General features: G+C 68.2%; 59 protein-coding genes (1 of these 59 cut by a window edge). 27 read left to right on the top strand and 32 right to left on the bottom strand.

Going from position 1 to position 53,380, the window contains the following annotated elements:
* The 12 genes from rplR to E1B00_RS08870 all read left to right on the top strand — a co-directional run.
* Positions 1–13 carry the final stretch of a 50S ribosomal protein L18 gene (gene rplR / locus E1B00_RS08925; protein WP_139447930.1) on the top strand. 347 nt of this gene lie to the left of the window's left edge, so the window shows 13 of its 360 coding nt (coding positions 348–360); its start codon lies beyond the left edge, outside the window; its stop codon occupies positions 11–13.
* 76 nt (positions 14–89) lie between these two features.
* Positions 90–611 (top strand): 30S ribosomal protein S5, encoded by a 522-nt coding sequence (gene rpsE, locus E1B00_RS08920; protein WP_139447927.1) that lies wholly within the window; start codon positions 90–92, stop codon positions 609–611.
* Entirely contained in the window at positions 604–786 is a 183-nt protein-coding gene (gene rpmD / locus E1B00_RS08915) for a 50S ribosomal protein L30 (protein ID WP_106990015.1), read from the top strand. Before rpsE ends, rpmD begins: the two co-directional genes overlap by 8 nt.
* A 20-nt stretch (positions 787–806) precedes the next feature.
* On the top strand, positions 807–1,244 hold the full coding sequence (gene rplO, locus E1B00_RS08910; RefSeq protein ID WP_139447925.1) for a 50S ribosomal protein L15: 438 nt from the start codon (positions 807–809) through the stop codon (positions 1,242–1,244).
* Positions 1,245–1,248: 4 nt separating this feature from the next.
* The gene (gene secY, locus E1B00_RS08905; protein WP_246048633.1) at positions 1,249–2,634 is read left to right on the top strand and encodes a preprotein translocase subunit SecY; all 1,386 of its coding nucleotides are present in this window, start codon (positions 1,249–1,251) and stop codon (positions 2,632–2,634) included.
* Between the two features lie 243 nt (positions 2,635–2,877).
* Entirely contained in the window at positions 2,878–3,234 is a 357-nt protein-coding gene (gene rpsM, locus E1B00_RS08900; protein ID WP_139447923.1) for a 30S ribosomal protein S13, read from the top strand.
* Between the two features lie 12 nt (positions 3,235–3,246).
* Positions 3,247–3,636, top strand: a complete 390-nt coding sequence (gene rpsK, locus E1B00_RS08895; protein WP_139447921.1) for a 30S ribosomal protein S11 — start codon at positions 3,247–3,249, stop codon at positions 3,634–3,636.
* A 21-nt stretch (positions 3,637–3,657) separates the two neighbouring features.
* The gene (gene rpsD, locus E1B00_RS08890; protein ID WP_139447919.1) at positions 3,658–4,287 is read left to right on the top strand and encodes a 30S ribosomal protein S4; all 630 of its coding nucleotides are present in this window, start codon (positions 3,658–3,660) and stop codon (positions 4,285–4,287) included.
* Positions 4,288–4,310: 23 nt separating this feature from the next.
* The gene (locus E1B00_RS08885; protein ID WP_139447917.1) at positions 4,311–5,306 is read left to right on the top strand and encodes a DNA-directed RNA polymerase subunit alpha; all 996 of its coding nucleotides are present in this window, start codon (positions 4,311–4,313) and stop codon (positions 5,304–5,306) included.
* Between the two features lie 29 nt (positions 5,307–5,335).
* Positions 5,336–5,716: a 50S ribosomal protein L17 gene (gene rplQ, locus E1B00_RS08880; RefSeq protein WP_139447915.1), complete on the top strand. Its 381-nt coding sequence runs from the start codon at positions 5,336–5,338 to the stop codon at positions 5,714–5,716.
* A gap of 129 nt (positions 5,717–5,845) precedes the next feature.
* Complete coding sequence (locus E1B00_RS08875; RefSeq protein WP_139447913.1) at positions 5,846–6,358, top strand: disulfide bond formation protein B; 513 nt, start codon at positions 5,846–5,848, stop codon at positions 6,356–6,358.
* 97 nt (positions 6,359–6,455) lie between these two features.
* Entirely contained in the window at positions 6,456–7,850 is a 1,395-nt protein-coding gene (locus E1B00_RS08870; protein WP_139447911.1) for a class II 3-deoxy-7-phosphoheptulonate synthase, read from the top strand.
* A 13-nt stretch (positions 7,851–7,863) separates the two neighbouring features.
* Here the strand turns inward: E1B00_RS08870 and E1B00_RS08865 are convergent, their stop codons facing one another.
* Entirely contained in the window at positions 7,864–8,631 is a 768-nt protein-coding gene (locus E1B00_RS08865; protein WP_139447909.1) for a sulfite exporter TauE/SafE family protein, read from the bottom strand.
* A gap of 31 nt (positions 8,632–8,662) precedes the next feature.
* Complete coding sequence (typA, locus tag E1B00_RS08860; RefSeq protein ID WP_139447907.1) at positions 8,663–10,504, bottom strand: translational GTPase TypA; 1,842 nt, start codon at positions 10,502–10,504, stop codon at positions 8,663–8,665.
* Between the two features lie 155 nt (positions 10,505–10,659).
* On the opposite strand from typA, the gene E1B00_RS08855 reads away from it, so the two are divergent.
* Complete coding sequence (locus E1B00_RS08855) at positions 10,660–11,169, top strand: peptidylprolyl isomerase (RefSeq protein ID WP_139447905.1); 510 nt, start codon at positions 10,660–10,662, stop codon at positions 11,167–11,169.
* Positions 11,170–11,184: 15 nt separating this feature from the next.
* Here the strand turns inward: E1B00_RS08855 and E1B00_RS08850 are convergent, their stop codons facing one another.
* The 3 genes from E1B00_RS08850 to E1B00_RS08840 are packed head-to-tail and all read right to left on the bottom strand — an operon-like array spanning position 11,185 to position 13,690.
* Complete coding sequence (locus E1B00_RS08850; RefSeq protein WP_139447903.1) at positions 11,185–11,784, bottom strand: hypothetical protein; 600 nt, start codon at positions 11,782–11,784, stop codon at positions 11,185–11,187.
* A complete protein-coding gene (locus E1B00_RS08845; RefSeq protein WP_139447901.1) occupies positions 11,781–12,950 on the bottom strand; it encodes a M48 family metallopeptidase in 1,170 nt (389 codons plus the stop codon). Before E1B00_RS08845 ends, E1B00_RS08850 begins: the two co-directional genes overlap by 4 nt.
* 5 nt (positions 12,951–12,955) lie before the next feature.
* Positions 12,956–13,690: a hypothetical protein gene (locus E1B00_RS08840; RefSeq protein WP_139447899.1), complete on the bottom strand. Its 735-nt coding sequence runs from the start codon at positions 13,688–13,690 to the stop codon at positions 12,956–12,958.
* 128 nt (positions 13,691–13,818) lie between these two features.
* Between E1B00_RS08840 and E1B00_RS08835 the strand changes: the two genes are divergently transcribed.
* From E1B00_RS08835 to prpC, 5 genes are all read left to right on the top strand, one after another.
* Positions 13,819–15,018, top strand: coding sequence for an aminotransferase class I/II-fold pyridoxal phosphate-dependent enzyme (locus E1B00_RS08835; protein WP_139447897.1), 1,200 nt, complete (start codon positions 13,819–13,821; stop codon positions 15,016–15,018).
* A 51-nt stretch (positions 15,019–15,069) separates the two neighbouring features.
* The gene (locus tag E1B00_RS08830; protein WP_139447895.1) at positions 15,070–16,053 is read left to right on the top strand and encodes a malate dehydrogenase; all 984 of its coding nucleotides are present in this window, start codon (positions 15,070–15,072) and stop codon (positions 16,051–16,053) included.
* 52 nt (positions 16,054–16,105) lie between these two features.
* Positions 16,106–16,993: a methylisocitrate lyase gene (gene prpB, locus E1B00_RS08825; RefSeq protein WP_139447892.1), complete on the top strand. Its 888-nt coding sequence runs from the start codon at positions 16,106–16,108 to the stop codon at positions 16,991–16,993.
* A gap of 1 nt (position 16,994) precedes the next feature.
* A complete protein-coding gene (locus E1B00_RS08820; RefSeq protein WP_139447890.1) occupies positions 16,995–17,603 on the top strand; it encodes a hypothetical protein in 609 nt (202 codons plus the stop codon).
* Between the two features lie 64 nt (positions 17,604–17,667).
* Positions 17,668–18,819 carry a bifunctional 2-methylcitrate synthase/citrate synthase gene (gene prpC, locus E1B00_RS08815; RefSeq protein WP_139447888.1) on the top strand — a complete coding sequence of 384 codons (1,152 nt, stop codon included), beginning with the start codon at positions 17,668–17,670 and terminating at the stop codon, positions 18,817–18,819.
* A gap of 70 nt (positions 18,820–18,889) precedes the next feature.
* Here prpC and E1B00_RS08810 read toward each other — a convergent pair whose 3' ends face one another.
* The 3 genes from E1B00_RS08810 to E1B00_RS08800 all read right to left on the bottom strand — a co-directional run bounded on the left by E1B00_RS08810 (position 18,890) and on the right by E1B00_RS08800 (position 22,283).
* On the bottom strand, positions 18,890–19,381 hold the full coding sequence (locus tag E1B00_RS08810; RefSeq protein ID WP_139447886.1) for a cell wall hydrolase: 492 nt from the start codon (positions 19,379–19,381) through the stop codon (positions 18,890–18,892).
* A gap of 342 nt (positions 19,382–19,723) precedes the next feature.
* On the bottom strand, positions 19,724–21,751 hold the full coding sequence (locus E1B00_RS08805; RefSeq protein WP_139447884.1) for an NADPH-dependent 2,4-dienoyl-CoA reductase: 2,028 nt from the start codon (positions 21,749–21,751) through the stop codon (positions 19,724–19,726).
* A gap of 76 nt (positions 21,752–21,827) precedes the next feature.
* Positions 21,828–22,283: a winged helix-turn-helix transcriptional regulator gene (locus E1B00_RS08800; protein ID WP_139447882.1), complete on the bottom strand. Its 456-nt coding sequence runs from the start codon at positions 22,281–22,283 to the stop codon at positions 21,828–21,830.
* A 90-nt stretch (positions 22,284–22,373) separates the two neighbouring features.
* Here E1B00_RS08800 and E1B00_RS08795 point away from each other — a divergent pair, with 90 nt between their 5' ends.
* The 4 genes from E1B00_RS08795 (at position 22,374) to E1B00_RS08780 (ending at position 26,615) form a co-directional block, all read left to right on the top strand.
* The gene (locus E1B00_RS08795; RefSeq protein ID WP_139447880.1) at positions 22,374–23,180 is read left to right on the top strand and encodes an alpha/beta hydrolase; all 807 of its coding nucleotides are present in this window, start codon (positions 22,374–22,376) and stop codon (positions 23,178–23,180) included.
* Positions 23,181–23,298: 118 nt separating this feature from the next.
* A complete protein-coding gene (locus E1B00_RS08790) occupies positions 23,299–24,747 on the top strand; it encodes a bifunctional 2-methylcitrate dehydratase/aconitate hydratase (protein ID WP_139447878.1) in 1,449 nt (482 codons plus the stop codon).
* Positions 24,748–24,887: 140 nt separating this feature from the next.
* On the top strand, positions 24,888–25,964 hold the full coding sequence (locus tag E1B00_RS08785) for an OmpA family protein (protein ID WP_139447876.1): 1,077 nt from the start codon (positions 24,888–24,890) through the stop codon (positions 25,962–25,964).
* Positions 25,965–26,102: 138 nt separating this feature from the next.
* Entirely contained in the window at positions 26,103–26,615 is a 513-nt protein-coding gene (locus E1B00_RS08780) for a hypothetical protein (RefSeq protein ID WP_139447874.1), read from the top strand.
* Here E1B00_RS08780 and E1B00_RS08775 read toward each other — a convergent pair.
* The 7 genes from E1B00_RS08775 to E1B00_RS08745 are packed head-to-tail and all read right to left on the bottom strand — an operon-like array spanning position 26,599 to position 33,238.
* Positions 26,599–27,633: an SAM-dependent methyltransferase gene (locus E1B00_RS08775; protein ID WP_139447872.1), complete on the bottom strand. Its 1,035-nt coding sequence runs from the start codon at positions 27,631–27,633 to the stop codon at positions 26,599–26,601. The genes E1B00_RS08780 and E1B00_RS08775 overlap by 17 nt on opposite strands.
* A gap of 16 nt (positions 27,634–27,649) precedes the next feature.
* Positions 27,650–28,432, bottom strand: coding sequence for a DUF1295 domain-containing protein (locus E1B00_RS08770; protein WP_139447870.1), 783 nt, complete (start codon positions 28,430–28,432; stop codon positions 27,650–27,652).
* A complete protein-coding gene (locus E1B00_RS08765; RefSeq protein WP_220396263.1) occupies positions 28,429–28,992 on the bottom strand; it encodes a DUF2878 domain-containing protein in 564 nt (187 codons plus the stop codon). The genes E1B00_RS08770 and E1B00_RS08765 overlap by 4 nt, the downstream gene beginning before the upstream one ends.
* Position 28,993: 1 nt before the next feature.
* A complete protein-coding gene (locus tag E1B00_RS08760; protein ID WP_139447866.1) occupies positions 28,994–30,280 on the bottom strand; it encodes an SAM-dependent methyltransferase in 1,287 nt (428 codons plus the stop codon).
* Positions 30,277–31,050 (bottom strand): DUF1365 domain-containing protein, encoded by a 774-nt coding sequence (locus E1B00_RS08755; protein ID WP_139447864.1) that lies wholly within the window; start codon positions 31,048–31,050, stop codon positions 30,277–30,279. Before E1B00_RS08755 ends, E1B00_RS08760 begins: the two co-directional genes overlap by 4 nt.
* On the bottom strand, positions 31,041–32,285 hold the full coding sequence (locus E1B00_RS08750) for an NAD(P)/FAD-dependent oxidoreductase (protein WP_139447862.1): 1,245 nt from the start codon (positions 32,283–32,285) through the stop codon (positions 31,041–31,043). The genes E1B00_RS08755 and E1B00_RS08750 overlap by 10 nt, the downstream gene beginning before the upstream one ends.
* Entirely contained in the window at positions 32,282–33,238 is a 957-nt protein-coding gene (locus tag E1B00_RS08745; RefSeq protein WP_139447860.1) for an acyl-CoA desaturase, read from the bottom strand. Before E1B00_RS08745 ends, E1B00_RS08750 begins: the two co-directional genes overlap by 4 nt.
* Positions 33,239–33,330: 92 nt before the next feature.
* Here E1B00_RS08745 and E1B00_RS08740 point away from each other — a divergent pair, with 92 nt between their 5' ends.
* On the top strand, positions 33,331–34,104 hold the full coding sequence (locus E1B00_RS08740; RefSeq protein ID WP_176693184.1) for a pseudouridine synthase: 774 nt from the start codon (positions 33,331–33,333) through the stop codon (positions 34,102–34,104).
* 9 nt (positions 34,105–34,113) lie between these two features.
* On the opposite strand, the gene E1B00_RS08735 is transcribed toward E1B00_RS08740, so the two are convergent.
* Positions 34,114–34,842, bottom strand: a complete 729-nt coding sequence (locus tag E1B00_RS08735) for a penicillin-insensitive murein endopeptidase (RefSeq protein WP_139447856.1) — start codon at positions 34,840–34,842, stop codon at positions 34,114–34,116.
* Entirely contained in the window at positions 34,842–36,041 is a 1,200-nt protein-coding gene (gene kbl / locus E1B00_RS08730; RefSeq protein ID WP_139447854.1) for a glycine C-acetyltransferase, read from the bottom strand. The genes E1B00_RS08735 and kbl overlap by 1 nt, the downstream gene beginning before the upstream one ends.
* 283 nt (positions 36,042–36,324) lie before the next feature.
* Here kbl and E1B00_RS08725 point away from each other — a divergent pair, with 283 nt between their 5' ends.
* Positions 36,325–37,062: a TorF family putative porin gene (locus E1B00_RS08725; RefSeq protein WP_139447852.1), complete on the top strand. Its 738-nt coding sequence runs from the start codon at positions 36,325–36,327 to the stop codon at positions 37,060–37,062.
* 70 nt (positions 37,063–37,132) lie between these two features.
* Here the strand turns inward: E1B00_RS08725 and tdh are convergent, their stop codons facing one another.
* Together tdh and E1B00_RS08715 are read right to left on the bottom strand one after the other, a co-directional pair.
* Positions 37,133–38,170 carry an L-threonine 3-dehydrogenase gene (gene tdh / locus E1B00_RS08720; RefSeq protein WP_176693183.1) on the bottom strand — a complete coding sequence of 346 codons (1,038 nt, stop codon included), beginning with the start codon at positions 38,168–38,170 and terminating at the stop codon, positions 37,133–37,135.
* A gap of 79 nt (positions 38,171–38,249) precedes the next feature.
* Positions 38,250–39,398, bottom strand: coding sequence for an autotransporter outer membrane beta-barrel domain-containing protein (locus tag E1B00_RS08715; RefSeq protein ID WP_139447850.1), 1,149 nt, complete (start codon positions 39,396–39,398; stop codon positions 38,250–38,252).
* 105 nt (positions 39,399–39,503) lie between these two features.
* Between E1B00_RS08715 and E1B00_RS08710 the strand changes: the two genes are divergently transcribed.
* Together E1B00_RS08710 and E1B00_RS08705 are read left to right on the top strand one after the other, a co-directional pair.
* Positions 39,504–41,636 (top strand): S46 family peptidase, encoded by a 2,133-nt coding sequence (locus E1B00_RS08710; protein ID WP_139447848.1) that lies wholly within the window; start codon positions 39,504–39,506, stop codon positions 41,634–41,636.
* A 91-nt stretch (positions 41,637–41,727) separates the two neighbouring features.
* Complete coding sequence (locus E1B00_RS08705; RefSeq protein ID WP_139447846.1) at positions 41,728–43,113, top strand: MBL fold metallo-hydrolase RNA specificity domain-containing protein; 1,386 nt, start codon at positions 41,728–41,730, stop codon at positions 43,111–43,113.
* Positions 43,114–43,128: 15 nt separating this feature from the next.
* On the opposite strand, the gene E1B00_RS08700 is transcribed toward E1B00_RS08705, so the two are convergent.
* The 3 genes from E1B00_RS08700 to E1B00_RS08690 form a co-directional block, all read right to left on the bottom strand.
* Positions 43,129–44,946: a monovalent cation:proton antiporter-2 (CPA2) family protein gene (locus E1B00_RS08700; protein WP_139447844.1), complete on the bottom strand. Its 1,818-nt coding sequence runs from the start codon at positions 44,944–44,946 to the stop codon at positions 43,129–43,131.
* Positions 44,947–45,043: 97 nt separating this feature from the next.
* The gene (locus E1B00_RS08695; RefSeq protein WP_139447842.1) at positions 45,044–45,466 is read right to left on the bottom strand and encodes a DUF1801 domain-containing protein; all 423 of its coding nucleotides are present in this window, start codon (positions 45,464–45,466) and stop codon (positions 45,044–45,046) included.
* 10 nt (positions 45,467–45,476) lie between these two features.
* Positions 45,477–45,950, bottom strand: a complete 474-nt coding sequence (locus E1B00_RS08690) for a YybH family protein (protein ID WP_139447840.1) — start codon at positions 45,948–45,950, stop codon at positions 45,477–45,479.
* 139 nt (positions 45,951–46,089) lie between these two features.
* Here E1B00_RS08690 and E1B00_RS08685 point away from each other — a divergent pair, with 139 nt between their 5' ends.
* The gene (locus tag E1B00_RS08685) at positions 46,090–46,869 is read left to right on the top strand and encodes a DUF2189 domain-containing protein (RefSeq protein ID WP_139447838.1); all 780 of its coding nucleotides are present in this window, start codon (positions 46,090–46,092) and stop codon (positions 46,867–46,869) included.
* On the opposite strand, the gene E1B00_RS08680 is transcribed toward E1B00_RS08685, so the two are convergent.
* The 10 genes from E1B00_RS08680 to E1B00_RS08635 form a co-directional block, all read right to left on the bottom strand.
* The gene (locus E1B00_RS08680; protein WP_139447836.1) at positions 46,824–47,366 is read right to left on the bottom strand and encodes a GNAT family N-acetyltransferase; all 543 of its coding nucleotides are present in this window, start codon (positions 47,364–47,366) and stop codon (positions 46,824–46,826) included. The genes E1B00_RS08685 and E1B00_RS08680 overlap by 46 nt on opposite strands.
* Positions 47,367–47,445: 79 nt before the next feature.
* Positions 47,446–47,784: a hypothetical protein gene (locus tag E1B00_RS15610; RefSeq protein ID WP_176693182.1), complete on the bottom strand. Its 339-nt coding sequence runs from the start codon at positions 47,782–47,784 to the stop codon at positions 47,446–47,448.
* Between the two features lie 100 nt (positions 47,785–47,884).
* Positions 47,885–48,580 carry a phytanoyl-CoA dioxygenase family protein gene (locus E1B00_RS08670; RefSeq protein WP_139447834.1) on the bottom strand — a complete coding sequence of 232 codons (696 nt, stop codon included), beginning with the start codon at positions 48,578–48,580 and terminating at the stop codon, positions 47,885–47,887.
* A complete protein-coding gene (locus E1B00_RS08665; protein ID WP_139447832.1) occupies positions 48,577–49,065 on the bottom strand; it encodes an Imm70 family immunity protein in 489 nt (162 codons plus the stop codon). Before E1B00_RS08665 ends, E1B00_RS08670 begins: the two co-directional genes overlap by 4 nt.
* A gap of 21 nt (positions 49,066–49,086) precedes the next feature.
* The gene (locus tag E1B00_RS08660; protein ID WP_139447830.1) at positions 49,087–49,572 is read right to left on the bottom strand and encodes a VOC family protein; all 486 of its coding nucleotides are present in this window, start codon (positions 49,570–49,572) and stop codon (positions 49,087–49,089) included.
* Between the two features lie 151 nt (positions 49,573–49,723).
* Positions 49,724–50,083, bottom strand: coding sequence for a hypothetical protein (locus E1B00_RS08655; RefSeq protein WP_139447828.1), 360 nt, complete (start codon positions 50,081–50,083; stop codon positions 49,724–49,726).
* 66 nt (positions 50,084–50,149) lie between these two features.
* The gene (locus E1B00_RS08650) at positions 50,150–50,500 is read right to left on the bottom strand and encodes an MmcQ/YjbR family DNA-binding protein (protein WP_139447826.1); all 351 of its coding nucleotides are present in this window, start codon (positions 50,498–50,500) and stop codon (positions 50,150–50,152) included.
* A gap of 67 nt (positions 50,501–50,567) precedes the next feature.
* Positions 50,568–51,029, bottom strand: a complete 462-nt coding sequence (locus E1B00_RS08645) for a hypothetical protein (protein WP_139447824.1) — start codon at positions 51,027–51,029, stop codon at positions 50,568–50,570.
* Between the two features lie 427 nt (positions 51,030–51,456).
* Positions 51,457–51,864: an Imm50 family immunity protein gene (locus E1B00_RS08640; RefSeq protein WP_139447822.1), complete on the bottom strand. Its 408-nt coding sequence runs from the start codon at positions 51,862–51,864 to the stop codon at positions 51,457–51,459.
* A 546-nt stretch (positions 51,865–52,410) separates the two neighbouring features.
* Positions 52,411–52,767, bottom strand: a complete 357-nt coding sequence (locus tag E1B00_RS08635; RefSeq protein ID WP_139447820.1) for a hypothetical protein — start codon at positions 52,765–52,767, stop codon at positions 52,411–52,413.
* Positions 52,768–53,380 lie beyond the last annotated feature (613 nt).

Below are 53,380 nucleotides of genomic sequence, written 5' to 3'. Positions count from 1 at the left end.
CCTGCAGTTCTAAGCCTTCGGGCTTGTTTTTCCAGTACCAACCACAACCATAAGCGGCCATAGGCCGTAAGCAAACCCAGGAAATCCAAATGAGCAGCAACGAGCGCGATCGCAATCGCGGGGAAAGCGACGACGGCTTCATCGAGAAGCTGGTCGCCGTCAACCGCGTGTCCAAGACCGTCAAGGGCGGTCGTCAGTTCACCTTCACCGCGCTGACTGTCGTCGGCGACGGTGCGGGCAAGGTTGGTTTTGGTTACGGCAAGGCGCGCGAAGTGCCGGTCGCGATCCAGAAGTCGATGGAATACGCCCGCAAGGCGATGGTCCAGGTCGACCTGAACGAAGGCACCCTGTGGCACCCGATCAAGGCCGGCCACGGCGCCGCCCGGGTGTTCATGCAGCCGGCGTCGGAAGGTACCGGCGTGATCGCCGGCGGCGCCATGCGCGCCGTGCTGGAAGCGGTCGGCGTGAAGAACGTTCTGGCCAAGGCCGTCGGTTCGCGCAACCCGATCAACCTGGTGCGCGCCACCGTCAAGGGCCTGACCGCCACCACTTCGCCGGCCCGCATCGCGGCCAAGCGCGGCAAGAAGATCGAGGAGATCCTCAATGGCTGAGAAGACTGTCAAGGTCCGCCTGGTCAAGGGCCTGCGCGGCTGCCAGGAGCGTCACCGCGTGTCGGTGCGCGCCCTCGGCCTGAACAAGGTCAATGACGTGCGCGAACTCAAGGACTCCCCGTCCGTTCGCGGCCTGATCAACCAAGTGCATTACCTGGTTCGCGTCGAATCCTGAGCGGACCAAGGAGAACCCATATGAAGCTCAATTCTCTCAAGCCCGCTGACGGCGCCCGCAAGGAGCGCGTCCGCGTTGGTCGTGGTATCGGTTCCGGCCTCGGCAAGACCGCTGGCCGCGGCCACAAGGGTTCCTACGCCCGCACCGGCAAGGGCAAGATCAAGCCCGGCTTCGAAGGCGGCCAGATGCCCATGCAGCGCCGTCTGCCGAAGATCGGCTTCCGCTCCAAGCTGAAGAACGACACGGCCGAAGTGCTGCTGTACCAGCTGGACAAGCTCGAGGCCGGCGAGATCGACTTCGCCGCCCTGCGCGCCGCCAAACTCGTGCCGGCCAACGCCAAGCAGGCGAAGATCGTCAAGAAGGGCGAGCTCAGCAAGAAGTTCGTTCTCAAGGGTGTGCTCGCGACCGTCGGCGCCAAGGCCGCGATCGAAGCCGCCGGCGGCAGCGTGACGGAGTAACGCCTTGACGCAGTCCTCATCCGCAGCGAGTGCCCTGGGCGGGCTCGGCAAGTTCACCGAGCTCCGCCAGCGCCTGGTCTTTGTGCTCCTGGCCCTGATCGTCTACCGCATCGGCAGCTACATTCCGGTGCCGGGTATCGATCCGGAAGCCATGCTGCGGCTGATGGACACCCAGAAGGGCACCATCGTGGACATGTTCAACATGTTCTCCGGTGGCGCCCTGAACCGGTTCAGCCTGTTCGCGCTGAACGTGGTTCCGTACATCTCCGCCTCCATCATCGTGCAGCTCATGGGCCAGATCTACGAGCCCTGGAAGGCGATGAAGAAGGAAGGCGAGAGCGGTCGGCGCAAGCTGACCCAGTATTCGCGCATCGGCGCCGTGTTCCTCGCCATCGTCCAGGCTGGCTCCATCGCCTCGATGCTGCAGGGCCAGAGCGCCGGCGCCGGCATCCCGGTGGTCTACGCCCCGGGCCCGGGCTTCATCCTGACCGCGGTGGTCGCGCTGACGGCCGGCACCATCTTCCTGATGTGGCTGGGCGAGCAGATCACCGAGCGCGGCATCGGCAACGGCATCTCGCTGATCATCTTCGCGGGTATCGTCGCCAGCCTGCCGGGCGCGGCCCTGAGCACCTTCCAGCAGGTCAGCAACGGCGAGATCAGCGCCTTCGCGATCCTGGTGATCCTGGCGCTGGTGGTTGGCGTCACGTACTTCGTCGTGTTCATGGAACGCGGCCAGCGCCGCATCACCGTGAACTATGCCCGGCGCCAGGGTGGCCGCCAGGCGTACATGAACCAGAACTCGCACCTGCCGCTCAAGCTGAACATGGCCGGCGTGATCCCGCCGATCTTCGCGTCCAGCCTGATCATGTTCCCGGCGACCATGTCCACCTGGTTCGGCCAGGCCGGCGCCCCCACGGGCGACGGCTGGCGCGACCAGCTCATGGCCGCGCTGCAGAACCTGAGCCTGGCCCTGGCGCCGAGCGAGCCGCTGCACATGCTGCTCTACGGCGCGATGATCATCGGCTTCGCGTTCTTCTACACCGCCCTGGTCTTCAACTCCCAGGAGACGGCGGACAACCTCAAGAAGTCCGGCGCCCTGGTGCCGGGCATCCGTCCGGGCAAGGCGACCGCCGACTACATCGACGGCGTGCTGACCCGGCTGACCCTGATCGGCGCGCTCTACCTGGTCCTCGTGTGCCTGCTGCCCGAGCTGATCCGGTCGTTCTGGTCGGTCCCGTTCTACTTCGGCGGCACGTCGCTGCTGATCGTGGTTGTGGTGGTGATGGACTTCACCGCCCAGATTCAGGCTCACCTGATGTCTCATCAGTACGAGAGCCTGATGAAGAAGGCAAATCTGAAAGGCGGCAGCCGCGGTCTTACCCGCGGCTGAGCCAACGATGGGCGGTCCGCGCGGCGGCTTGGCGCGCGGATAGGCCGGTACCCGTTCCTGCGCTGGAGTAGCGCGGGGCGCCCGACCCCTGGAGGGGGAGGGCAGTGCCAGTCTGTCGCCGGAGCATGGGCACACTCCCCATGCCGGGTTTCCCGGGTCTTTGACCCGGGGGGCTTCAATTTAACCCCGAGCCCTTGTACAATTTCCGATTCACTGCGCTCAATTTAGTTTGGAGAACGCCTGATGGCGCGCATTGCGGGTGTCAACCTGCCTGTCCAGAAGCATGTCTGGGTGGGCCTGCAGAGTATCTTTGGCATTGGCCGTACCCGGTCGAAGCTTGTTTGTGACGCGGCCGGCGTGGCTCCTGCCACGAAGATCCGTGACTTGTCCGAGCCTGAAATCGAGCGCATCCGCGCCGAAGTGGCCAAATACACCGTCGAGGGCGACCTGCGACGCGAAGTCGGCATGTCGATCAAGCGACTGATGGACCTGGGCTGCTATCGCGGCCTGCGTCATCGTCGCGGCCTGCCGATGCGCGGTCAGCGCACCCGGACCAACGCCCGCACCCGCAAGGGTCCGCGCAAAGCTATCAAGAAGTAAGGACCGGACCCCATGAACAAGCCGGCAGTCAAGACCAAGAAGAAGATCAAGCGAGTCGTCACCGACGGCATCGCCCACGTCCAGGCTTCTTTCAACAACACCATCGTCACCATCACCGATCGCCAGGGCAATGCGCTGTCGTGGGCCACTTCGGGCGGCGCGGGTTTCCGCGGTTCCCGCAAGTCGACCCCGTTCGCTGCCCAGGTCGCTGCCGAGAAGGCCGGCAAGGCCGCCCTCGACTACGGTGTGAAGACGCTGGAAGTGCGGATCAAGGGCCCCGGCCCGGGCCGCGAGTCGGCCGTGCGTTCGCTGAACGCGTGCGGCTACAAGATCACCAACATCATCGACGTCACCCCGATCCCGCACAACGGGTGCCGGCCGCCGAAGAAGCGCCGCGTCTAACGGGAACTGGAGACTACATAAATGGCTCGTTATATTGGTCCCACCTGTAAGCTCGCCCGCCGCGAAGGCGCCGACCTCAGCCTGAAGTCGCCGGCTCGCGCCATCGACTCGAAGTGCAAGCTGGAGCAGAAGCCCGGCCAGCACGGCGCCGTCGCCAAGAAGGGCAAGCTGTCCGACTACGCCACCCAGCTGCGCGAGAAGCAGAAGGTCAAGCGCATCTACGGTCTGCTTGAGCGCCAGTTCCGCTCCTATTACGCGAAGGCTTCGCGCAAGAAGGGCAACACCGGCGAAACCCTGCTGCAGATGCTCGAACAGCGTCTGGACAACGTCGTGTACCGCATGGGTTTCGCGGTCACCCGTCCGCAGGCCCGTCAGCTCGTGTCCCACAAGGGCGTCCTGGTGAACGGCAAGGCCGTGAACCTGCCGTCCTACCAGGTCAAGGCCGGCGACAGCATCCAGCTCACCGAGCGCGCTCAGAAGCACCTGAACGTGCAGGAAGCCCTCAACCTCTCCCAGCAGATGGACCTGGTCCCGAGCTGGTGCGAAGTCGACGCGAAGAAGTTCGCCGGCGTTTTCAAGGCCGTCCCGGACCGCGCCGACCTGCCCTCGGATATCAATGAAGCGCTGATCGTCGAGTTGTACTCGAAGTAATCCTCTCAGGAGACACCTTGACCATGACGGTTACCGCCACCCAGGTGCTGCGTCCGCGCGGCCCGCACATCGAACGACTCGGCTCCAACCGCGCGAAAGTGGTCATCGAACCGCTGGAGCGTGGCTACGGCCACACGCTGGGCAACGCCCTGCGTCGCGTGCTGCTGTCGTCGATCCCCGGCTTCGCCATCACGGAAGTCGAGATCGACGGCGTGCTCCACGAGTACACCACTGTCGAGGGTCTGCAGGAGGACGTTCTGGAAGTCCTGCTGAACCTCAAGGACGTCGCCATCCGCATGCACAACGTGGACCACACCACGCTGACGCTGCAGAAGAAGGGCCCGGGCATCGTCACCGCCGCCGACATCAAGACCGACCACAACGTCGAGATCCTGAACGGCGAGCACGTGATTGCCCACCTCACCAAGGACACGGCGCTGAACATGCGCCTGAAGATCGAGCGCGGTTTCGGCTACCAGCCGGCCGCCGATCGCCGCCGCCCGGACGAAGAGTCCCGTGCGATCGGCCGACTGGTGCTGGACGCGACCTTCTCGCCGGTCCGCCGCGTCGCGTATGCCGTGGAAGCGGCCCGCGTCGAGCAGCGCACCGACCTGGACAAGCTGGTCCTGGAGATCGAGACCAACGGCACGATCGATGCCGAGGACGCGATCCGCACGGCCGCCGACATCCTGACCGACCAGCTGTCGGTCTTCGGTGACTTCACCCAGCGCGAGCGTGGTCCGGCGAAGGCCTCGGCCACGGGCATCGACCCGGTGCTGCTGCGCCCGATCGACGACCTCGAGCTGACCGTTCGTTCGGCCAACTGCCTCAAGGCCGAGAACATCTACTACATCGGCGACCTGATCCAGCGCACCGAGGTCGAGCTGCTCAAGACCCCGAACCTGGGCAAGAAGTCGCTCACCGAGATCAAGGAAGTGCTGGCCCAGCGCGGCCTTTCTCTCGGCATGAAGCTGGAGAACTGGCCGCCGGCCGGCCTGCAGCAGGGCATGCTGGGCTGAGCCCGGAATTCATCTAAGGAATCACGACAATGCGCCACCAGAAATCCGGCCGTAAGTTCAGCCGTACCAGCGCCCACCGCGAAGCCATGTTCTCGAACATGGCCGCGTCGCTGATCAAGCACGAGCTGATCCGTACCACCCTGCCGAAGGCGAAGGAACTTCGCCGCGTCGCCGAGCCGCTGATCACCATCGGCAAGGTCGACGGCGTCGCCAACCGCCGCCTCGCCATGTCGCGCCTGCGTGACAAGGAAGCGGTGGGCAAGCTGTTCGTCGAGCTGGGCCCGCGTTACCAGGCCCGTCCCGGCGGTTATCTGCGCATCCTCAAGTGCGGCTTCCGCGCCGGCGACAACGCGCCGATGGCGTACGTCGAGCTGGTGGATCGCCCGCGTGATGCCGAAGCCGCCGAGTAATTCCGGCGCCTTCGCGGCAAATCGGGACCCCGGCTTCGGCCGGGGTCTTTTTTTGCGCCAACGCCGCCGGAAACTTCACTCCATGCCGGCGGTCTGTGTACGCTGACCACCTTCTCACCGGAACTTCCGATGTCCACGAATCCCTTCGCCTGGTCCTTCCGCGCCCAGTTCCTCAGCGGCTTCGTGCTGTGCGGATCGCTGATCGCCTACGCGCTCTACGTACAGTTCGGCATGCTCATGCTGCCTTGCCCGCTGTGCATCCTGCAGCGCGTCGCCTTCGCGGCCATGGGCGTGATGTTCCTGATCGGCGGTTTGCACGCCCCGAAGGGCCGGACGGGCAGGGCGGTCTATGGCCTCCTGGTTTTCCTGCCTGCCGCGGCCGGTGCCGGCGTGGCGGGCTACCACGTCTGGCTGCAGTCGCTGCCGCCCAGCCAGGTTCCGCTGTGCTCGGGCATGGGCCTGGACTACATGATCGAATCCATGGGCCTGGCCGGCGCATTGGCCAAGGTCTTCGAGGGTTCGGGTGAGTGCGCCAAGGTGGACTGGACCTTCCTTGGCGTATCGATGCCGGCCTGGACCCTGGTCTGGTTCATCGGCCTGGGCCTGGGTGCGCTCTGGGCCGCCCTCAAGAAGCGCGGCTGAACCGGCATATCGGTATGACCACGCGCCACGGGCTGTCCGCGCCGCCTGTGGCATGATGATTTTCCTCCCCGACCCCGCAGTTCCGGATTCCCAGAAGATGAGCGCCAGCGACCGCAGCCTGCACCCCGTATCCGTTCCCGGCGACTGGACGCCGGCGGGTTGGCGCGGCCGCCTGGCGGCCCAGCAGCCCACCTATCCCGACGCCGCCGCCCTGGCCTCTGTGCAGGAAGAGCTACGCCACCTGCCGCCCCTGGTCACTTCCTGGGAAATCCTTGCGCTCAAGAAACAGCTCGCCGAAGCCCAGGAGGGCAAGCGCTTCCTGCTTCAGGGCGGCGACTGCGCCGAGAGTTTCGCCGACTGCGAATCGGGCCTGATCTCGAACCGGCTCAAGGTGCTGCTGCAGATGAGCCTGGTGCTGGTGCACGGCCTGCGCCTGCCGGTCGTGCGCGTGGGGCGTTTCGCCGGCCAGTACGCCAAGCCGCGCTCCGCCGACCTGGAGGAGAAGGGTGGGGTGACGCTGCCCAGCTACCGCGGCGACTTCATCAACCAGCCTGAATTCACGCCCGAGGCGCGCACTCCCGACCCCCGGCGCATGGTCAAGGGACACGCCCGCTCGGCGATGACGATGAACTTCGTCCGGGCGCTGATCGATGGCGGTTTCGCCGACTTGCACCACCCCGAATACTGGGACCTGGACTGGGTCGGCCACTCGCCGCTGTCGGATGAGTACCGGCGCATGGTCGCCGCGGTCGGCGATGCCGTGCGCTTCATGGAAACGATCTCGGGGGGCGCGCTGCACGATCTCAACCGCGCCGACTTCTACACATCCCACGAGGCGCTGCTGCTGCCGTACGAAGAGGCGCTGACGCGCCAGGTGCCGAGGCAGTGGGGCTGGTTCAACCTGTCCACGCACTTTCCGTGGATCGGCATGCGCACCGCCGACCTGGAGGGCGCGCATGTCGAATACTTCCGCGGCCTGCGCAACCCGGTGGCGGTGAAGGTCGGCCCGTCCGTCACGCCCGACCAGCTGTTGCGCCTAACCGACGCGCTCAACCCGGAGAACGAGCCGGGCCGCCTGAGCTACATCCACCGCATGGGCGCCGCCAAGGTTGCCGAGAAACTGCCGCCGCTCCTGGACGCGATGCGCCGCGAAGGCCGGCGCGTGCTGTGGATCTGCGACCCGATGCACGGCAACACCGAAAGCACCAGCAATGGCTTCAAGACCCGGCGTTTCGCCAACATCCGCGGCGAAGTCGAAACCAGTTTCGAACTGCACGCGGCCGCCGGGACCCGTCTGGGCGGCGTGCACCTGGAGCTGACCGGCGAGAACGTCACCGAGTGCACGGGTGGTGCCCGCGACCTGACCGACATCGACCTCGAGCGCGCCTACCGATCCACGGTCGATCCGCGCCTGAACTACGAACAGTCGCTGGAGATCGCCATGCTGATCGTGCGCAAGCACTCGCAGCTGAAGGCGCCGGTCGGCACCTGAGGGCGACCGCGCGTCAGCCTGCGAGCAGCCCCCAGGCGACGCGGGCCACCAGGGCCAGCACGACCACCAGGAACAGTGCGCGGATGAAGCGGTCGCCCTGGCGGATGGCCAGGTGGCTGCCGACGTAACTGCCGGCCATGTTGCCCAGGATCAGCGGGATCGCCAGCGTCCACTGCACGAAGCCGCCGATCGCCAGCACCGTCCAGGAGCTGAGGTCGGCCGCCACGTTGGTCGATTTCGACACGGCCGACGACTTCAGGAAATCCAGCCCGATCACGCTGACGAAGGCGAAGACCAGCAGCGTGCCGGTGCCGGGCCCGATCAGGCCGTTGTAGAAGCCGCAGGCGCCGCCCACGGCCACCGCGGCCCAGGCTTCCCGCTCCGGGGCGAAGCGCCGTTGCTCGCGTGTTCCCAGGTCGCGCCGGGCCACCGTGTACACGGCCAGCGCGACGCAGACGGCCAGCACCGCCAGCTTCAGCGTGTCCGGGTCGATGCGCTTGGCGAACTGCACGCCGATGGCGGAGAAGGCCAGCGCCGACAACAGGGCCGGCACCACGATGCGGCGCTCGACGACCACGTGGCGGAAGTAGTTCCAGGCAGCCACGCTGGTGCCCAGCAGCGAGCTGGTGCGCTGGGTCGCGATGGTCTGCAGGATGTTGAGGCCGGGATGCAGGTTGAGCATCGCCGGCGTCAGGACCAGGCCGCCACCGCCGACGATGCTGTCGAGCAGGCCGGCGGCGAAGCCGGCCAGTGCGGTGAGCAGCCAGAGTTCGGCCGTCATGGGCCGGACTGGGGACGGTCAGGCTTCGCGCTTAGCCGCGCGAGGCCTTCTTGCGGTCGTTCTCGGTGCGGTACTTCTTGCGCAGGCGGATCGCCACCGGGGTGATCTCGACCAGTTCGTCGTCGTCGATGAACTCCAGGGCCTGCTCCAGCGAGAACTTGATGGCCGGGATCAGGCCTTCGTCCTTGTCGGTGCCCGAAGCGCGGAAGTTGGTCAGCTGCTTGCCGCGCAGGGCGTTGACCGTCAGGTCGTTGTCCTTGGAGTGGATGCCGACGATCTGGCCTTCGTAGATCTCCTCGCCCGGCTCGATCAGCAGGCGGCCGCGCTCCTGCATCGCGATCTGCGCGTACGCAGGCGACGGGCCCTGGCCGTTGGAGATCAGCACGCCGTTCTGGCGCTGGCCGATCTCGCCGTCGGCCTTCGGCGCGTAATGGTCGAAGACGTGGAACAGCAGGCCGGTGCCGGCGGTGATCGTGCGGAACTCGGTCTGGAAGCCGATCAGGCCACGCGCCGGGATGATGAAGTCGATGCGGACGCGCCCCTTGCCGTCCGGCTCCATGTTCTGGAGGATCGCGCGGCGCTCGCCCAGGCGCTGCATCACGCCGCCCTGGTACTGCTCCTCGAGGTCGACGACCAGCGACTCGAACGGCTCGGACTTCACGCCGTCGATGTCCTTGATGATCACTTCCGGGCGTGACACGGCCAGCTCGTAGCCTTCGCGGCGCATGGTTTCGATCAGGATCGACAGGTGCAGCTCGCCGCGGCCGCTGACCTTGAACTTGTCGGCGTCGGCCGTGTCCTCGACCTTCAGCGCGACGTTGTGCTGGGTCTCGCGCATCAGGCGGTCGCGCAGCTGGCGCGAGGTCAGGAACTTGCCGCCGCTGCGGTCCTTGTTGCCGGCGAAGGGTGAGTCGTTGACCTGGAAGGTCATGCTGATGGTCGGCTCGTCGACGGTGAGCACCGGCAGCTGCTCGGGCGCGGACACGTCGCAGACGGTGTCGGAGATGCCCAGGCCCTCGATGCCGGAGATGGCGATGATGTCGCCGGCGCGCGCTTCCTTCACCTCGTGGCGCTCCAGGCCCATGAAGCCGAGCACCTGCAGCACCTTGGCGTTGCGGACCTTGCCGTCGCGCGCCACCACCGAAACCTGCTGGTTGGTACGGATGGTGCCGCGCTGCACGCGGCCCACGCCGATGATGCCGACGTAGTTGTTGTAGTCGAGCGAGGTGATGCGCATCTGGAACGGGCCGTCCATGTCAACCGGCGGCGGCGCCACCTTGTCGACGATGGTCTGGAACAGCGGGGTCATGTCGCCCGAACGCACGGACTCGTCCATGCCGGCGTAGCCGTTGAGGCCCGAGGCGTAGACGGTGGTGAAGTCGAGCTGCTCGTCGGTGGCGCCCAGGCGGTCGAACAGGTCGAAGGTCTGGTTGAGCACCCAGTCCGGGCGAGCGCCCGGGCGGTCGACCTTGTTGATCACCACGATCGGCTTGAAGCCCATCGCGAAGGCCTTCTGGGTCACGAAGCGGGTCTGCGGCATCGGGCCGTCCATCGCGTCGACCAGGATCAGCACCGAGTCGACCATCGACAGCACGCGCTCGACCTCGCCGCCGAAGTCGGCGTGGCCCGGGGTGTCGACGATGTTGATGCGGTATTCCTCGCCCTCGGGCGAGGTCCAGCGGATCGCCGTGTTCTTGGAAAGGATGGTGATGCCGCGCTCCTTTTCCAGATCGTTGCTGTCCATCGCGCGTTCGGCCAGCTGCTGGCGCTCGCCCAGCGTGTTCGACTGCTTGAGCAGCTGGTCCACCAGGGTGGTCTTGCCATGGTCGACGTGGGCGACGATGGCGATGTTGCGGAGCTTTTCGATGGACATGCGGGATGGGCGCCGGACGGCGCGCGGTCTCAGGGGCGGAGGAAGCCGGCGATTATAGCCCTAAACCGGCCCGTTCCGGGCGTCCGGACCCGTCCCTGTGGCATCCTACGCGGCCACGCCGGCTCCCGCGCCGGCCCCCTCAGACGGAGCCCGCCATGTCCCTGATTGCCACCTTCACCACGTCCCGCGGCCCGATCCGCGTCAAACTGCACGCCGACAAGACCCCGCTGACGGTCGCCAGCTTCGTGAACCTGGTCCAGCGCGGCTACTACGATGGCCTGAGCTTCCACCGCGTGATCCCCGATTTCATGATCCAGGGCGGCTGCCCCGAGGGTTCGGGCCGCGGCGGCCCGGGTTACCGCTTCGAGGACGAGTGCCGCAGCGACCTGCGCCACGACAAGCCGGGCGTGCTCTCGATGGCCAATGCCGGCCCGGGCACCAACGGCAGCCAGTTCTTCATCACCCACGTCGCCACCCCGTGGCTCGACGGCAAGCACACCGTGTTCGGCGAGGTGGTCGGGGCCGGCGACCAGCAGGTGGTCGACGCCATCCGCGGCGGCGACAAGATCGAAAGCGTGCGCATCGAAGGCGATACCGCCGCGCTGCTGGCGGCCCAGGCCGGCCGCGTGGGCGAGTGGAACCAGGTCCTCGACCGCACCGCCTGATGCCCGGGGGCCGGCTTACGGCCCCTTCACGAAGCGCAGGCTGTCGAACATCCGCGACACTGCTTCGACGTCCCGGCCGTAGTAATGCTCGGCCGGGGCGATCCAGACCAGCACCGTCAGCCGGCCCTCGCGTTCGGCGGCGGTCGCCAGGCCGCGGTAGACCAGGCCGCCCGGGTTGTCCAGATCGAGGTCGAAGCGGAGCCCGGGCACCTGGCCGAACGACGCCGGCCGCAGCCCGCTGGCCTGCACGTTGGCCCAGCCGGCCTCGCGCAGGCCGTCGACGAGGATGTCGCGGACCTCGTCCGGGCGCATGCCCGGACGGAACCAGGGGCCGTCGGGCCGGCCGCGGCGCTCGCGGGCTCCCAGGAACACATGCTCGCCGGGTTTGATCCGGGAAATGATCGTCAGCTGGTTCAGCGGCGCGCCGTCGATCGTCCACTGCTCGCGCCGCGGCGCTTTCACCCGCGCCCAGTCCAGCGTGGTGTCCAGCCCCAGGTCGAACACCTCCGCGTCGCCGGCCGCCTGCAGGCGGCCGCCGGTGCCGCCGCCGGCGCAGCCCGCGAGCAGGGCGAATACGGCAGCCAGCAGCAGGGACCGCATCGGAATGCGTTTCACGGGCGGTTCTCCAGTTCGGTCAGGTAGTGGCGGATGAAGGCGGCGTCCTCCGCGTCGGGCGCAAGCTCGAGATAGCGCCGCAGCGAGGCGGTGGCCGCGGCGCTCTCGCCGCGCCCGCGCTGCACCAGGCCCAGTTCACGGTGGCTGGCCGGCGGGGCGCCCGGCAGCCCGGCGGCTTCGACGTACAGGGCTTCGGCCCGCGCCGCGTCGCCGTCCTTGCCGCGCCGGCGATAGGCCTCGGCCTCGGCGAAGGCGTACAGGCCCTGCAGGTCCGGTTCGGCCAGGGCGCGCAGGTCGGCGATCACGCGCACCGAGGTGTCGTACATGCGGCGCGACAGTTCGAGCTCCAGCCACGAGGCCAGGAAGGGCCGCACCGCGGCACCGTAGCGCGCCCGGCCGGCGTTCCCGTCCGCCACGCCGCTGGCCTCGGCCGCCGCGCGCACGTCGGCCAGGCGCTCGCTGGTTTTGGGGTGGCTGGCAAACACCGGCACCGGCTTGCCGTAGCGGCGCGCGGCCTCTTCGTCGAGCATGCGCTGCCAGAGCCGGGCGCCGGCGGCGGGGTCGTAACCGCTGGAGGTGGCGGCGGCGAAGCCCAGGCGGTCGGCCTCGCGTTCGGCTTCGCGCGAGAATCGGTACATGTGGGCCACGCCCAGCAGGTCCGCCACCGGACCGGCCGCGCCGGCGCCGCTGCCCCAGGCCAGCAGGCCGAAGGAGCCGAGGAAGGCCGAGGTGCGCTTGGCCTTGCGCCATTGCTGCAGCGAATGCCGTTGCCGGAAATGCGCGAATTCGTGGCCCAGCACCAGGGCGAGTTCGGCCTCGTCCTGGAAGCGCAGCAGGGCGCCGGTCCAGACCACCATCATGCCGTTGGGCGACATCGAGGCGTTGAACCAGGGCTGCTGGACGATGTAGACCCGCAGGTCGGGGCAGTAGTCGCCGGCGACCTTGCAGGCGACCTCGCGCACGTAGCCGTTCAGGGCTTCGTCGCGCACCAGCAGCGGGTGCTGCTGCAGTTCGCGTTCGGCGCGGTCCATTGCGTACCACAGCTCGTCCTCGTCGCTGCCCGGTAGGGGCCGCTGGCCCGGTCGGGCTGCGTCGGCCGGCTCCTCGGTCGATGCGGCCGGGGAAATCGCTCCGGCCAGCAGCGCCGCCAGCAGCAGCCCCGCCATCCGGTTCACAGCGGCAGGCCCATCAGCATCTGCTGGACCGTGGCGTCGGCGCCCTCGGCGTTGCGCAGGTCGCCGCTCTGGTTGGAGATCAGGTTGAACCAGACCACCTGCCCGGTGCGCAGATCCACCAGCGTCGCCACGCCCAGTTGCTGGCCGCCGCCGACATCGACCAGCCCGCCCATGGCGAGTCCCGCCAGCAGGCCGAACACGCGCATCGCCTTGCGGCCGTCGCTGGCGTAGCTGTCGCGAATGTAGGTGAACAGCGCGTAGTCGGCGCCGGTAGCCGCACGCAGCTCTTCGACGCCGGGGCCCAGCGTCCAGTCCAGTCGGCGGCCCTTGGTCGCCAGGTGGCTGCCGGAGCGGGTGTAGACCGCGATGCTGGTGGCGACGGCCTCGTTGAGCCGGACCACCTGGCCCAGCCGGGAGCGCGGCGGCAGGTCGTCGCGGATGTCAAAATCCGGCTTGCGGGCGGTGCCGCCCGCTTCCAGGAAGGCCGCGACGGCGACGGGGTAGAGCCGGCGTGCGGTTTCCGACCACTCCCGGCGCGGCTCCTGCATGCCGCCGGCGGTGACCAGGCTCAGCTCGATGTCGGGTTCGACCACGACCACGCTGCCCTCAATGCGCAGCGGTCGCCCGGACTCGTCGGTGGCGACGCGGTTCTGGTTGTAGGCCAGCGCCTGGACCGGCAGCAGCACGGCCAACAGGCAGGCGAGGGCGAGGCAGCGGGTCCGTCGGGCCATGGTTTCCTCCGCCGCCAGAATGCCCGAATGCGGGCGCCAGGCAAGCCCGGGACGGGGCGGTGGCCGGGGGCGGCGTGGTATCCTTGCGCGGTTTTTCCGCCCCGCCACCATCCCCCGCGAGGATCGCAATGCCCCAGCTCGCCAAGCGCATGGGCCGTGCCAAGCCCAGCGCCATCATGGCCGTCGCCGAGAAGGCCAAGAAGCTCAAGGCCGAAGGCCGCGACATCGTCAGCTTCTCCATCGGCGTCCCGAATTTCCTGCCCGGCGAGCACGTCTACGCCGCCGCACGCGACGCACTGGCCAAGGACAGCGGCCAGTACGGCAGCAACCGCGGCGCCGATGCGCTGCTGGACGCCTTCCTCACGCACATCGAGGCGCTGGGCCTGACCGGCTACTCGCGTTTGAACTGCGCGACCGGCATCGGCGCCAAGCACATCCTCTACAACCTCGCCGAGGCCCTGCTGGACGAAGGCGACACCATCGCCTACGCCGTCCCGTACTGGACCACCTACGCCGACATCGCCGAGGTGCTGAACGCGAAGATCCTCGAGCTGCCGTGCCCGGCCAGCCAGGACTACAAGCTCACGCCCGCGCAGCTGGACGCCGCGCTGGCGACCAAGCCCAAGGTGTTCCTGTTCAACAACCCGAACAACCCGACCGGCATGGTCTACACGCGCGACGAGATAAAGGCCCTGGCCGACGTCGTGGCGAAACATCCCGACACCTGGGTGATCACCGACGACATCTACAACTCGATGGTGTTCGACGGCATCGGTTACCACAACTTCGTGCAGTTCCGCCCGGAGCTGCGCGAGCGCGTGATCTTCGTCGACTCGCTGTCCAAGACCTACGGCATGCCCGGCTGGCGCGTCGGCTTCATGGCCGGCCCGGAGTCGGTGGCCAAGGCGCTGACCGTGCTCAACTCCTCGCACATCACCAACCTGCCGGAAGTGGTCACCGCCGCCGCCGTCGCCGCGCTCACCGGCCCGCAGGACGTGCCGACCGGCAAGTGCGCCGAGTTCCAGGCCAAGCGCGACATGGTCGTGGCGACGATGAATGCGATCCCCGGCGTGGTCTGCCCGAAGCCGCAGGGCGCGTTCTACGTGTTCCCGGACATCAGCTGCGCCTTCGGCAAGTCGCACAAGGGCGCGAAGATCGCCAACGACGTCGACTTCTGCAGCGTGCTGCTGGAAGCCAAGGGCGTCGCCTGCGTGCCCGGCTCCGCCTTCGGCGAGCCGCGCGCGCTGCGCATCAGCTACACCTGCCCGACCGCGCAGCTGCCGATCGGCCTGCAGCGGATCCAGGAATTTTTCGCCGAACTTTCGTAATCCATCCGCGGCGCCCATGACGGGCGCCGCGCCCGTTTCAGGAGACTCCCCATGAAGACCCCCGTCCGTGTTGCCGTCACCGGCGCCGCCGGCCAGATCGGCTATTCGCTGCTGTTCCGCATCGCCTCCGGCGAGATGCTGGGCAAGGACCAGCCCGTCATCCTGCAGATGCTCGAACTGCCGATGGAGAAGGCCCAGGCCGCGCTCAAGGGCGTGATGATGGAGCTCGAGGACTGCGCGTTCCCGCTGCTGGCCGGCATGGTCGGCACCGACGACCCGATGGTCGCGTTCAAGGATGCCGACGTCGCCCTGCTGGTTGGCGCGATGCCGCGCGGCCCGGGCATGGAGCGCAAGGACCTGCTGCTCAAGAACGCCGAGATCTTCACCGTGCAGGGCAAGGCGCTCAACGCCGTCGCCTCGCGCAACGTCAAGGTGCTCGTGGTCGGCAACCCGGCCAACACCAATGCCTACATCGCCATGAAGTCGGCGCCGGACCTGAACCCGAACAACTTCACTGCGATGCTGCGCCTGGACCACAACCGCGCGCTGTCGCAGCTGGCCATCAAGGCCGGCGTGGCCGTGGCCGACATCGAGAAGCTGGTCGTCTGGGGCAACCACAGCCCGACCATGTACCCCGACTACCGCTTTGCCACCGCCAAGGGCGCGGCGCTGAAGGACACGATCGGCGACGAGGCCTGGAACCGCGAGACCTTCATCCCGAAAGTCGGCAAGCGCGGCGCCGCGATCATCGAGGCGCGCGGCCTGAGCTCGGCCGCCTCGGCCGCCAATGCCGCCATCGACCACATCCACGACTGGGTGCTGGGCACCAACGGCAAGTGGGCGACGATGGGCATCCCGTCGGACGGCAGCTACGGCATCCCGAAGGACGTGATGTACGGCTTCCCGGTCGTCTGCAAGGACGGCAAGTACGAGATCGTCCAGGGCCTGCCGATCGACGACTACTCGCGCACCATGATGGACAAGACCCTGGCCGAGCTCGAGGAAGAGCGCGCCGGCGTCGCGCACCTGCTCTGACGAAACAAGCGAAAGCGGCCCCCAGGCCGCTTTCGCGTTTGAAGGAATCGAAATGACCCAGAACAACTCCGCCGGCGCGCGTTTCCGCGCCGCCGTCAAGGAAGAATCCCCGCTGCAGGTGATGGGCGCCATCACCGCCTACGCCGGCCTGATGGCCAAGCGCACGGGCTACAAGGCGCTTTACCTGTCCGGGGGCGGCGTCGCCGCCAATTCCCTGGGCGTGCCGGACCTGGGGATCAGCACGATGGAAGACGTGCTCACCGACGCGCGCCGCATCGTCGACGCAACCGGCATGCCGCTGCTGGTGGACATCGACACCGGCTGGGGCGGCGCCTTCAACATCGGCCGCACCATCAAGTCCTTCATCAACGTCGGCGTCGCCGCCGTGCACATGGAAGACCAGGTCGGCCAGAAGCGCTGCGGCCATCGCCCGGGCAAGGAGGTCGTGTCGAAGCAGGAAATGGTCGACCGCGTGAAGTCGGCCGTGGACGCGCGCACCGACGCCGGATTCGTGATCATGGCGCGCACCGACGCCGCCGCGGTCGAGGGCATCGACTCGGCGATCGAACGCGCCGTCGCCTACGTCGAGGCCGGCGCCGACATGATCTTCCCCGAGGCCATGAACACGCTCGACGATTACCGCAAGTTCAAGGCGGCGGTGAAGGTGCCGATCCTGGCCAACCTGACCGAGTTCGGCTCGACCCCGTTCTTCACCACCGACGAACTGCGCGACGCCGGCGTGGACATCGCCCTGTACTGCTGCGGCGCCTACCGTGCCATGAACAAGGCCGCGCTGAACTTCTACGAGACCGTGCGCCGCGAAGGCACGCAGAAGAACATCGTCGGTACGCTGCAGACGCGCGCCGAGCTCTACGATTTCCTGGGCTACCACGCCTACGAGGACAAGCTCGACCAGCTGTTCTCGGAAGGAAAGCGCTGAGATGCCGGCGCCGGTCGGCCCCGATGCACCGGGTCCGGCGCCCGCACGCCGGGACTGGAACGCCGCCGCCGCGGTCATCGCGGCGCTGATCGGCCTGCTGGCGCTGGTGGTGTCGGGGTACACCGCGATGCTGCAGCGGCAGCAGGTCCGCGCCGAGGTCTGGCCCTACCTGCAGTCGGGCATCTCGCCCAGCCAGCGTACCGTGTCGCTGGAGAACAAGGGCGTGGGCCCGGCGATGGTCCGCGGCATCGAGATCTATGTCGACGGCCGTCCCCAGCGCAACTGGCCCGAAGTGTTCACGGCGCTCGGCCTGGCCGACCTGGCGAGCACGCCGTACTCGACCGTCAACGGCGTTGTGCTGGCCGCGGGCGACAGGGTGCAGCAGCTGTCGTTCAAGGACACCGACGCCTTCGTACGCTTCTACGCCCAGTACCCGCGCATCCAGATGAACCTGTGCTACTGCTCGGCGCTGCAGGAATGCTGGCAGTACGACGAGCGACAGGCCGAGCGTGGCCGGGACCGCGAGCCGGTCGACCGCTGCCCGGCGCCCGGGCCGAACGAGTTCGTCGACAACCGTCTGGCCCTGGACGTCGAGGCCGCGGTCCGCTGATCGCCACCCTGGCCGGCGCCAGCCGGTAGAATGCCGTCCTCACATTTTTCCGTCGGAGCCGTCCATGACCGAATCCACCAGCCAGCTGCCGAAGCCGAAGAAGTCCGTCGCGCTCAGCGGCACCGCCGCCGGCAACACTGCCCTGTGCACCGTCGGCCGCAGCGGCAACGACCTGCACTACCGCGGCTACGACATCCACGACCTGGCCACCCAGGCCGGTTTCGAGGAAGTCGCGCACCTGCTGGTGCACGGTGCGTTGCCCACCGCCAGCCAGCTGGCGGCCTACAAGGCCAAGCTCAAGCGCCTGCGTGGTCTGCCGGCGATTGTCACCGACGCGTTGGAACTGGTGCCGGCGAACGCGCACCCGATGGACGTGCTGCGCACCGGCTGCTCGATGCTGGGCGTCGTGCTGCCGGAGCGCGACGGCCATCCGGTGAACGAAGCCCGCGACATCGCCGACAAGCTGATGGCCAGCTTCGGTTCGATGCTGCTGTACTGGTGGCACTTCACCCGCAACGGCCGCCGCATCGACGTCGAGACCGACGACGACACCATCGCCGGCCACTTCCTGCACCTGCTGCACGGCGAGGCGCCGAGCAAGTCGCACGAGCGCGCGCTCGACCAGTCACTGGTGCTGTACGCCGAGCACGAATTCAACGCCTCGACCTTCACCGCGCGCGTCATCGCCGGCACCGGCTCCGACCTGTTCAGCTGCATCACCGGCGCCATCGGTGCGCTGCGCGGCCCGAAGCATGGCGGCGCCAACGAAGTGGCGATGGAAATCATCGCACGTTACGGCAGCGCCGACGAAGCGGAGGCCGACATCCGCGCCCGCGTCGAGCGCAAGGAGATCGTGATCGGCTTCGGCCACCCGGTGTACACCATCGGCGACCCGCGCAATCCGATCATCAAGGAAATCAGCCGCAAGCTCTGCAAGGAAGGCGGCAACCAGACGCTGTTCGACGTCAGCGAGCGCATCGAGGCGCTGATGATGGACCTCAAGAAGATGTTCCCGAACCTCGACTGGTACAGCGCCTCGGCCTACCACATGATGGGCGTGCCGACGGCGATGTTCACGCCGCTGTTCGTGATCGCCCGCACCAGCGGCTGGTCCGCGCACGTGATCGAGCAGCGCATCGACGGCAAGATCATCCGCCCGAGCGCGAACTACACCGGTCCGGAAGACCGCGCCTTCGTGCCGCTGGCCAAGCGCTGAGTTTTCCAGGCTCCAGAACGACGAAGGCCGCGCAGCGATGCGCGGCCTTCGTCTTTCCGGGCGCCGGCGGTCAGGGCGCGAGGTGGTGGCTGGCGACGCTGGCCGGGGCGGCCGGCGGCGTCAGGCGCTGGACCCGGAAGAAGGTGTGGTCGCCGATCGTGGCCACCCGCGGCGCGGTCGCCCAGGCCGGGTTGGCCAGGTCCAGGGCGGCGAAGTGGCTGGCCCCCGGCACGACCTCGCGGCGCTCGCCGGCCGGCAGCTGCCAGTCCTGCTGGGCCTGGAAGGCGACCTGCACGGCCCGCTCCCAGGCCTGCAGGTTCTTCATGCGCAGGCCGGGGTGCACGATGGTCGGGGCGAACTGCTTGCGGGCGGTGACGACCTCGCAGACCGATTCCCCCCACTGGCCGCTGTCTCGGCGGCGCAGGGCCACCTCGGCCACGGCGCGCTGGCCCAGCTCGGACTGGTCGCGGGCTTCCAGGTAGACGGTGGTCGCCAGGCAGAGCGGGTCGGCGGCGGGCTGCGGCAGGATCTGGGCGAGCCAGAGGATGAAGGACAACTTCATGGCGGAACTCCTTGCTCCGTTGCGCCGCAATCTCCCGCCCGCATTCCTGCGGGGCCCGAATGGTTCAAACGGGGAGGGGGAGGGCCTGCGGCCTGGCGTTTTGGGGATGGACGAGCGGGGCTCGCATTCCGGGCGGCGGCGATAAGGGTGGGCGCCGCCCGGAAACCCCGCTAAGCCATGCGTGCGGGGCCGTGTTGGTCTGGCGGGGCCTTGCCCGAACGCCAGTTCAGCCGCGCATGGTACGGGCCGGGGCCGAACCTAGGCTGAACAAAAAATGCCAAGTATTTGATTCTTATTGGAGTATTTGCTCGGCGTAGCGACGAGGTGGGGAATTTCCGCCGGTTACAGCGCGGCGGCGAGGCGACTGCCCTGGTCGATCGCGCGTTTGGCGTCGAGTTCGGCCGCCACGTCGGCGCCTCCGATCAGGTGCGGCTTGCGGCCCGCTGCCTGCAGCGGTTCGACCAGGGCGCGCAGCGGTTCCTGGCCGGCGCAGACCACGATGTGGTCGACCGGCAGCAGCTTCTCGACGCCGTCCACGCGGATCTTCAGGCCCTCGTCGCTGGCGCCCAGGTATTCGACGCCGCCCAGGGCCTGCACGCCCTTGGCCTTGAGCGCCGAGCGGTGGATCCAGCCCGTGGTCTTTCCGAGGCGCGCGCCGGGCTTGCCGGGGCTGCGCTGGAGCAGCCACACCTCGCGGGCGGGCGCTTCGGGACGGGGCTTGGCCAGGCCGCCGGGGCCTTCGAAATCGGCCGCCACGCCCCATTCCGCGAGCCAACGGGCGGTATCGAGGCTGGGGGAGTGCCCTTCGTGGACCAGGTACTCGGCCACGTCGAAGCCGATGCCGCCGGCGCCGACGATGGCGACCCTGGCGCCCACCGACACCCGGCCGGTCAGTACATCCAGATAGCTCACCACCTTGGGGTGGTCGGCGCCCGGGAAGGCCACCCGCCGCGGCTGGATGCCGGTGGCCAGCACGATCTCGTCGTAACCGGCGGCCAGCAGCTGTCCCGCGTCCACCCGGCTGCCGAGGCGCTGTTCGACGCCGCTCAGCTGCAGGCGCTTGCCGAAGTAGCGCAGGGTCTCGTGGAATTCTTCCTTGCCGGGGATCTTCTTGGCCAGGTTGAACTGGCCGCCGATCTCCGATGCGGCATCAATCAAGGTCACGTAGTGGCCGCGTTCGGCCGCCACGGTGGCGCAGGCCAGCCCGGCCGGCCCGGCGCCGACCACGGCGATGCGCTTGGGCACGCTGGTCGGCGTGTAATTGAGCTCGGTTTCGGCGCACGCACGCGGGTTGACCAGGCAGCTGGCCTTCTTGTTGACGAACACATGGTCCAGGCAGGCCTGGTTGCAGGCGATGCAGGTGTTGATCTCGTCGCGGCGGCCGGCGCGTGCCTTGGCCACCCACTGCGGGTCGGCCAGCAGCGGCCGCGCCATCGAGACCATGTCGGCCTGGCCTCGGGCCAGGATGTCTTCGGCGACCTCGGGCATGTTGATGCGGTTGGTCGCCACCAGCGGCAGCTTCACGTGCGGCTTGAGCTTGGCGGTGACGCCGGCGAAGGCTGCGCGCGGCACCGAGGTGGCGATGGTCGGCACCCGGGCCTCGTGCCAGCCGATACCGGTATTGATGATGGTGGCGCCGGCAGCCTCGATCGCCTTGGCCTGCTGCACGATCTCGTTCCAGTCCGAACCGCCCTCGACCAGCTCGAGCATGGACAGGCGGTAGATGAGGATGAAATCGGGCCCGACGGCCTCGCGGATGCGGCGGACGATCTCCACCGCGAAGCGCATGCGCTTCTCCGGCGTGCCGCCCCAGGCGTCGTCGCGCCGGTTGGTGCGCGCCGACAGGAACTGGTTGATCAGGTAACCCTCCGAGCCCATCACCTCGACGCCGTCATAGCCGGCATCGCGGGCGAGCTTGGCGGTGGTGACGAAGGCGCTGATCTGCCGCTCCACGCCCCAGGCCGTCAGGGCTCGCGGCGTCAGGGGGCTGATCGGCGCCTTCATCTTCGAGGCCGACACCAGCAGCGGATGCGCGGCGTAGCGGCCCGCGTGCAGGATCTGCATAGCGATCTTGCCGCCGGCCGCATGCACGGCGCCGGTGACGATGCGGTGCTTGTGGATTTCCCAGGGCCAGCTGAGCTTGCCGGCGAAGGGCTTGAGCCAGCCGACCAGGTTGGGCGCGATGCCGCCGGTGACCATCAGGCCGACGCCGCCCTCGGCGCGCTCGCGGAAGTAGGCGGCGAGCTTCGGGAAGTCGCGCGCATGGTCCTCGAGCCCGGTGTGCATCGAGCCCATCAGCACGCGGTTGGGCAGGGTGCAGAAGCCGAGGTCCAGCGGTTTGAGCAGGTGCGGGTAGGGCGTGTCGGTCATGGCGTGCGGCGACGGGCAGTGAAGCTCCGCACCTTGCCCGGATCGGCAGGTGCGGACAAGGGACGGGAAGGCCGGCTCACGCGGCCGCGTCGCCGCGGTCCACGCGCATTTCGAGGTCGCGCAGCGTCAGGCGCTCGCCGGCGGTGTCGTGCAGGCCCAGGGTGTCCACCGCCGCACCGGTATGGCGGTTGACGAAACGCACCGGGGCCTTGCCGCCGTAGATCCAGCGGTCGCCCCACTGCGCCAGGGCGATCAGGACGGGGGCTAGGTCCTTGCCGCTCTCGGTCAGCCGGTATTCGATCTCGCGGGCATCGTCCTTGGAGGGGCGGCGTTCGAGCACGCCGGCTTCGACCAGGTGCTTGAGGCGTGCGCTCAGCACGTTCTTGGCGATGCCCAGCTGCCGCTCGAAGTCGCCGAACCGGCGGGTACCCCGGAAGCACTCGCGCAGGATCAGCAGGCTCCACCATTCACCCACCCGCTCCAGGGCCTGGGCCATGGGGCAGGGCATGTCGGCATAGGAGGTTCTTTTCATGGCCCGGAGTCTGCCGACACCAGTTGCATAAAGCAACCTACCGTGACAGCATGGCGTCGGTTTCATCAAGAAACCAATAGGAGTGACCCCATGAATACGTCCTTCCTGCGTGCGCTTGGTCGCCTGGTCGGCGGCCCCTTCCCTGGTCTCGCCGCCGGCATCGCCCGGCACCTCGCCATCACGCCCCTGCACCGCAGTCGCCGCCCGGATCCCGAGGGCGCGGAACCGGTGACTTTCCGCTTCGGCCTGGCGGGCCTGCGCTGGGGCAATGACGGCCCCCGGGTACTGGCCCTGCATGGATGGGAGGGGCGGGCGGCCCAGTTCCGCGGACTCGGCGAGCGCCTGGCGGCCCGCGGCTATCAGTTGATTGCCCTGGACGCGCCGGCGCACGGACGTTCGCCCGGCTTGCAGGCCGATCCGGTCGTCTTCGCCGATGCCCTGCAGGAAGTCGCCGCGGAACTGGGGCCGCTGCACGCCGTGGTGGGGCACTCGATGGGCGGCGCCTCGGCGCTCTACGCGCTGAGCCGCGGCCTGGACTCGGCCCGCAGCGTCGCCATCTCCGCGCCCGCCGGTCTGGCCGGCGTGCTGACCCGGATGAGCCGCGCGCTCGGGCTGCCCGAAGAGGCCCGTCGCCGATTCTTCGCCAAGATGGAGGCGCGCACCGGCCTGGCCCCCGAGGCGCTGGACATCGACCGGCTGGCCCAGCGCCTGCACCGGCCGCTGCTGGTGGTGCACGACCACGACGACGCCGTGATCCCGTTCGCGGACGCGATCCGCATCGCCCAGGCGACCCGGGCCGAGCTGCACGAGACCCGCGGACTGGGTCATCGCGACGTGCTGCGCGACGGGCAGGTGCTCGACCGCATCGTTGGATTCCTGGAGGCGCGCGCCGCCTGAGGCGCCGGGCGGCCGCAGCCGCGTGGAGTGTGCGTTTACCTGTCCGGTGCCCGGCGCTTGCCGCCATGTTCTGGCACCATGAACGCCACCTCGACACGCACGCACGGACCGCCCGCCCATGAGCCAGCACGATCTCCGTTCCGCCAAGCGCCCCGAGCCCGACCAGGCGATGGTCGACATCGCCAACTACATCACCGACTACTACATCGGTTCGTCCGAGGCATACACCACGGCGCGCTACATGCTGCTGGACTCGCTGGCCTGTTCGATGCTGGCCATGCGGCATCCGGAATGCGTCAAGCACCTCGGGCCGTTGGTTCCCGGCGCCTCCATGGCCGGTGGCGCCCGGGTTCCCGGCACGTCCTACGAACTGGATCCGACCCAGGCGGCCTACAACATCGGCGTGCAGGTGCGCTGGCTGGACTTCAACGACACCTGGCTGGCCGCGGAATGGGGCCATCCTTCCGACAACCTGGGCGCGATCCTGGCGGTGGGTGACTACCTGAGTCGCAAGGCCGAACGCGAGCACGGCAAAATGATCACCGTGCGCGACGTGCTCACCTGGGCGATCAAGGCCCACGAGATCCAGGGCGCCTACGCGCTGAAGAACAGCTTCAATCGCGTCGGTCTCGACCACGTGATCCTGGTCCGGCTGGCCTCGAGCGCCGTGGCCACGCACATGCTCGGCGGCGGCAAGGAAGAAATCATCAATGCCGTGAGCCACAGCTGGCTCGACGGCGGCGCCCTGCGCGCCTACCGGCATGCGCCCAACGCCGGTCCGCGCAAGAGCTGGGCCGCCGGCGACGCCTGCCGCCGCGCGGTCACCCATGCGCTCAATGCGGTCAAGGGCGTGGTCGGGTACCCGAGCGCGCTGACCGCCAAGACCTGGGGCTTCTACGACGTGCTGTTCAAGGGCAAGGAGTTCGAATTCGAGCGCCCCTTCGGCAGCTACGTGATGGAAAACATCCTCTTCAAGATCAGCTACCCGGCCGAGTTCCACGCCCAGACGGCGGTCGAATGCGCGATGCAGCTGCATGCGAAGGTCGCCGGCCGGCTCGACCAGGTCGACCGGATACTGATCGAGACCCAGGAGGCGGGCCTGCGCATCATCGACAAGACCGGCCCGCTGGCCAACTACGCCGACCGCGACCACTGCCTGCAGTACATGGTCGCCGTACCTTTGGTCTTCGGCCGCCTGACCGCCGACGACTATGCCGACGCGGTCGCGGCCGACCCGCGCATCGACGCTCTCCGGGCCCGGATGGAGGTCAAGGAGAACCCGCAGTTCACCAAGGACTACTTCGACCCGGAAAAGCGCTACATCGGCAATTCGGTCGAAGTCTTCTTCAAGGACGGCAGCTCCACCGGCAAGGTTTCCGTCGACTACCCGATCGGCCACCGCGAGCGCCGCGGTGAGGGCATTCCGGTCCTGCTGCAGAAGTTCGAGGCGGCGGTCGGAGGGCAGCTTCCGGCCCGCCGGGTCGAACAGATCCTGAACCTGACCGGCGACACCTCGAGGTTCGAGGCTACCCCGATCCACCGTTTTATCGATTTGTTCACACTGTGACGGGCAAGCTTGCCAACGCAGGACAAACTTGTTAGATTCCCGTTAACCGGTATAGCTGCTGATCTTGTTTCATGCGCGCGTGGCCGGCGTCTCGGCTCCGCATTACTGTGTGAAGTTCCCCCGTGAAATTGGAGCAAATCATGAAGAAGAACCTCCTGTGCTGCGCCCTGTTCGGCGCGATGGCCCTGGCGCAGTCCGCCTCGGCGCAAGATTTCGATGACCGCTGGTACGTCAGCGGCGGCCTGGGCCAGAATTTCCAGGACAGTGATCGTGGCACCCGCAACGATCTGTTCGGTACCCTCGGCCTCGGCAAGTTCATTTCCCCGAACTGGTCCATTGACGGCGAGCTGAACTACCAGAACCCGCAGTTCCCGGGCAACGACCTGCTGTTCAGCCAGTACGGCGCCTCGGTGGACGCGCGTTACCACTTCCTGCGCGAAGGCCGTAACTGGTGGCCGTACGTGCGCATGGGCTTGGGCGTTCAGAAGGCCGAGGAAGAGTTCAACAACTTCCCGAACCCGAACTCGCCGGGCCAGCGCGAAGACACCATGCTCGCCGCCAACCTTGGCGTCGGCCTGCAGGGTGACTACGACCGCGTGTCCGTGCGTGGCGAAATCGGCACCCGCGTCGCGTTCGACGACTCCAGCGTCGTGAGCCCGGATTCCGACCGCTTCACCGACCTGCTCGCCTCGTTCACCCTGCTCGTGAAGCTGGGTGACCTGGCCGCCCCGGTCGAGCCGGCGAAGGAAGAGCCGGTCGCCCAGCAGACCTGCGCCGACCTCGACGACGACGGCGACGGCGTCAACAACTGCGACGACAAGTGCCCGGGTTCCGCCGCTGGCCAGGCCATCGGTCCGGACGGCTGCCCGGTGCCGCTGACCATCGACCTGAAGGGCGTGAACTTCGACTTCGACAAGGACACCCTGCGTCCGGACGCCGAGGCCATCCTGGCCGAGGCCGTGTCGATCCTGCAGAAGTACCCGCAGCTGAAGGTTGAGGTTGCCGGTCACACCGACTCCGTCGGTACCGACCAGTACAACCAGGGCCTGTCCGAGCGTCGTGCCGCCACGGTGTACAACTACCTGACCAGCAACGGCATCACTGCCGATCGTCTGGTCGGCCCGAACGGTTTCGGCGAGAGCCGTCCGATCGACACCAACGACACCGCCGAAGGCCGTGCGCGCAACCGCCGCACCGAGCTGAACGTGCAGAACTGATCCTTCAGTTCCACGGCAATACGGAAGCCCGGCCTAGTGCCGGGCTTCTTTTTTTGTGACGGAGTTCTCGAATTTCCGTTTGCCACGTCGGGCCGGGCGCGCCTAAGCTTCCGGCACCCCCCAACCCCCCGGTGCAAGATGATCCGCAGCGCGCTCCTGACGTTCCTGGCCCTCCCCGCCGCATTTTCCGCCAGCCCGGTGCTGGCCGCTTCGCCGGCCTGCAGCACTGCTGCGACCGCGCCGCTGCCGGCCTCGGTGCCCGCTCCGGAGATGAAGCACAGCGCGCCGGTGCCGGCGAGCTGCATCAATGTCCAGGCTTTCGTCGAACGCGCGCGTCGCCCGGCCGCCGCTCCGGCGGCGGCGACCGCCCCGGCGACCCGTCCGGCGACGTCCGCCCCGGCTTCGGGATCCCAGGGCGCCTACGTGCCCAAGACCCAGCACGACAACACCCCGTGGCGCTTCGACATGAACCAGAACGGCCGCCGCATGACCGCCGAGGAGTTCGACGCTTGGATGAAGGCCAAGGGCATCCGCGTGGCCACCGGCAAGCCGGGTGCCTCGGCTCCTGCCGCGGCTCCTGCCGCGGCTCCAGCCGCCGTGCCTGCCGCTGCCAAGATCGAGTGCAAGCCCTCGGCTAGCGTGCGTTGCTGAACCGGTAGTGGGCGACGAGCCACTCGTCGCCACCTGAATAGCCGAACAGCTCGGCGCAGGCCATCCAGAACATGCGCCAGCGCTGGAACCAGCGCGCCGCTTCGGCGGCGCCGTAGGCCTCGGTGAGAACGGCCATCACTTCCTCGCGGTGGTGGTCCTGGTTCTGCAGCCAGTGGTCCGCGGTGCGCTGGTAGTGCGTGCCGGGCACCAGCCAGCGCTGCTCCAGCGCCAGGTCGTCCTGGAAATGCAGCAGCGTGTCGGCCGCGGGCATCAGGCCGCCGGTGAAGAAGTAGCGCCCCATCCAGTTGTCGTCGCCTTCGGTTTCGAAGGGGTACATCAGGTAACGGTGCACGAAGATGTGCACGAACAGTTTGCCCTCGGGCTTGAGCCAGCGCGATACGCGGCCCAGCAGGTGCCGGTAGTTGCGCATGTGCTCGAACATCTCGATCGACACCGCCCGGTCGAACTCGCCCTCGGGCAGCTCCAGCTGGTTAACGTCGCAGGTGATGATCTCGACATTGCCCAGGCCGCGGCGCGCCGCCTGCGCCAGGATGTGCTCGCGCTGCGTTCGCGAATTCGACACGCCGGTGATGCGGGCCTGCGGGAAGCGCTCGGCCATCCATAGCGTGAGCGAGCCCCAGCCGCAGCCCAGTTCGAGGATGCGCTGGCCGTCGGCCAGGCCGGCGCGTTCGCCGTACAGCGCCAGCATCGCCTCTTCCGCCTCGTCCAGCGTCTCGTTGCCGGTGGGGTAGTAGGCGCTGGAGTACTTGAGCCGGCGGCCCAGGCAAAGTTCGAAGAAGCGTGTCGGCAGTTCGTAGTGCTGTTCGTTCGCCGCGTCGGTTTCGATCGCGATCGGGCTGCGGCGCAGCTCGTCGAGCAGGTCGCGGAAACGCTGGTCGGCCGCGGCAACGTCGCACGCGCCTTCCTGTTCCAGTCGCTGGGCGCACAGGCGCCGGATGCCGTAGCGGGTCAATACGTCGGGCACCAGGCCGCGCTCGCACAGGTCGATCAGGGACATTCAGGACTCCGGGATTTCAGGGGTTCCGGCGCGGCGGCCAGGGAAAGAACGCACTCACTTCCTGCTGGTAACGGCGGTAGTCGTCACCGCGCGACCGCAGCGACTGCGCCTCGGTCCAGGGGATGCCGCTGACGCGGTAGAGGAAGGCAAACATCACCACCGGCCCGACCAGACTGGCCCACACCATGCCGCCGCCTGCCGCCACCAGCACGTAGCTGAACCAGTGCAGCCATTCGAAGAAATAGTTCGGATGCCGCGACCAGGCCCAGAGGCCGACGCGGCAAGTGCGGCCACGGTTGCCGGGATCCGCGCGGAACGCGGCCAACTGCCGGTCGGCCAGCGCTTCGCCGCCGATCGACAGCAGCCAAACCAGCACCGCCGCCAGCATCCAGGCCCCGAAACCGTCCTCGGAGTTCGACGCCGCCGCCACGAACGGGATCGAAAACAGCGCCACCACGACAGCCTGAACCTGGAAAAAAACGAAGAACCGCACCGGGCTGCCCGACCATTCGGCGCGCAACGCCTGGTAGCGCCCGTCCTCATCCTCGTTGAGCACGCGGTGCAGCAGGTGCAGGCAGAGCCTCGCGCCCCACACGCTGCCGAACATCGCGACCAGTCCGCGCGCCAGAGGCGAGCCGTCGGCCGTCAGGCCGATGAACAACGCCGCCGCCGCCATCAGGCCAGCCCAACCGACGTCGACGTAACCGATGTTGCGCACCCGCATCGAGAAGGCCCACAGCGCCGCCATCGCTACGGCCGAGCCCAGCCACACCCAGGCCACCGACAGCCAGGGGCTCATGTCGCCGCCTTGCGCACGGCCAGCGCCGGGCGTGTATCGGCCCTGCCGCGCCCGCCGAGTGCAAACAGCAGGGGCAGCACCGCCGCCCAGCCGATCGCCAGCGCGGCGAGCGCCCAGGCGGCCGGCACGCCGAACGCCACGGCACTGAACGCTTCCGCCGCGCTCCAGTAGGCCAGCGGACCGCCGAGCAGTCCGAACAGCGCCGCGGCCGCCGGGCGGCCACGCAGGAAGGCCATCGAATGATTGAGCGTCAACGCAAATCCCGCCCACAGCGATGCGATCCAGACCGGCGCCAGCGCCGGCCATGGCCCGGGTTCGGCATACACCAGCCAGCCGGACGCGGCGAAGCCGCTATCCATCGCCAGGCCCACGGGCAGGGCGATGGCCAGCATGCGCAGGTCGTCCCGGCGGCGCCCGCCGATGGCGAGCATGGCCGCCACGAACACGGCCGCCGCGGCCGGCCCGGCCCAGGCCAGGCCCGCGCCCGCGCCGCCGATGCTGGCCAGCCAGACCAGCTGGAAGCCGATCACGTTGCCGGCGGTGAGCAGCAGACGGCTCACTTCAGACCGCCTCGGGCGCGGGCAGGTACTGGTCGCGGCGGTTGCCGGGGCGCGCGAACAGCAGGTGCACATCGCCGATCGAGCGTTCGATGAAGCCGCCTTCGCAGTAGCAGAGGTAGAACTCCCACATCCGGATGAAGCGCTCGTCGTAGCCTTGGGTGCGCACCGTGTCCAGGTGCGCGAGGAAGCGCTGGCGCCAGTGCCGCAGCGTCAGCGCGTAGCTGGGCCCGATGTCCTCGAGGTTGACCAGGCGCAGGTCGCTGGCGCGCGCGCCGGCCGACACGATCACGCTGACGCAGGGAATGAAGCTGCCGGGGAAGATGTGCCGCTTGATGAAGTCCACCGAGCGCAGCGCCTGGGCATAGCGATGGTCCTCGATCGTGATCGCCTGGATCAGCGCCAGGCCCTCGGGCTTGAGCAGGCTCGCGCACTTGGCCACGTAGGTGTCGAGGTACTGATGGCCGATGGCCTCGATCATCTCGATCGACACCAGCTTGTCATATTGGCCGGACAGATCGCGGTAGTCCTGCAGCAGCACGGTCACCCGGTCGGACAGCCCTGCCTCGGCCACGCGCGCGGTGGCCAGCGCGTGCTGTTCTCTCGAGATCGTGGTGGTGGTGACGCGGCAGCCGTAGTGGCGTGCGGCATAAATGGCCATGCCGCCCCAGCCGGTGCCGATCTCGACCAGGTGGTCGCCGGGACGCAGGTCGAGCTTGCGGCAGATGCGCTCGAGCTTGCGCTTCTGCGCGGTTTCCAGCGATTCGTCGGCCTCGGCGAACACCGCCGACGAGTACATCAGCTCCTCATCCAGGAACAGCTTGAAGAAGTCGTTGCCCAGGTCGTAGTGCGCGGCGATGTTGCGGCGGCTGCCGCGGCGGGTGTTGCGCTTGACCGCGTGCAGCAGCCGCATCGCCCAGCCGCCCAGGCGCGCCAGGCCGGTTTCCATCGCGTCGAGCCGGTCGCGATTGCGCACCAGCAGGCGGACCAGGCCGACCAGGTCGTCGCAGCGCCACAGCCCGTCCATGTAGGCCTCGCCGGCGCCGACCGAGCCGTTGGCGGCGATGGCGCGGTAGAAGCCGGGGTCGGCCACGTCCAGGTGCACGCGCAGCGCGATCTCCCCCTCGTCCTCGCCCAGCGTCGTTTCGCCCAGCCCGTCGCGCACCGTCACCCGGCCGCCGCGCAGGCCGTCGAGCGTCTGGAGCAGGCGCTGGCGCAGCAGGCGGTCCAGGGCCCCGTAGCGGGCGGCTTCCTGCGCGGGGTTGGCCAGGACGTCGGCGGGGCTGCTCATCGGGAACTCCGTGCGTGGTGATCGGGGTGCGGGTGGAAGGGAATGCGTTTGAGCCAGAGCCGCGCTGCCTGCCAGTAGATGGCCGCCGCGACCTTGACGGTGAGCAAGGGATACCGCGCCAGGCATGAAGCCAGCGTGTGCGCGTCCAGCGGCCGGCGTTCCAGCACCAGGGTGGCGTCGAATTCGCGTGCCTCGCCGTCGAACACGTCCATGTGCACGCGCAGTGAATCCCCCGGCGGCTGGAACGACCAGCGGTAGCGGCGCTGCATCGCCATGAAGGGCGAGACGTGGAAGGCCTTGTCGAAGCCCCATTGCAGGCTGTCGCCCCGCGCCTGCGCCTGGTCGGCGGCCAGCAGGTAGGCGTGCCGCTCGTTCCAGGGCGTGTTGGTGATTTCGGCCAGGATCCAGTCCAGGGTTTCGCCGTCGGCGCGGAAACCGTAGTAGAAGCTCACCGGGTTCATGGTCTTGCCGAAATAGCGGCCGTGCGTGAGCAGGCGGATCGGCCCGTCCGGCCGGCGTCCGAGCTCGGCCTCGACGCGGTCGCGCACCGCGGTGTCCAGCGGCAGCGCCGGGTCGCCGTAGTAGTCGCGGCGACGGAACTGCGCCAGGTTGGGCCTGTCGACCGACCACAGCCAGCGCCCCGCGAACACCTGGTCGAGTTCGGACAGGTCGAGATAGAGCTGGAAGATCCGGTAGCGGAAGCCATGCGCCGTCGGCGCTTGCCGGCGGTGCCGCACCCAGCCCTCGTAGATCGCGGATTTCAGGGCCATGACGCCCCCAGCGCCCGCGCGACCTCGACGCCGCTGCGCAGCCCGTCTTCGTGGAAGCCGAAACCCCAATAGGCGCCGGCGTACCAGGTGCGGTTGACGCCGCTGATCTCGCCGCGGCGCGCCTGGGCGGCGACGCTGGCGTGGGTGTACACCGGGTGGTGGTAGCGCATCCGCGCGATCACCTTGGCCGGGTCGATGTCCTGGCTGCGGTTGAGCGTCACCACGAAGGGCTCGGGCGATTGCAGCGACTGCAGCAGGTTCATGCAGTAGCTTACCGTGCACGGCGCGCCGGGTTCGGCGGGCACGTAGGCGCTCCAGGCCGCCCAGGCCTTGCGGCGGGTCGGCAGCAGGCGCGCGTCGGTGTGCAGCACGGTTTCATTGGCCTGGTAGGGAATGGCGCCCAGCACCTCGCGTTCGGCGGCGCTGGCGTCGGCCAGCATGTCCAGGGCCTGGTCGCTGTGGCAGGCCAGCACCACCTGGTCGAAGCGCTCCTCGCCGGCGTCGCTGGTCACCCAGGCGCCGTCGGCATCGCGCCGCACGCGCCGCACCGGCGACGCCAGGCGCAGCTGCACCGACCAGTCGCGCTGCAGCGCCGCGATATAGCTCGACGAGCCCCCGGTCACCACGCGCCAGGGCGGGCGGTCCTGCAGCTGAAGCATGTGGTGGTTGTCCATGAAGCGCACGAGGTACTTCGCCGGGAAACCCATGATGCCCTCGGCGGGCGACGACCACAGGGCCGACGCCATCGGCACCAGGTGGTCGTCGATGAACATCGGCGAGTAGCGGTTGGCCTGCAGGTAGTCGCCCAGCGACGGACCGTCGCCGGCTTCGGCCAGCAGCGCCGGCGCCTCGCGGTAGAAGCGCACGATGTCGCGGACCATGCGCCAGAATCGCGGCGACACGAGGTTGCTGCGCTGGCAGAACAGCCCGTCCAGGTCGGTGGCGTTGTACTCCAGCCCGTTGCGGGCGTCCTGCACCGAGAAGCTCATCGTGGTCGGCTGCGACGCGACCCCGAGTTGCTCGAACATCCGCGTCAGCAGCGGGTAGTTGTCGCGGTTGAAGACGATGAAACCGCTGTCCACCGCATAGTCGCGCCCGGCCTGGCGCACCGCGTGGGTATGCGTGTGCCCGCCCAGCCGGTCCTCGCGTTCGAACAGCACCACCTCGTGCTGTTTCGACAGACGCCACGCCGCGCCCAGGCCGGCGATGCCGCTGCCCACCACCGCGATCTTCATGCCGGCTCCGGGCGCGCCTTGCGCAGCGCCGGTGGCACCGGCTTGAGATCGTGCACCAGGCCCAGCGCCGCCATCGCGCGCAGACCCAGGTAGGTCAGGTCCAGCTCCCACCAGGCGAATCCCTGGCGCGCCGAACCGGGGAAGTGGTGGTGGTTGTTGTGCCAGCCCTCGCCGAAGGTCAGCAGCGCCAGCAGCGGATTGTTGCGGCTGTCGTCGCGGGTGGCGAAGCGCCGGCTGCCCCAGCGGTGGGCCAGCGAGTTGATGGTCACCGTGACATGGAAGAGCACGACCGTCGAGACGAAAAAGCCCCAGACCAGCAGCTGCGGCCCGCTGGTGCCGAGCCCCGGATAGGCGCTTTCAAGCCACGCGCCCAGGGCATAGAGGCCTGCTGCCAGCAGCACCGGCACCAACACGTCGAAGCGGTCGAGCAGGCGCAGCTCGGGGAACTTCGCCAGGTCCTTGACGGCATCGAGGTCGGTGGCGAAGGCGCGTCGGGTCAGGAACCAGCCCATGTGGCTGCGGAAGAAGCCGTGCCGCGGCGAATGGATGTCGTGTTCGGTGTCGGCATGGCGGTGGTGGTGCCGGTGGTGCGCGGCCCACCAAAGCGGCCCGCGCTGTACCGACGCCGCGCCCAGCACCGCGAACGCGAACTGCACCGGCCGCGAGGCCTTGAAGGCCTTGTGGGAGAAGTAGCGGTGGTAGAACCCGGTGATGGCGAACATGCGCGCCGCATACAGCGCCACCGCGGTCCAGAACGCAAACCAGGAAAAGCCGACCCAGAACACCGCCAGGCAGGCCAGGTGCAGGGCGATGAAGGGCGCGACGCGCAGCCAGTCGATGCGGTCGGGGTCGCCGTCCACAGCGTCGGCGCCGGTGTCGAACCAGAGCAGGGCCGCGCGCAGCACCCGGCGCCAGGCGGGCAGGGGAAGGGAATCGGGGGTGGATTCGGACATGCGCGCATGGTCGATTTCCCGCGGTGACGGGGCAGTGAACCGTGCCGGCTTCCCGCCGGGCGACCGCAGCGCAGTAGCGGTCCGCGCCGCGCATGCGCCATGCTTCGGCCATGCAAAGACGTTCGCCCCCGCCGCCGGCCGGCGCGCCCCGCCATGGCGTCGCGCGGGTGTTGTCCAAACTCGGCCTCTGCTCGCGCACGCAGGCGGCGGCCTGGGTGCGTGAAGGCCGCGTCGCGGTCAACGGCCGGGTCGTGCGCGACCCCGAACATCCGGTGCGCCAGGACCACGACCGGCTGGCGGTGGACGGGCGCGAACTCGGCGCAGCCGAACGCGTCTACCTGGCGCTCAACAAGCCGCGCGGCCTGGTCACCACGGCCAGCGACGAGCGGGGCCGTGCCACGGTCTATGCCTGCCTCGAGGGGGCGGGCCTGCCCTGGCTGGCGCCCGTGGGCCGCCTGGACCAGGCCAGCGAAGGCCTGCTGCTGATGAGCAACGACCCGGCCTGGGCCGCCGGCATCACCGACCCGGACACCGGCCCGCCGAAAACCTATCACGTGCAGGTGGATGCGCTTCCCGATGCCGACCTGCTCGCGCGCCTGGAGGCCGGCATCGTCGACGAGGGCGAACGGCTGTCCGCGCGTTCCGCCACCCTGCTGCGCAGCGGCACGCGCAACGCCTGGCTGGAGATCGTGCTCGACGAGGGCCGCAACCGGCAGATCCGCCGCCTGCTGTCCGCGCATGGTCTGGAGGTGCTGCGGCTGGTGCGGGTGGCGATCGGTCCGCTGGCGCTGGGAGAGCTCGGCAAGGGCCAGTGGCGGCGGCTGGACGCGGCGGAAGTCGCCGCACTGGGCCGCGCCGCGGGCTGATCGCCGCGTTCAGCCGCGCTCGACGAAGACCACGTGGTAGTGCTCGTCGTGCCGCACCCAGGCGTCGCGGCGCGAGAAATTCATGCCCTCGCGCAGTGCGCCGCCCCCAGGGCTGGCGAACAGTTCCGGCTGCAGCCGCGGGTCGAAGATCACCACCTCGATGTCCAGGCCATGCCGCCGGCTGGCCTCGCGCAGCGCGCGCAGATGTGCCGCCATCGCCGGGAAGTCGATGCGGTAGCCGGCCATGCGGCCGCGCGCGTTGAATTCCAGGTCGTAGCCGAAGCGGTTGAAGGCGTGGGTGGGCACCGGATGCGGGCGGCCGTCCCGGTCGCGCACGGGCACGAAGAAGTCCACCGCCATGCCGTTCTGGTGCGTACGGTGCGGTTCGAAGCTTCCGCCCTCGGGCCAGCCGGTTTCGCCGTAGACGTAGGTGACGTCGGCACGCTCACGGGCGAGCTGCGCGTAGGCATCCAGCACCGTATCCCGGACCTTGTGGTGCACGGCATTTCGACCGAGCAGGGCGCCCAGGTCGGAATACGCGCGGAAGTTCTCGCCGCGGCTCGGCAGCCGCTTGCCGTCGTGCAGTTCGCCTCGCGCCGGCGTGCCGACGCTGCGGCTGGGCTGCGGGTTTTCCAGCGCGATCGCCACCGTATTGCCGAAGCGCAGCAGCAGCACCAGCCCGAGCAGGCCCAGGCCGGCCAGCACGGGCCCGCGGCGCAGGAGCTTCGAACCGCCCATCAGGCGGCGATCACGCCCAGCTCGCGGCCCACCTTGGTGAAGGCGGCGATGGCGCGGTCCAGGTGTTCGCGGGTATGCGCCGCCGACATCTGGGTGCGGATGCGCGCCTGGCCCTTGGGCACGACCGGGAAGAAGAAGCCGATCGCGTAGATGCCTTCCTCCAGCAACCGCGAAGCGAACTTCTGTGCCAGCGGCGCGTCGTACAGCATCACCGGGCAGATCGGGTGCACGCCCGGCTTGAGGTCGAAGCCGGCGGCGGTCATCTTTTCGCGGAAGTAGCGGGTGTTCTCCGCCAGGCGCTCGCGCAGGTCGCCGGCGGCGGCCAGCATGTCGAACACCTTGATGCCCGCTGCCACCACGTGCGGCGGCAGCGAGTTCGAGAACAGGTAGGGACGCGAACGCTGGCGCAGCAGTTCGATCACTTCGCGCCGGCCCGTGGTGAAGCCGCCCAGCGCGCCGCCGAGCGCCTTGCCCAGCGTGCCGGTGAAGATGTCGATCTTGTCCATCACGCCGCGCACCTCGGCGCTGCCGCGGCCGGTGGCGCCGAGGAAGCCGGTGGCGTGGCATTCGTCGATGTGCACAAGCGCGCCGTACTTCGCCGCCAGTGCGGTCAGCTCGTCGAGCGGGGCGATGAAGCCGTCCATCGAGAACACGCCGTCGGACGTGATCATGATCGTGCGGGCGCCGTCGGCCTGGGCCTGCTGCAGCTGCTTCTCGAGGTCGGCCATGTCGCTGTTGGCGTAGCGGTAGCGCTTGGCCTTGCACAGGCGCACGCCGTCGATGATCGAGGCGTGGTTGAGCGAGTCCGAGATGATGGCGTCCTCTTCACCGAGCAAAGGCTCGAACAGTCCGCCGTTAGCATCGAAGCAGGCGGCATAGAGGATGGTGTCCTCGGTGCCGAAGAACTCCGCGATCCGGGCTTCGAGCTGCTTGTGCAGGTCCTGCGTGCCGCAGATGAAGCGCACCGAGGCCATGCCGAAGCCGTGGCTGTCGAGCGCGTCCTTGGCGGCCTGGATCACCTCGGGGTGGTCGGCCAGGCCCAGGTAGTTGTTGGCGCAGAAGTTCAGCACCGTGCGGCCGTCGGCCAGCTCGATCTGCGCCGACTGCGGCCCGGTGATGATGCGTTCGGCCTTGAACAGGCCCTGTTCGCGGATCGCATCGAGTTCGGCGGCGTAGCGGGCGAGGGCGGGGCTGGGCATGGGTCGGGCGCTCGGGGCGGGGAAAGGTCCGGCCATTATCCCGGCTCCGTGACCGGCCAGGCAGGGGAGCCGGCACGGTGGCTCAGGCCACGCTCAGGCCGGCCATGGGGCCCACGGGGCCGGGGAGGACCATTGCTGCACCGCCGCATGCCTTAAGATGCTCGCCGGCGGACACTTCGATCATTATTTTCAACACCCGTTCGGGTTTGCCCGACGGTCTCGCCCGCGATACCCATAACCACAACGCCCGTAAACGATTGCCCCAACGACGAGGACCATCCCGATGAACAACAAGCTTTCGCTCGCGCTGGCCGCCGCGCTGTTCGCGCTGCCGCTGACGTCCTTCGCCCAGGAAGACGCGGCCACCGCCGAAGTCGCCGCCGAGGAGGAAGAGTCCATCTTCAGCTGGAACGCCGCCATTTCCAGCGACTACGTCTTCCGCGGCGTTTCGCAGACCGACGAGGAAGCGTCGCTGCAGCTGGGCGCCGACCTGAACTTCGACAATGGCTTCTACGCCGGCGTCTGGGGCTCGAACGTCGACTTCGGCGACGGCAGCCCGGACATCGAAATCGACACCTACATCGGCTGGAACTGGGACCTGAGCGAGACCTGGAACCTGGACCTGATGCTCAACCGCTACAACTACATCGGCGAAGACGACGACTTCGGCGACGGCGACTACAACGAGCTGATCGGCGCGATCGCCTGGAACGAAATGTTCACCTTCACCGTCGGCTACACCAACGACGTCTACGGCCTGGACGAAAACGGCTACTACTACGGCATCGCCGGCAGCTGGGACATCGGCGCGGGCGTCGGCCTGGACATCGGCTTCGGCCAGAGCCAGTTCGACGAAGCCACCGGCATCGAGGACTACAACGACTACTCGATCTCGGTGAACCGCGACTTCGGACCGGTCAACGCCGCGCTCGGCTTCTACGGCACCGATGCCGACGGTGAGTTCAACTTCGGCGAGACCGCCGACAACCGCTTCATGCTGACCCTGTCCATCGGCGGCTGATCCGGCGCCAAGGCATAAAAGAACGGGGCGCCGCAGGGCGCCCCGTTTTTTTTTGCCCGCCGGTTCCGGTTCAGGACCAGCTGCAGACGACCTTGCCGCACTGGCCGCTGTCCATCAGGTCGAAACCCTTCTGGAAGTCGTCGATGTGCACCTGGTGGGTCAGCACCTTCTGCAGCGGGAATCCCGACTGCACCAGCTGGGTCATCTTGTACCAGGTCTCGTACATCTTGCGGCCGTAGATGCCGTGCAGCACCAGGCCCTTGAAGATCACCTTGTCCCAGTTGATGCCGGCGCCGTTGGGCAGGATGCCGAGCAGGGCGATCTTGCCGCCGTGGTACATGCAGTCGAGCATGTCGTTGAAGGCATGCGGGTTGCCGCTCATCTCCAGCGCCACGTCGAAGCCCTCCATGTGGAGATCCTTCATCACGTCCTTGAGCGACTGCTTGGAGACGTTGACCACGCGGGTGGCGCCCATGTCGGCGGCGAGCTTGAGCCGGTAGTCGTTGACGTCGGTCACGACCACGTTGCGCGCGCCGATGTGCTTGCAGATGCCGGCGGCGATGATGCCGATCGGGCCGGCGCCGGTGATCAGCACGTCCTCGCCGACCACGTCGAACTCCAGCGCGCAGTGCGCGGCGTTGCCGTAGGGGTCGAAGAACGCGGCCAGCTCGGACGGGATCGAGTCCGGGATCGGCCACAGGTTGCTGGCCGGCATCACGATGTATTCGGCGAAGGCGCCGTGGCGGGTGACACCGATGCCAACGGTGTTCGGGCACAGGTGCTGGCGGCCGGCGCGGCAATTGCGGCAGTGGCCGCAGACGAGATGGCCTTCGGCCGAGACGCGGTCGCCGATCTGGTATCCCGTCACGCCGGGGCCCAGTTCCACCACCTTGCCCACGAACTCATGCCCGATCACCAGGCCCGGCTTGATCGTACGCTGGCTCCACTCGTCCCACTTGTAGATGTGCAGGTCGGTGCCGCAGATCGCGGTCTTCTCGAGCTTGATCAGCACCTCGTTCGGGCCGGGCGAGGGCACCGGCACCTGTTCCATCCAGATGCCCTTTTCCGCGTGGCGCTTCACCAGCGCCTTCATCATCTGCTGTGCCATCGTCCTGCATCCGGCAAGGCCCGTCGGGCCGTGAGGGCCGGAATTATACCCGCCGACGGTGAACCGTTCGGCAAGCCGCTCAGGGCAGCTCGAACCGCCAGCCGATCGCCAGGATGCGTTCCTGCAGGAAGTCGTGGCCGAAGCGCTGCCGGTACTCCACGAAGGCAGAGTGTCCGCCGGTGAACACGAACACCGCGCCCAGGCCGGCTTCGCCCCAGTTGGCGTCGGCATCGTCGGTCTCGAAGACCACCGGGGTCGCGGCGGGATCGCCCAGGAAACGCACCGTCAGCGGCCGGGCCGGGTTGGCGAACTCGTGCCGCCAGCCCAGGCGCAGCAGCGGCTGCCAGACGCCCCAGCCAGTGGAGTAGGTGCGCGCCAGGGTCGCGTCGACCCGGCCGCGGCGGCTGGTGATGGCCCGGCCCGGCACGAACAGGGCCAGGCCGGCGCCGCCGGACTCGGCATAGGCGTCGATTTTGGTGCGCTGCCAGTCCAGGCCGGCGCCGAACTGCCATTCCCAGGCGCCGCGCGGCAGCGACCAGGTCAGGCCCAGGCCGGCCAGCGTGCGCTCGGACTCCGGCGCCGCGCGCGCCACCGCGTTCACGCTGACGCCGCTGAGCAGGGTGTAGTCGATGGCCCGGCGCAGCTCGTAGTCGCCATCGAGACGCCCGGCGTAAGCGTCCAGGGCCAGCCGGTCGCTGGCGTTCCAGGCGGCGATGGCCAGGGCGCCGGTGTAGCGCGCCTCGCTGCGGCCCTGCGAGGCCAGGAAGTCCAGGTCCTCGCGGGAATGGCTCAGCAGCAGGCCCAGGCGCCAGTCGGCGCGCGGCGCCCAGTCCACGCCGGCGCCGAGCGCGCCGGTGTCGCCGTCGAAGGGCGCCTCGTTGGTGCCGTCGCGGCGCTTGAGGCGCCCGGCATCGGCGCTGAGGAAGACCGACCATCCGGCGCCCAGCTCGCTGCGCAGCTCGGCTTCGTCGGGCGAGCCGTCGCGGGTGGCGGCGCGGCCCTGGCCGGGAATCTCACCCAGGAAGTTGCCGGCGGCGGCGCCGTCGCGGCTGCCGGGCCCGCCGGCGGAGATTTCGGCGCAGCGGGTCGCCAGGTCCGAACCCGGCGTGGCGCCGGGGCAGAGCACCAGCCAGGCCGCCGCCAAGGCATCGTCCGGTGCCTGCGCCCGCACCGCAGCCGGCGCCATCCAGGCCACGGCCGCGAGCAGGCCGACAATCGCGCTACGCATAGTCCATTCCCCTTTGTCCCCTGCCGAAAGTCTAACGGTTTACGGGCGTTTCCACGGCCTCCGCGCTGGTACCCTCTTGGCCTTCCCGACCGAGAGGAATTGCGTATGCGTCTTGCCGTTCTCGCCGCCGCCCTGTCGCTGTCCCTGGCCGCGCAGGCCAAGGAAGGCATGTGGGTGCCGCAGCAGCTGCCGGAGATCGCCGGCCCCCTGGCCCAAGCCGGGCTGGAACTCGACCCGAAGCAGCTGGCCGACCTGACCGGCAACCCGATGGGCGCCGTGGTCGCGCTCGGTGGCTGCACCGCGTCCTTCGTGTCGCCTGACGGCCTGGTGGTCACCAACCACCACTGCGCCTACGGCGCCATCCAGCTCAATTCCACTGCCGAACGCAACCTGATGACCGACGGCTTCAATGCCGCCACGCGCGCCGACGAAGTCTCGGCCGGTCCGACCGCCCGCGTGTTCGTGATGGACCAGATCACCGACGTCACCGACCAGATCGGCGCCGCCGCCGGCACGCTGTCCGGCCTGCCGCGCCAGCAGGCGATCGAGAAGGCGCAGAAGGCGCTGATCGCCGAGTGCGAGGCCGAAGCCGGCTTCCGCTGCACCCTGTACAGCTTCTTCGGCGGCCAGACCTACCGCCTGTTCCGCCAGATCGAGATCAAGGACGTGCGCCTGGTCTACGCGCCCCCGGGTTCGATCGGCAACTACGGCGGCGAAGTCGACAACTGGATGTGGCCGCGCCACACCGGCGACTTCAGCTTCTACCGCGCCTATGTCGGCAAGGACGGCAAGCCGGCGGCGTTCTCGCCGGACAACGTGCCGTTCAAGCCCAAGCACCATCTGCGCCTGGCCACCGAGTCGCTCGATGCGGGCGATTTTGTCATGGTGGCCGGCTACCCGGGCACGACCAACCGCTATGCCCTGTACGACGAATTCCAGAACGTCGCCAGCTGGCAGTACCCGGTGGTCGGCCAGCACCTGAAGAACATCGTCGCCCTGGTCGAGGCCGCGGGCGCCAAGGACGCCGACCTGGCGGTGAAGTACGCCGCCACCGTGCGCAGCTGGCAGAACGCGATGAAGAACTGGGACGGCCAGCTCGAGGGCTTCCGCCGCATCGACGCCGCCGGCCGCAAGCAGGCCGAGGAGCAGGCCGTGCTGGCCTGGCTGAAGTCGCAGGGCCGCGACGGCCGCGCCGCGCTGGCCGCGCACGAGCGCCTGGTGGCCCTGGCCGCCGACGCCCGCGCCACCCGCGAACGCGACCTGGTGATCAGCCAGATCGCCGGCACCGGCCTGCTGGGCAACCTGCGCCAGCTGCACCGCCTGGCGATCGAATCGGCCAAGCCCGACGCCGAGCGTGCCCCGGGTTACCAGCAGCGCGACCTGCCGGCGTTCGAGGGCGGCGTGCGCCAGCTCGAGAAGCGCTACACCCCGGCAATGGAGAAGCAGCTGCTGGCCTACTGGCTGGGCGAATACGTGAAGCTGCCGGCAACGCAGCGCATCGCTGCGCTGGACACCTGGCTGGGCGGCAACGACGCCGCGGCGATCACCCGCGCGCTCGATGCGACCTATGCCGGCACCACGCTGGCCGGCACCGACGCGCGCCTGGCCCTGATGAAGGCCGACCGCGCCGCCATCGAGGCCCACGCCGACCCGCTGCTCAAGCTCGCCGTCGCGCTGACGCCGACCCTGATCCAGCTCGAGGACGTGGCCAAGGCCCGCGCCGGCGACAACAGCCTGCACCGTCCGGTCTACCTGGCCGCCGTGCAGCAGTACAAGCGCAGCCAGGGGCAGGGCGTGTATCCCGACGCCAACCTGAGCCTGCGCATCACCTACGGCAACGTGATGGGCTACACGCCCAAGGACGGCGTCGCCTACACGCCGTTCACTTCGCTCGACGGCGTTGCCGCCAAGGCCACCGGCACCGAGCCCTTCGATGCGCCCAAGGCACAGCTGGACGCGATCCGCGCCATGAGCCCGGAGCAGAAGGCCGCCGTGCCGGTGAACTTCCTCTCCGACCTGGACATCACCGGCGGCAACTCCGGTTCGCCGGTGCTCAATGGCAAGGGCGAGCTGGTCGGCCTGGCCTTCGACGGCAACTGGGAGAGCGTGAGCTCGAACTGGGTGTTCGATCCGGTGATGACCCGGATGATCGCCGTGGACCACCGCTACATGGTCTGGGTGATGGACAAGGTCTATCCGGCCCCGCACCTGCTCAAGGAAATGGGCGCCGCGAAATAAACCGCGCCGCCGCTTGACCACGACGGCCGGGCTCGCCCGGCCGTCGTCGTTTCTGCGCTACATTGGCGGCCGGTCCGCAGCGGAGTGACCCATGCGCGTACGTTTCCACGGCGCCGCCGGCGAAGTCACCGGCTCCTGCCACGAAGTCGAGGCCGCCGGGCATCGCCTGCTGCTCGACTGCGGCATGATCCAGGGCAGCGACGAGGACGAGCGCCGCAACTTCGAACCTTTTCCCTTCGACGTCGAGAGCATCGACGCGGTCGTGCTCAGCCATGCCCACATCGACCACTGCGGGCGGCTGCCGCTGCTGGTCAAACGCGGTTTCCGCGGCCCGATCTGGACCCAGCTGGCCACCGCCGACCTGCTGCGCATCATGCTCGAGGACGCCGCCTCGCTGGCCGAGATGGACGCCGAGCAGGACAACAAGCACCGCCGCAACGGCCACGCCCAGCACGTGCCCTTGTTCACCCGCGCCGATGTCGGCCACGTGCTGCGGCAGGTGCGCCCGATGGCCTACGACTCGCCGCAGGAAATCCTGCCCGGCCTCACCGTCACCCTGCGCGACGCCGGCCACATCCTGGGCTCGGCCAGCGTCGAGCTGCGCGCGCGCGAAGCCGGCGGCGAGAAGGTGCTGGTGTTCTCCGGCGACCTCGGCCCCAAGGGCACGCCGATCCTTCGCGACCCGGCGCCGGTGTCGCGCGCCGACCTGCTGCTGATGGAGTCGACGTACGGCGGCCGCAGCCACCGCGAACGCGCCGCCACCTTGGACGAGATCCGCGAGGTGCTGGACACCGCCTGGCAGACCGGCGGCAATGTGCTGATCCCGGCCTTTTCGGTCGGCCGCAGCCAGGAGCTGCTGTACTGGTTCGCGCGCTACTGGGACGAGTGGAAGATGGCGCGCTGGAAGATCTTCCTCGACAGCCCGATGGCGGCCAAGGTGCTCGACGTCTACGACCGCCACGAGTCGTTGTTCGACCAGGCCGCGCAGAAGGCCTGGCGCGGCCGCCCGCATCCGTTCCGGTTGCCGAACCTGAAGTTCACCGTAGAAGCGGAGCAGTCGCGCGGGATCAACGCGCACACCGGCGGCGCGATCATCATCGCCGGTTCGGGCATGTGCAACGGCGGCCGCATCCGCCACCACCTGCGGCAGAACCTGGGCCGCAAGAACGCGCACGTGATGTTCGTCGGCTACCAGGCGCAGGGCACGCTGGGCCGGCGGCTGGTGGACGGCGCCCGCGAGGTCCGCATTTTCGGCGAGGAGATCCACGTCAAGGCGCAGCGGCATACCGTCGGCGGCCTGTCGGCGCACACCGACCAGCCCGGCCTGCTGGCCTGGTATGGCCAGGTCGAGAACCGGCCGCCGGTGGTGCTGGTGCACGGCGAGGACGACGCCCGCGAGGCCCTGGCCGGCGCGATGCGCGCGAAGTTCGGCAACGAGGTGGTGCTGGCGCGCCCCGGGCTGGAGCGCGAGGTCTGAACTCCGGCGCCGCGCTCAGTCGCGCGGCGGGTCAGCGGTGACGTCCAGCGCCGTCGCCGGCTCGGCCACGGGTTTGGCCGGCGCCAGCCCGCGCGGCACGGCATTGCCGTAGATCAGCGCGCGGCCGGCGAACAGGCCACCCGCCAGCTCCAGCGCGAACCGCTCGGCGTCGCGGCGGCGCACGTCGGCGATGATCTCCTCGGCCTCCTCGGCCGGCACCTCGAGTTCGCGCAGGGCCGCCGCGCCGAACGCGACCGCCGATTCGAAGACCTCGCGGATGTGGAAATCCACGTTCGCCTTGGCCAGTTCGAAGGCGTGCTCGCGGTCGAAGGCGCGCACCAGCAGCGAGGCCTGCGGGAACGCGTCCTTGGCCAGCTCGACGATGCGGTTGGCCGCCGCGCGGCTGTCCACGCAGACCAGGATGGCGCAGGCGGTGGCGCCGCCGGCGGCGTGCAGCACGTCCATGCGGGTGCCGTCGCCGTAGTGCACCTTGAAGCCGAAATCGGCGGCGTTGCGGATGTCCTCGGCATTGGTCTCGATGATGGTCACGTCGAAGCCGCGCGCCAGCAGCGGCTGGCTCACCACCTGGCCGAAGCGCCCGAAGCCGATCAGCAGCACGTTGCCCTTGAGGTCGCGCGCTTCCTCCACGCCCTCCATCGACTGCGCGGCCTTGGGCGCCAGCCGGCGCAGCAGGATCACGAAGATCGGCGTCAGCGCCATCGACAGCACCACGATGGCGGTCATGTTGGCGTTGACCCGCGCGTCGATCACGCCGGCGGCAGCCGCCGCCGCGAACAGCACGAAGGCGAACTCGCCGCCCTGGGCCATCAGCACCGCGCGGTCGATCGCCTCGGCGTGCGCGCTCTTCATCATGCGCGCGACGAGGTAGATGCACAGCGCCTTGACCACCATCATCGCCAGCACGCCGCTGACGATCAGCGGCCAGCTGCCCCAGACTACGGCCAGGTCCAGCGACATGCCCACGGCCAGGAAAAACAGGCCCAGCAGAATGCCGCGGAAGGGTTCGACATCGGCCTCGAGCTGGTGCCGGAAGCTCGACTCCGACAGCAGCACGCCGGCCAGGAAGGCGCCCATCGCCATGCTCAGCCCGCCCAGCTGCATCAGCAGCGCGGCGCCCAGCACCACCAGCAGGGCCGCGGCGGTCATCACCTCGCGCGCGCGCGCCTTGGCCAGGATCCGGAACATCGGATTGAGCAGCCAGATGCCGGCCATCACCAGCAGCGCCAGCGAACCCAGGCCGATGCCCACCGACTGCAGTCGCTGGCTTACCGGCACCGGCTCGGCGCCGGCCGGCGACATGAAGGCGACGATGGCCAGCAGCGGCACGATCAGCATGTCCTCGAACAGCAGCACCGAGACGATCTTCTGCCCGCGCGGCAGGTTGACGTCGCCGCGCTCGCCCAGCAGCTGCATCACGATGGCGGTGGAGGTGAGCACGAAGCCCATCGCACTGATGAAGGACACCCCCAGCGGGAAACCGTAGGCCAGGCCGACGCCGGTCAGCGCCAGCCCGCACAGCCCGATCTGCAGCGAGCCGAGCCCGAAGATTTCGCCGCGCAGGTCCCACAGATGGGTCGGGCGCATCTCCAGCCCGATCACGAACAAATACATCACCACGCCCAGTTCGGCGGTGTGCAGGATGGTCTGCGGATTGGCGAACAGCCCCAGGCCGTAGGGTCCGATCGCCAGGCCCGCGGCCAGGTAACCCAGCACCGAGCCCAGGCCCAGGCGCTTGAACAGCGGCACGGCCACCACGGCCGCGCCCAGCAGCACGACCACGTTCAACAGCTGGGTATCGCTTTCGACCGCCATGGCCTGTCACCGCTTCCTGGGGCCAAAGGCCGACGGCGGAAACTCTAACGCCGGCGCGGCACCCGGTCCATGCGGGCCCGCGCCCGGCGCCGCGCGCTCAGCGGTCCACGCGCCGCGGCGCCATCGTCTCCACGCTCCGGCGGATCAGGGTCTCGAGCACGGTCAGGTCCACGTCCGCCAGCCGCTTGAGATACAGGCAGGCCTTGCTGGCCTTGTGCTTGCCCAGCCGCGCCATCAGCCCGGCATGGCCTTCGTAGTCGGACGAGAGATATAGCGTCAGGTCGTTCTTGCGCGGTGAGAAGCCGATGATCGGCCAGTCGCCGGTGCGGCCATTGGCATAGGTGAGGCGGTAGCGCCCGAAGCCGACGATCGCCGGCCCCCACATCACCGCCGGCGCGCCGCTGGCCTGGCGCATCATCGCCAGCACCGCGTGGCTGTCGGCGCGGCGCTGCGGGTCTTCGATGCGGTCGAGGAAGCCGGCCGGATCTTCGTCGGTGGGTTGGGTCTTGGCTTCGGCCATGGCGATGCCCTCAGTCGGCTGCGGATTTGTCGGCGCAGCGGCAGGCGCCGTCGTCGAAGATGATCAGCCAGCGGCCGTCGGGCTCGCGGCGCCAGGTGGAGCGGAATTCCAGGATGGGCTTCCCGGCCGGGTCGAACACCGGGCCCTTGGTCTGGGCCAGCGAACCGTCGTCGAGCACCACCACGGTTTCGGGTTTCCACGAAAAGGGCGCGGGACCATCGAAGAAGCGTTTCCAGTCCGCCAGGATCGCCGCCTTGCCGCGCAGCGGATTACGGCCATTGACGAAGATCGCGTCCTCGGCGATCAACGCGCCGAAAGCCGCGAAGTCGCGGTCGGCCATCGTCTGGGCGAAGGCGGTCTCGGCCGCGGTGACGTCCCGGGTCAGCGCCGCCACGTCCACGGGCGGCGCAGGCGGAGTGGGCGGCGTGCTGGCGCAGGCGGCCATCAGCAGGCAGGACAGCAGGATCGACAGGCGACGGATCATGCGCGGCTCCTCCGGGGTTTGCCGCATCCTAGCGCCGGCCGGGACGGGTGGCGAACATCCGGGTTGGGCCAGGCGCCTGCCCGGTGCTGGCGGCTGCCACGGCTCTTGTTAGCATGGCCGCGACCACCGAGGGCAGGGCATGAGCGAAGCGCCGCCGGAACCGAAAGCGTCCGCCACCCGCCCCTTCGTGCTGCCTTGCGCCACTCTGGCCTGGTCGGCGCCGCTGCGCTGGCTGCGGCTGGGCTGGCGCGACTTTCGGCGCGCGCCGGCGCTGAGCCTGCTGTTTGGTGGGGTGATCCTGCTCGTCAGCCTGGGCGTGTCGGCGCTGGCCTGGGGCCTGGGGCGGTTCGCGCTGCTGGCCCTGCTGCTGTCGGGCTTCGTGTTCGTGGCGCCGCTGATCGCGGTCGGGCTGTACTGCGTCAGCCGTGAACTGGAGGCCGGGCGTTCACCGTCGCTGCGGCACAGCTTCGTGCTGGCGCGGCGCGTGCTGGGCCAGGCCGGCGTGTTCGCGCTGGCCCAGTTGGTGATCCTGATGCTGTGGGTGCGCGCCGGCATGATGGTCAATGCCTTCGTGCCGGTGGAAGACGGCAGCACCGTGGCCCTGGTCGAGTTCCTGCTGATCGGATCGGCCGCCGGTTCGGTGTTCGCGGCGCTGACCTTCGCCATCGCCGCGTTCTCGCTGCCGATGATCGCCGACCGCGACGTGGACATGGTCACCGCCGGCGTGTCGAGCGTGAACGCCGTTCTGCGTAACAAGGGCGTGCTGCTGTGGTGGGCGGCGCTGATCGCCGCACTGACGGCGCTGGGTTTCCTCACCGCCTACCTGGGCCTGGTGGTCGTGATGCCCTGGCTGGCCTACGCCACCTGGCACGCCTACCGGGAAACGCTGGACGCCTCGTCCTGGCCGGCGTTGAGCTGATCGGCCCAGTCCGAGCGTTCGAGCCGGTAGACGAAACAATCGTCCAGCCCGAACCGCCGGCGCTCGACGAAGCGGAAGCCCAGGCGTTCGTAGAACACATGCGCGCGGGTGTTCGAGGCCAGCGGATCGATCAGCACCGCCGTCACCGCCGGGTCGGCGAAGCAGCGCGCCAGCGCCTGCCGCATCATCACCGTGCCGTGGCCGCGGCCCAGGTAGTCCGCTTCGCCGATCCAGATGTCGATGGCGCGCAGGTCGGGCGCCACCTCGCCCCAGTAATGGCTGTCCTCGCGGGCCGGGTCGATGATCTGGATGAAGCCGATCGGAACGCCGTCGACTTCGGCGATCAGCTGCTCGCGCCAGTCCGGGTCGCGCGCCAGCTCGGTCGCCCAGCCCCAGTCGTCGTTGGGGTCGGATTCGAGCACGTGCGGCTCATCGTCCCAGCGGGTGAGCAGGGGCAGGTCGTCGGGCGTGGCGGGGCGCAGGCGAAGGGGTGCCATGGTCGAGTGCGATCGTCAGGTGCTCCGGCGTCTCGGCCGGCGTGGGCGGTAGGTCGGGGTCCTTCGGGCACGCTGCGCGTCAGAGCCGGTCGTCATCGATCTGGATGCTGGCGTCGTACTCGCGTGCGCCGCGGACCACACTGCAGTTCACCTCCACGTCGCGGCCTTCAACCCGCAGACGGCCGGTGACGTTCAGCATCCTGCCGCGGTCATGGTAGGACGCGGACCACTGGTAGGGCGTCAGGCCCTTGGCCACAAACCGGCGCTCGGCCTCCGCCCTGCACCAGGGCACCAGCTGGCTGGCGCGGTCGATCACGGCGTGGCCGGGGTGTGGGTCGTGGGGATGGTCCGGGGCCGAATCGTGCGCCGAGCCGGTGGCGAGGGCTAGCTGGAGCGGGATCAGCAGGAGCGGCGACATGGGGCCTCCGGTGGATGCCGCGCGGTACCGCGGCTCGTCCGGATTTAAGCACCGTCCGCGCGCGGCGGAGGTAAGCAAAGCCCGGCGTCGCGGTTGCGGTTCAGCCGCCGTTTTGCGCCGGATGTGCGGATGCTGCGGTTTCAGCCGCCGGCGGCTCGAACCGCTCGCGGGTGTCCATGCGCACGCTGCGCAGCGTCGCCGTGCGCAGATGGGCGGCGTACAGCGGCTCGGCAAAATACCCGATCAGCACGGAGCGCCGGCGCGCGCCGCTGGGGTTCACGCTGCCCGCGTGCACCAGGTCCGCGTCGAACACCAGGATGTCGCCGGCCGAGCCGCTGAGCTGCACGGTCCGGGACTCGTCGCCGTCGTCGAAGGGTTCGCCGCGGCGGTGGCTGCCCGGCACCAGGCGCGTCGCACCGTTGCCGGGGCCGAAGTCGTCGAAGAAGGCGAGGGCGTTGACCGTGTCGCCGGCGCGCTGCGCCGACTGGTCGCGGTGCAGGGTCTGGTGGCCGCCGTCCTTCAGCGGCTCGCGCCCTTCCACCTGCGACAGGAAAAAACGTTCGCCTATCAGCGTGCCGGCCGCGGCCAGCAGCGGCGGCAGACGGCAGACTGCCTGCACGGTCGCGTCCAGGTCCAGCAGCGAATGCCGCCAGCCGGGGCCGCGCGGCACCGGCCACCGGTCCGAAGGAACCACGCCCGCATCGAAGGTCGCGCGCAGCCCGTCCAGCCAATCGGCCGGGATGGCCTGGCGGAGCAGGGCGTAGCCGTCGCGGCGCAGGGCTTCGCGGTCGATCATCGCGGCAGGGAGCCATCAAAGGGCACGATCGCCACCGCGTCGCCGAACTCGACCGCGCTTTCCACGCTGTCGATCAACGCGTCGCGGAGCAGGTGGCGCCCGGTGACGGTGACGAAAAAATCCGCGGCAGTCGTGGCCGCCGCGCCCAGCGTGTAGTGCGGACTCGGTGGCGCAGTCGGGCGGTCGATGTCCCAGACCACGCGCGCCACCGGCAGTGCCGAAAGCTCGCGGTCGATGACGCGCAGTTCGGCCAGCGCCTCGGCCGCGTGCTCGGCCTCGAGCCGCCCCGCGTAAAGACCGTTCATGGCCCGCGGGAAGCGCGACCCCCAGCCCGCCGGCTCGAGGTTGTGGGCGATGGTCGAAAACAGCCCGTGCAGGATGGCCGGCGGACCGACCTGGGTGAAAACCCGGCCGGTATGGAGGGCGACATGGGCGGAAGGCGGCGCATCGCGGCGCGTGCGGAACAGCCGGGAGAACAGGTTCATGGCGGGCCGTGCGGGTGGGCGTCAGCCGCGGACCGCGGCTTCGATGGCGGCGACGTCGATCTTCGACATCTGCATCATCGCATCGAAGGCGCGCTTGGCGACCGCCGGGTCGGGGCTGGCGATGGCCCGGGTCAGCACCACCGGTGTGATCTGCCACGACACGCCCCAGCGGTCCTTGCACCAGCCGCAGGCGCTTTCCTGCCCGCCGTTGCCGACGATCGCGTTCCAGTAGCGGTCGGTCTCGGCCTGGTCCACCGTCGCCACCTGGAACGAAAACGCCTCGCTCTGCCGGAAGGCGGGACCGCCGTTGAGCCCGATGCAGGGAATGCCCAGCACCGTGAACTCGACCGTCAGCACGTCGCCCTTCTTGCCGGACGGAAAGTCGCTGGGCGCGCGGAACACCGCGCCCACCGAGGAATCGGGGAAGGTGTCGGCGTAGAACCGGGCGGCGGTCTCGGCGCCGCTGTCGTACCAGAGGCAGATGGTGTTCTTCGCGGGCGTGGCCATGTCGCTTCTCCGTTTCAGGCGAGTGATCCGAGGCAGCGCCTCACGGCCGGCACAGCGAACGGACCGGGGCAATCCTGTCGCCGGTCGTGCGCGCTTGCAAGCGGCAAGGCGGCTCGCAGTGTCGCCATTACGCTCCAACGCCAGGCCCGGTCTACTCGAATGGTCGCAAGTCGCGCGGTGAGGGCAGCGACCTTGGGGCGTCTGCCCCCAGGCCGTGCACCTCTATCCCGCTGAGAATCTGTCCGGATTCGAAGATGAAGACGCCCAGCGGAGCGTCCTCCGGACCCCACAGAAACTCGGCCAGGATATTCACGCCCGGAGGTGCCTCGGGCATCCCCTGAATCTGGAAGTCGATGCTTGCGCACCCGCATGGGCAGCGGGTTGGCGTTACTTCCGCGCGCTCGAGCTGGCCCAGAAAAGACGCCGCGTTTGGCGCCCCGTGCGTGAGCATGTAGTGCGCAAGTTCGCGCTCTTCGGCGGTTAGCGCACGATTCATGGTCGGGTTGTTCATGAGGCCTGGTGCCTTGGGCAAAACGCACTCCAAAGGGGTTTCGGCTTGGGTGAACAAACAGGCCGCTCACCCATGGCGGCGGGCCGCCTTCCTGGTGCGGGTGGTCGCCCGGGCATACGACCACTCGAGCAGTTCCAGAAGATAGTCCTCAGGCACGGTGCGCACGTCCACGATGGTGACCCAGTGGAACCTCGCCATGTACCGGGCGGGCTTGATGCCCGGCACGTCGGTCAGCTCCAGGAACCGTTCCGGGGTGGCGCGGACGCTGAAGCGCCATTGCTCCGGCTCGCTGGTCTTGAAGTAGGCGAACTTCCTGCCGCCGGCGTAGTAGACAAGAATGTTGCTCGGCGGGCCGTACAGCTTCGATGAAGCTCCCGGGAGCCGGCTGCAATGTTCTTTGACCGCGGCGACATCCATTCGGGTTTCCTGGGCTGGCTTGCGCCTGGCAATCGCTGCTGCGCCGGCGCGAACGATCAGTTGGGCGTCATGACTGGCAAGCCACGGCCAACGAGACGATTGTGCCGCCTTGGACCTCGACTTGCAGCCAGCAGTGAATCGCCTCTGGCTGGTACTCGAACAAAGTTGCGGTGTCCGTGACCAGCGCCTCGGTGGCACCGTAAAGCTCGGTGGTGCGCGCCTCATCCATGCCGGGGCAGAGACCTGATGGCGTGCACGCCGAGTTGCCGTCAGCACGTAGCGCGAAAACGCGACGCTCGACGCCTGGCGCCGCCTGATCGAGCCAGCCGACCGTAACTGCCAGGCCGGGGTACCGAAGCTCCGTTCCTTCGCCGGTCTCAATGCGTTCGACGGGCTCGCCGAGCAGCTCAAGCACGCTCGCCTCGGTGACTCCCGAGGCTACGCCGCCGAGGCTGAGTTCCGAGGCGCGGATATCGGAGGCGGCCGCCGGCATCGAAAAGAGAACAAGGGCCGCCGTGATGTGTCGCATGAGACCGGACGCCTTGGTTGAGCCGCGCCGGAGGCGTCGGCTTGAATGATTAGTTTGGCCGCGGAAGCGACCGCGCGACCAGCCAGAAACAGGCCGAACCAAACAGAATGAGGAAGGCGGGAACAAAAAATTCGATAGAAACGGCCGCCCAGTTTGCCCACGCTGCCGGCTTTGATTCGTCGGTGTAGAAGATGATTGCGGAGGTTATCGTGTCGGCTACAAAAACCCACACGACAAAGCAAATGAGAGACGCGAACAGAAGTCGGCTAGGCCGCGTACGGAGCGAACGCATGAGCTGCCAGCAGCCTGCCAAAACCACGAGCGTGCCCAGCAATGCAGCGACCGCAAGAATTTCTCTCGGCCCCATGAAGTCCCTCCGAGGCTTGACGCCTTGGTTAGGCCGCGCCGAAGGCGTCGGCTTGAATGATTAGTTGGGCGCGAGCGCCGCGCCTTTGGAGTCGCAAGGAACGATACCGGCAATCTCCACGCTGCGGCAAACGATGGTGCCGTCTTGGCCCATGTGGGACGCAAATTCTACCTCCAGATACTCTCCCGCTTGGACAAAAGTGAGGCTGTCCAGACAGTCGCCCGCGTAAGTTGCGGGAAGGGAGCTGCTTTGCACGCCGTGCATCAGGATCTTGATGCGGTGATGCTTCTCCAGAACGAAATACCCGGCCGAATCAACTTCGTCGGTCATCGCGAACAAATGGATCGTCACGGAAAAGGAATCCGTATTTCGCTCGGCCTCAAGAACATTGGCATCGTGAAAGGACGGCCAATAACCCATGGCATTGACGAGTGCCTTTCCGTTGCCAACAAACGGTGGTGTTTCCATCGCGCCTAACGCCCTAGTTTAGCCGCGCTGAAGGCGCCGGCTTGAATGATTGGTTAGCAGCCGGCAGAGAGTGAACCGATTCTACCCAGAACCGCACGGGACCAATTATTCGATTCTTTGCCCGGTATTCGATTGTCACCGGATTCCTCTTCGAGCAAAGCGACTCATAAAAATCGCGTTCTTTGTGCTTTGGATTGGCACGGAAGTAGGGCGTTCCTGGAGAGTCTAGGCGAAGTCCAACAAAGAACTTCGAGCTTCCGCGGAAGCCGCCTAGGCGCTGAAAATCGCACTCAATCACTCTCCCTGAGACCTTCATCGTGCCTTGGAGGTGTGGCGGAAGCGGGGGCTCCCATAGACCAATCAGTAACAGAATGGCAGCAAAAGCAGCGGCACCAATCATGAGCCGATTGCGCTTCTGTTTGTTCCGAAGAAACTTCACTATCACTGCTAACGCCTTAGTTAAGCCGCCGCCGGCCGCGGAAGCATGGTTTACGACTGACCCGCACCCGGCGGTCGGCTTGAACGACTGGTTAGGCCTCCAGGCACTCAACGAAGAACCTGCAGAATTTCTGCGTCGGTGTGAGGACGATCCAGCGTAGAGAGGAATGCGAAGTTAATCCCCGCCAACTCACCAGCTTCCTTGAACGCCCTCAGCTCGACGTTGGTATAGCCGCCCTCGTAGACAGGCAACAGGTGAACGAGCCCTTTAGGCTTGAGAAGTCGTATCGTTGGGACGAGCTCTTTGAGTGCTGCCGAAAAGCTTTCTTCAACCTTGGTGATATCACCCATTAGCGTTCTCGGATGCTCAAGCCCGACGCATTCTTTGCGCACCGTCTTGCCGTTGCCGATCCGCTTGGCAATGAAGTGACCTCGATAGACCTGGACGTAGATCAATGGGCGCATAGTTCTGCTTCTGGAGGCCTAACGCCTAAGTTAAGCCGCGCCGAAGGCGTCGGCTTGAATGAATTGTTAGGCGGTGCCCTTGGCATCGCCGTGTCTAACCATAACTCTTAGAACATCCAGCCGTCGCTCAATTAGCACCAAAGGAGCCTGAATTGCACGAAGGCTCTCAAGGTCGGCGGTACGCATGCCAATTACTTCGCTGTCGCGCCGCTTGGCATGGCTGGACGCAAATGCTTTGAGCGAAGTTTCCGTCTCAACGAGAGATGGCAGATCATGGCGAGTCGCGCTTGGCGCGTCCGAGCTCACGGCATTAACGTACTCAAGAAGAAGTTTGGCGCGATCTGCGCGATCCAGGCTAGCAGCTACCCGATCGCTCATGTCCTTACGAATCTCACTGGCACGAAGCTTGTAGTTAAGAATCGCGGTCCGTACAGACACGACCAAGCTGAGTGTCGCGATGATCAATGCTAGAGCTGCGAGGTATGTCACTGCCTAACGCCTTAGTTAAGCCGCGCCGTAGGCGTCGGCTTGAATGATTGGTTAGGCGGCACTATGCCGGACGGAGACCACCAATGGAACGGACTCTGATGCATGGAACAAATCATCCGGCGCG

Origin of the sequence: Arenimonas terrae (assembly GCF_006265115.1) — a bacterium.
Lineage (GTDB): Bacteria > Pseudomonadota > Gammaproteobacteria > Xanthomonadales > Xanthomonadaceae > Arenimonas > Arenimonas terrae.
The sequence above is the reverse complement of the archived record's forward strand: the minus strand, read 5'-3'. Positions and strand labels throughout refer to the sequence as shown.

Bases quoted from the DNA above. Each gene is read 5' to 3' on its own strand.
- E1B00_RS08805 (WP_139447884.1), bottom strand. From the start codon at position 21,751: ATGACCGACACGCCCTACCCGCACCTGCTCAAACCGCTGGACCTCGGC.
- E1B00_RS08790 (WP_139447878.1), top strand. From the start codon at position 23,299: ATGAGCCAGCACGATCTCCGTTCCGCCAAGCGCCCCGAGCCCGACCAG.
- E1B00_RS08840 (WP_139447899.1), bottom strand. From the start codon at position 13,690: ATGGCCCGACGGACCCGCTGCCTCGCCCTCGCCTGCCTGTTGGCCGTG.
- E1B00_RS08750 (WP_139447862.1), bottom strand. From the start codon at position 32,285: ATGAAGATCGCGGTGGTGGGCAGCGGCATCGCCGGCCTGGGCGCGGCG.
- E1B00_RS08760 (WP_139447866.1), bottom strand. From the start codon at position 30,280: ATGAGCAGCCCCGCCGACGTCCTGGCCAACCCCGCGCAGGAAGCCGCC.
- E1B00_RS08755 (WP_139447864.1), bottom strand. From the start codon at position 31,050: ATGGCCCTGAAATCCGCGATCTACGAGGGCTGGGTGCGGCACCGCCGG.
- tdh (WP_176693183.1), bottom strand. From the start codon at position 38,170: ATGGCACAGCAGATGATGAAGGCGCTGGTGAAGCGCCACGCGGAAAAG.
- E1B00_RS08830 (WP_139447895.1), top strand. From the start codon at position 15,070: ATGAAGACCCCCGTCCGTGTTGCCGTCACCGGCGCCGCCGGCCAGATC.
- E1B00_RS08785 (WP_139447876.1), top strand. From the start codon at position 24,888: ATGAAGAAGAACCTCCTGTGCTGCGCCCTGTTCGGCGCGATGGCCCTG.
- typA (WP_139447907.1), bottom strand. From the start codon at position 10,504: ATGTCCATCGAAAAGCTCCGCAACATCGCCATCGTCGCCCACGTCGAC.
- rpmD (WP_106990015.1), top strand. From the start codon at position 604: ATGGCTGAGAAGACTGTCAAGGTCCGCCTGGTCAAGGGCCTGCGCGGC.
- E1B00_RS15610 (WP_176693182.1), bottom strand. From the start codon at position 47,784: ATGTCGCCGCTCCTGCTGATCCCGCTCCAGCTAGCCCTCGCCACCGGC.
- E1B00_RS08705 (WP_139447846.1), top strand. From the start codon at position 41,728: ATGCGCGTACGTTTCCACGGCGCCGCCGGCGAAGTCACCGGCTCCTGC.
- E1B00_RS08795 (WP_139447880.1), top strand. From the start codon at position 22,374: ATGAATACGTCCTTCCTGCGTGCGCTTGGTCGCCTGGTCGGCGGCCCC.
- rplO (WP_139447925.1), top strand. From the start codon at position 807: ATGAAGCTCAATTCTCTCAAGCCCGCTGACGGCGCCCGCAAGGAGCGC.
- E1B00_RS08745 (WP_139447860.1), bottom strand. From the start codon at position 33,238: ATGTCCGAATCCACCCCCGATTCCCTTCCCCTGCCCGCCTGGCGCCGG.
- kbl (WP_139447854.1), bottom strand. From the start codon at position 36,041: ATGCCCAGCCCCGCCCTCGCCCGCTACGCCGCCGAACTCGATGCGATC.
- E1B00_RS08670 (WP_139447834.1), bottom strand. From the start codon at position 48,580: ATGATCGACCGCGAAGCCCTGCGCCGCGACGGCTACGCCCTGCTCCGC.
- prpC (WP_139447888.1), top strand. From the start codon at position 17,668: ATGACCGAATCCACCAGCCAGCTGCCGAAGCCGAAGAAGTCCGTCGCG.
- E1B00_RS08800 (WP_139447882.1), bottom strand. From the start codon at position 22,283: ATGAAAAGAACCTCCTATGCCGACATGCCCTGCCCCATGGCCCAGGCC.
- E1B00_RS08820 (WP_139447890.1), top strand. From the start codon at position 16,995: ATGCCGGCGCCGGTCGGCCCCGATGCACCGGGTCCGGCGCCCGCACGC.
- E1B00_RS08665 (WP_139447832.1), bottom strand. From the start codon at position 49,065: ATGAACCTGTTCTCCCGGCTGTTCCGCACGCGCCGCGATGCGCCGCCT.
- E1B00_RS08645 (WP_139447824.1), bottom strand. From the start codon at position 51,029: ATGCGACACATCACGGCGGCCCTTGTTCTCTTTTCGATGCCGGCGGCC.
- rpsK (WP_139447921.1), top strand. From the start codon at position 3,247: ATGAACAAGCCGGCAGTCAAGACCAAGAAGAAGATCAAGCGAGTCGTC.
- E1B00_RS08855 (WP_139447905.1), top strand. From the start codon at position 10,660: ATGTCCCTGATTGCCACCTTCACCACGTCCCGCGGCCCGATCCGCGTC.
- E1B00_RS08875 (WP_139447913.1), top strand. From the start codon at position 5,846: ATGTCCACGAATCCCTTCGCCTGGTCCTTCCGCGCCCAGTTCCTCAGC.
- E1B00_RS08725 (WP_139447852.1), top strand. From the start codon at position 36,325: ATGAACAACAAGCTTTCGCTCGCGCTGGCCGCCGCGCTGTTCGCGCTG.
- E1B00_RS08715 (WP_139447850.1), bottom strand. From the start codon at position 39,398: ATGCGTAGCGCGATTGTCGGCCTGCTCGCGGCCGTGGCCTGGATGGCG.
- E1B00_RS08870 (WP_139447911.1), top strand. From the start codon at position 6,456: ATGAGCGCCAGCGACCGCAGCCTGCACCCCGTATCCGTTCCCGGCGAC.
- E1B00_RS08650 (WP_139447826.1), bottom strand. From the start codon at position 50,500: ATGGATGTCGCCGCGGTCAAAGAACATTGCAGCCGGCTCCCGGGAGCT.
- prpB (WP_139447892.1), top strand. From the start codon at position 16,106: ATGACCCAGAACAACTCCGCCGGCGCGCGTTTCCGCGCCGCCGTCAAG.
- E1B00_RS08810 (WP_139447886.1), bottom strand. From the start codon at position 19,381: ATGAAGTTGTCCTTCATCCTCTGGCTCGCCCAGATCCTGCCGCAGCCC.
- E1B00_RS08700 (WP_139447844.1), bottom strand. From the start codon at position 44,946: ATGGCGGTCGAAAGCGATACCCAGCTGTTGAACGTGGTCGTGCTGCTG.
- E1B00_RS08655 (WP_139447828.1), bottom strand. From the start codon at position 50,083: ATGAACAACCCGACCATGAATCGTGCGCTAACCGCCGAAGAGCGCGAA.
- rpsM (WP_139447923.1), top strand. From the start codon at position 2,878: ATGGCGCGCATTGCGGGTGTCAACCTGCCTGTCCAGAAGCATGTCTGG.
- E1B00_RS08640 (WP_139447822.1), bottom strand. From the start codon at position 51,864: ATGGAAACACCACCGTTTGTTGGCAACGGAAAGGCACTCGTCAATGCC.
- E1B00_RS08680 (WP_139447836.1), bottom strand. From the start codon at position 47,366: ATGGCACCCCTTCGCCTGCGCCCCGCCACGCCCGACGACCTGCCCCTG.
- E1B00_RS08865 (WP_139447909.1), bottom strand. From the start codon at position 8,631: ATGACGGCCGAACTCTGGCTGCTCACCGCACTGGCCGGCTTCGCCGCC.
- E1B00_RS08635 (WP_139447820.1), bottom strand. From the start codon at position 52,767: ATGCGCCCATTGATCTACGTCCAGGTCTATCGAGGTCACTTCATTGCC.
- E1B00_RS08835 (WP_139447897.1), top strand. From the start codon at position 13,819: ATGCCCCAGCTCGCCAAGCGCATGGGCCGTGCCAAGCCCAGCGCCATC.
- E1B00_RS08690 (WP_139447840.1), bottom strand. From the start codon at position 45,950: ATGATCCGTCGCCTGTCGATCCTGCTGTCCTGCCTGCTGATGGCCGCC.
- rpsE (WP_139447927.1), top strand. From the start codon at position 90: ATGAGCAGCAACGAGCGCGATCGCAATCGCGGGGAAAGCGACGACGGC.
- E1B00_RS08775 (WP_139447872.1), bottom strand. From the start codon at position 27,633: ATGTCCCTGATCGACCTGTGCGAGCGCGGCCTGGTGCCCGACGTATTG.
- E1B00_RS08770 (WP_139447870.1), bottom strand. From the start codon at position 28,432: ATGAGCCCCTGGCTGTCGGTGGCCTGGGTGTGGCTGGGCTCGGCCGTA.
- E1B00_RS08685 (WP_139447838.1), top strand. From the start codon at position 46,090: ATGAGCGAAGCGCCGCCGGAACCGAAAGCGTCCGCCACCCGCCCCTTC.
- E1B00_RS08710 (WP_139447848.1), top strand. From the start codon at position 39,504: ATGCGTCTTGCCGTTCTCGCCGCCGCCCTGTCGCTGTCCCTGGCCGCG.
- rplQ (WP_139447915.1), top strand. From the start codon at position 5,336: ATGCGCCACCAGAAATCCGGCCGTAAGTTCAGCCGTACCAGCGCCCAC.
- E1B00_RS08695 (WP_139447842.1), bottom strand. From the start codon at position 45,466: ATGGCCGAAGCCAAGACCCAACCCACCGACGAAGATCCGGCCGGCTTC.
- E1B00_RS08660 (WP_139447830.1), bottom strand. From the start codon at position 49,572: ATGGCCACGCCCGCGAAGAACACCATCTGCCTCTGGTACGACAGCGGC.
- E1B00_RS08885 (WP_139447917.1), top strand. From the start codon at position 4,311: ATGACGGTTACCGCCACCCAGGTGCTGCGTCCGCGCGGCCCGCACATC.
- E1B00_RS08740 (WP_176693184.1), top strand. From the start codon at position 33,331: ATGCGCCATGCTTCGGCCATGCAAAGACGTTCGCCCCCGCCGCCGGCC.
- E1B00_RS08780 (WP_139447874.1), top strand. From the start codon at position 26,103: ATGATCCGCAGCGCGCTCCTGACGTTCCTGGCCCTCCCCGCCGCATTT.
- E1B00_RS08735 (WP_139447856.1), bottom strand. From the start codon at position 34,842: ATGGGCGGTTCGAAGCTCCTGCGCCGCGGGCCCGTGCTGGCCGGCCTG.
- rpsD (WP_139447919.1), top strand. From the start codon at position 3,658: ATGGCTCGTTATATTGGTCCCACCTGTAAGCTCGCCCGCCGCGAAGGC.
- E1B00_RS08845 (WP_139447901.1), bottom strand. From the start codon at position 12,950: ATGGCGGGGCTGCTGCTGGCGGCGCTGCTGGCCGGAGCGATTTCCCCG.